Source organism: Paenibacillus brevis (genome assembly GCF_018919145.1).
Classification (GTDB): domain Bacteria; phylum Bacillota; class Bacilli; order Paenibacillales; family Paenibacillaceae; genus Fontibacillus; species Fontibacillus brevis.
This window is the reverse complement of sequence record NZ_JAHLQJ010000013.1, coordinates 1-56,657: the sequence shown is the minus strand read 5'-3', so window position 1 is coordinate 56,657 and position 56,657 is coordinate 1. Positions and strand designations below refer to the sequence as shown.

Genomic DNA, 56,657 nt, shown 5'->3' with positions numbered 1-56,657 from the left:
ATTCACGGGTGACAGGAAAGTCTTCCCTGTTTAGCAACTCGCTAGCTTTAGTAGCTCCGATATCAAGGAGTTCCATCAAATCAGTTTTACTTAAAAGAGGCTTAAACTGGGCTTGAAGAGCATGTCGTTCAATCGCTTTATCTACAGCGCGATTAATCGCTGCTTCCAACTGGTTTAGATTTAGATCTATTTTGATAAGCTCTGCGTCCATGTCCACTCCCCCTTATTCGAACTTGATCAAAACGTAGCGACTCCGGCTCGGCTCGTGGTTGATGTAGTTGAGCTGCCAGCCTTCATCTAACAGACGATTGACTTCTTCCGGATCGCGAGTCTCAAGAATTTCCTTGATGTCTTGCAGATTGTGTTCCAATCGAATCACTCCTTCCATGTTGAACCTCCTAAATTCTGCTAGAATGGGATTGTCCAAGATCACATTACAGAGAGGAGGAATAAATATTGAAGAACATTGGATTGCTGTATAAAGATCTCGAGAATCTAGGCTTTATTGAATATCAACATGCGAATTTAGATTTGGAAGAAGAATCTTCTCCATCATCAGGAATAGAAACACAAGAAATTGCACATGAAGCCATTATTCGAGCTGTTGCAAAGATGATTGAAGCAAACAATGCTGAGCTTCTAAAGCATTTAAAATCCGCTGGCGTGCTTCTGGATCAGTAATCCTCAATTCAACACGACGTTTTCGAACTTCGAGTAATTGTAGTTGTTCCTTAAGGAATGCCGCCGTTCCCGCGGCGGCTTCCAACTTCGCCACTCGCTCTTCCAGATCAGCGATACGCTTCTCCACCTACCCCACCTCCTTCACGCTGTGTCCTTGGTTGAATGGTTAGCATAATCATTATCCGTTTTGAAATCCAACACATCTGGATTAAAAAAAATATCCCCTAATGGACGTCCTAAGGCATCGGATATTTTCTTCATCGTGTCAGCACTAGGGTTATATGCACCTGTTTCAATCTGTGACAACGACGTTCTTTCCATGCCAATTGAATCAGCTAGATCCTGCTGTGTAATCTTTAATTGCTTACGGATAAGGGCGATGTTGTTCCCCAACACTTTGCTCATTTACATCACCTCACTTGCTGTTTTGTATTTCTAAACAAATAATAATCCCTTCTGTTTTGTTTGTCAACACATGTTTTGAATTTTAGAACATCTTTACTTAATTGTATTGTGTTTTGTAACACGAAACGTTTAATATCAAATTAGGTGATGTTATATGAAAAATACCCAAAAGCTTGGGAAAAAGATACGAGAACTTCGGCTAAAAAACGACCTATCTTTGAGAGGGCTTGAGGAAAAGAGCGGAGTTAGCTATTCCTTTATTAGCTCTATCGAAAACGACAGATACCAAGCATCAAGGGATAAAATAATCGCTTTGGCAAATGCGTTGGTTGGATCTGATATTAATGAATTACTATTGCTTGCTGGTTTTGCTCCAGAGGATAACTCCAGCAACGATAGAAATTTATCGGACGAAGAAGTCGCCTTCCAAGCCTTTATAAACAACCCAGAGCACGGCATCTTTTTCAAAGACTACCTGAGTGCTCCTGAAGAACGACGTGAGGAAATGCGAATTATCTTTAAGGCACTCATGGAAAAGGAAAAAGGCCGGAAGCCTGGCCAAAGACAAGGAGAGTAAAGTAAATTTCCCCTAATGGAGAGATTTGCTTTTGAGGTTATTATGGATATCGAACTATACAGCAGACTAAAAATTAAATTTATTGATGGTGTCCAACCCCCTTTACGTATGCATAGCACTCCCATGGATATATCCTACATTAACGCAAATTGGGAGTTATTCCAAAAGGCGGTTTGGTTAGTAATCACCGAGAAAAATGCTAAAGTATCTTTGTTACAAAGAAAACTCAGATTGCCCTATAATCAAGCATCTTTGCTTATTGATTACATGGTCTTTTTTGGATTAATTGGGCCTTTTGACTTGAATCGTGATATATATGTTGAATTTATTTAATCACAAATAATTATATAAAATGAGCAAATCCCCCAACCGATGGGGCATAAAATGGTGAGTTAGCATGAGCATATTCGATTTATTCAGAATCAAGACAATAAAGAAGGAATTGCAACAACTTCAAGTAGAAAATGAGAAACTAAAAAGAATTATGCAGCCAGAACACCAAGAACTTTATGACATATCTCTTCAATTGGAGAGACTTAAGTCCGAACAAAACGATTACTTAAACAAAATAGAAGAGCGTAAGGAAAGCCTCTTCAAGTTGGAAGATGCCTACAGAAAGAAGTCCTCTGATCTTATCGATCTAGATGAGCAGATCATGCTGGAGTCATTCGCTTTTTATAAACCCAAATACAGTCTAGTTAACAGTGCGAAGTATAAAGAAAGGCTAGATGAAAACCGCAGCAAACAAAAGTTGATGATAAAGAACGGAAATGCCTGTTCTGGAAATCTTAATTGGACGGTCAACAATAATAAGACCGAAGGAAAAAGAATGGTCAACGACATGATCAAACTGGTACTTCGATCATTTAATAATGAGTGTGATTCATGTGTATCAAATGTTAAGTTCAATAACATTGAAACCTACGAGAAGAAGATTATGAAATCATTTGAGACTCTAAACAAATTGGGGAGAATAATGCAAGTATGTATCTCTCAAGAGTACTTGCGATTCAAACTTGACGAATTGTATCTTGCATACGAATATCAGTTAAAAAAACAAGAGGAAAAAGAAGAACAGAAGCTTATCAGGGAGCAACTTAGAGAAGAAGCTCAACTTCAAAAAGAAATAGAAGAAGCTCGAAAGTCTATTGAAAAAGAGAGAAAGCACTACTCAAACGCTTTAGGGAAGATTATGAAACAGCTGGACAACTGCACAGATGAAAGTGAGCGGGAACTCCTCCAGGGCAAAATTGATGAACTCTCATTGAATTTGAGTGAGATTGAAAAGAATCTCAAAGATATTGATTATCGAGAGGCTAATCAGAAAGCTGGTTATGTATACATTATTTCTAATATCGGAGCATTCGGTGAGGATGTATTCAAAATTGGAATGACACGAAGACTTGACCCTTACGAAAGAGTTTATGAACTTAGTGATGCCTCGGTCCCTTTCAATTTTGATGTCCATGCCATGATATTTTCTGACAATGCTCCAAAACTTGAGTCAGCGTTACACAATGCATTTGAAAAGAAAAAAATGAATCTTATAAATTCGAGAAGAGAATTCTTTAATGTGACAATTGAAGAAATAGAAAAGGTTGTAAAAGCCCATCACGATAAGACCATTGAGTTTATTAAAACAGCCGACGCAGAACAGTATAGAGAATCACTAGCAATTCGTACTAATAAGCAGAATACCACTAGAATTGAATCTGAGCTTTTTCTTTCTTTTCAAGAAGCAGCTGTAGGTAAAGCATAACTTAAAATTTCATTAGCCGGAAACGGCTTTTCTTTTCACCATAAAACCGAACGTATATTCCCGTCATGGAGGCCATCATGTTTATTCATTATCAAATGACAATCTTGGAAGAGTTTCTGGAATCAACCTATGAAGCTGCCGGAATCACTTATCCTCATCAAATTACCGTCGAAGAAATATCCCAGCGCCTCAATGTCTGGCTGCACTATAGGCCGGTGACCAGCAGAGCTATGGAAGCTGCCGGAGGCATGTACAGCATGTTTCTGGACGAGCGTCTCCCTCCAGATCAACAGCGCATGGAGTTTCTGCATGAGCTATGCCACCTGCTGCGGCATGCTGGAAATCAGATAACGTTGCCCGAACAGTTTACGCAGATGCAGGAAGCCGAGGCGGAACACTTCGTTCTATACGCTGCAATGCCTTTCTCGATGATTCAAGGGTTAGAACTCCCTGATCGTCATAGCGTGGCAGTCTCTATCCTGGTCGAAACCTTTAGCGTCCCTGCAGCCTTCGCGGAGAGGCGACTGGATCAGTTACAACGCCGGGTGTTGCAGAACATGTGGAACCAAATCTCAAAGGAGCATGAAAATAAAATGCATCACTTTGAACCAACTTGGTCACGAGAAACAATGAGGATCCTCAAACAATTAGACCGTCAATTACTTGCAAAGGGGTTGCCTGGATATGCAGATAAAGGCCTTGTGTGATTATTATTCTGATTCTGTTAAACCTATGAAGTTGGTTGTACAAGCTGATCGGGGTGGATTCGATTGGTCACAGACGCTCTACATCCCTGTTGCTGGGCCTTTCGAGCCGCTAGACCCGTACGAGCTTCCGGAACTGACATCTGCCTCTGTGCTCATTTCTGATCTTGTCCGAAGAGAACGTGAGCCTGGTGAGATCGGAATCAATATGCCGGCGATTGCGGAGCGGCATGGACTGGATCCGGAGCAGCTTTGGATTGAGATGGATGACGTTGAAGAAGTTATGAAGTTGATGTGGTAAGGAGGTTTACCTGTGGCCAGTTATACAAAAACTCCTGCTAAAAATAAGCAGGGGTATAAGTGGATATGTACTCTTGAAGGTCCTCCGGATCCGTTGACTGGAAAGCGAAGACAAATCCCCCGTCGTGGTGATACAAAAAAGGAAGCATATGGCCGAGCAAAATCTGTTGTCGATACATTAGTACAACATGGAATCGATTATAAGAAAGTCAAAAAGCAAACTTTCGAAACAGTCTCTAAAGATTGGATGAGAGTATATGCCAAACGAGGAGTGAAAAAGAAGACAATCAAACTTCGTGAAGGGACACTTCAAGTCTTATATCGTTATATTATTGCAGGCAAACAAATAGACAAGATAACCCACAAAGATCATCAGGATATTCTAAATGATCTAGATAATCAAGGTTATTCGAGAAGTCAATTACTTAGTGTAAATAGCGTGGCAAACATGGTATATAGACATGCAATCAAAGAAAAGTTGAGGAAAGATAATCCGTGTTATGGAGCGGAGATTCCGACGAAGGTGCTTACTGTAGAAGAGATAGAAAACGATCCAATCGAAGAAAAGTATTTCAAGAGGCAAGAACTTAGCGAATTTCTTGCAGTTACAGTACACTTAAAAAAGCTGCAAAAAACGGCCATTTTTTATTTGCTTACTTTTTCTGGAATGAGATCAGGAGAGCTATGCTCATTAAAATGGCACAACATTAATTTTGATGAAAATAAGATCAGAATTACAAAAACTATTTACTGTGAGAAAAATAACATTGCGAACTACGAATTGACACCACCCAAAAATGATGGGTCTATTCGAACTGTTGATATTGACCCCGCCGTTATGGATTTATTAAAGCTTCATCAAAGGGAGCAACAAAAATTAAACATGGCCTACCGTAATTTTTATGAAAACTTCCACGATGAAAAATTTGTATTCACGAGGGACAATGGGTACCCTCTACTTCCGATTGATATCTACCGTTTCATGAAACAGATTCTAAAGAAGACCGAAATAACAAAAAAAGCATCTCCCCATATCTTCCGACATACGCATATAAGTTTACTGACCGAGGCAGGAGTTGACCTAAAAACTATAATGCAACGAGTCGGGCATACAGATGCGAAAACCACTCTGAAAATTTATACTCATGTTACTGAGAAGATGAAGGAGAACGCAAATAATAAAATAACTACTCATTATTCAGATATACTTGGAATCCCCGTTTTGCAAGAAACGTGATTTTTTTTTGTGATTTTTTAAGTATATCAGCACCCAAAAGCGTCCGGATTCCTTATGATACGGGCGCTTTGATTATAAGTATAATCTATCATAGCTACAGAATAACCATCCACATTTTCCATATACAGTGGGCTTCTTTTTTCGGCAAAATAAATAACCGCCAATATCTAACCCCAGGTTAAATGTGACGGCTATTTGCGGCTTTCTATTCTGCTAATCCATTCTTGTATGCATAAATGGCTGCCTGGGTGCGGTCATCCACTCCAAGCTTGGCTAAAATATTCGTTACGTGGAATTTTACGGTCTTGATCCCGATGATCAACTCGTCCGCGATATCCTGATTGGACTTCCCTTGTGCCAGTAATCTCAGCACATCCATCTCCCGCTCGGTCAATTCCTCGTGGGCAGGCGTCTCCGCCTTAGGCTGGCGCAGACGGTTCATCATTTTCGAGGCCACTTGAGACTCGAGCACAGACTGTCCGCGAACGGCGGCCCGGATCGCATCCGCAATTTCAGAAGCTCTGGACGTCTTTAGCAAATAACTGAAAGCGCCCGCCTCAATAACCGGATACATCTTCTCATCATCCAGGTAACTGGTAAGTACAATCACTTTGCATTCGGGATACAGCGCCAAAAGCTGCCGTGTCGTCTCAATGCCATCCATGCCATCCATCACAAGGTCCATCAAGACAACATCCGGCTTATACTCCTGTGCCAGCCGGATTCCTTCTTCTCCGCTGCTGGCCTCTCCGACCACTTCGATCCCGTCCTCGGTTCCCAGCACAGCGGCCAGACCGATGCGAACCATCTCATGATCGTCCACCAGAAGCACCTTAATGATCTTCTCCAGTTCCGTGTCCGTCTCCATGAAGCTCTTCCCCTCCGATCTCTTCTTTTAATATAGGTACCGTAATTTCGATTCGTGTCCCTTTGCCGGGAGCCGTAATAAACTGAATGGAGCCGCCGATCTCACGGACCCGCTCCTGCATTGTGGATAGCCCGTATGAGGTCTGCTTCTTCTCATCCAGCTCGAAGCCGATTCCGTTATCCCGCAGAGTAACCTTGATCGTGTCACCCTTGCGGTGAATCCGAATGTCCATCTTGTCCGCCTTGGCATGCCTGAGCGTATTGGACATGGCTTCCTGGATGATCCGGAATAGATGATTCTCAATTCCTTTACCCAGATTCAGATCTTCATCCATTTCCAGGGTCAGTTCCATCGGAACCTTCGTCTTCAGCTCTCTAACCAACTCGCCAAGCCCTTGCGAGAGCTCCTTGCCCTCCAGATACACCGGACGCAAATGCAAGAGCAGCGCGCGCATCTCTGACTGTGCGACCGAAGCCATCTCCTCGATCAGCTCCACCTGACGCTGAGCCTTGTCAAAATCCTTCTCCAGCGTTCTTCCCACAGCAGTCGCCGTCATCGAAATAGCAAATAGCTGCTGGGACACCGCATCATGCAATTCACGCGCCAGCCGCTGCCTCTCTTCCACGATAGCGGATACCCGGGCCTGTTCAGCCAACTGGGCATTATGTGTGGACAGACGCTGCAGCGAGCTGACCTGCTCCTCCCATCGCTTGCCGATGCGCTCCAACTGCTCGGACAAGCCGCCGATCTCGTCGTCACCCAACTGGGGCACCGTTCCTGTCTGATTGCCCTTCTCCCACTGCACCAGCGCATTCCTTAACAGATCAATTCTCCGCTTCTGGCGATAACCCTGCAAGAATCCGTAGGCTGCCCCGATGCTGACCAGCAAAGTTAACAGGGTCAAGCCTGTCTTGATCCCGTTTTTCCAATCACTTATCGTTTGGAAATATCCGTATGTATACAACACATAGACGATAACCGCCAGCAAAAAAAAGCACAGGAGAATTCCCTCCCGCATACTCCTTGAAACCATGTTTCGCGGCTTTCTGTTATTCATGCGTGAGTGAACCTCCTGTCTTAAGATAATTTTATATCAATGTCTCCTACTAAATAAGAGAGCATAATCTTCACTTTCTGTTCGCGTAATTCATAATCCGGGGATTTCCAATACACGCGGTTCATAATTCCCGTATCCCGTTCTTGCCCCAGCTCAACTTGGCCAAACAACACAAATGCTTCAATCTCAACCCCGTAATCATCAAATACCGATAAATCAATATCCCCGACAATCCCCTGGAACATAAGCAGGTTATCTTTCCCCTCCATGATTGCCAGTGACAGATCGATATCAATCTCTCCGAGGATATGCCACATGCAAGTATTTCGCAGTGTCCAAGGATCCAGGTCCCATCTCAAGCTTGTCGTTATGCTCTGCTTCTGAACCATATTGCCCAACGGCTGATTTTTACGAATCTTAGCGTAATACAATCCAAGCGATATCATGAGAATCGCAATGACCAGGATGAAGTGGTCCAGGAGAATAAATATGCCCCCGATGGCCATCAGGATGTATCCCGTCTTGACGTCCTCGCCTTGTCGAACCTTAAAGATTCCGTATCCCAATAAAAAGAGGGCGACAAGGGTCATGAAATTAAGCCATTGGCCAAAAATCATCACGACGCCGAGGCCGATCAGCCCTATAGCCAAGAACCTTTTCCGTCTGTCCATGCCGCACCTCCCGATGTTGTATAAGTCGGAGAAGCCATCACAGTATGGGATCATACCGCATGGCTTCACCAAATGTTAGCATACCACAATGTCTATCAGACTGTGTAGCTGTTATTCTGCGCTTTGTTCCTTCTTATCAGTTGGGGCCAGCTTAGCCTTCAAAGCTTCCAGCTGAACGTCTACTTTAAGCTGCTTCTCTGCATCAGCAGGGCTGGTGTAGGAAGAAGATGTGGTTCCGCGATACACTACTCCAGCAACTTCCGCTTCTGCTTCCAACTGCATGATCTTCTCTTCCATCCGGTGGAAGCCGAGGGATGCGTTGCCGCTCTCGATCGTGTGCAGCGAGCTGACCTGAGACATTTGCTTTCTGGCCTTCGCCATTTGCGCACGGTTTACCAGCTCGTTCCGTTTGTTGCGCAGCTTGTAGAATTCATCCTTCATTTCATGAAGCTGCTGCTTCAATTCATGAGCCTGTGTCTCAGACTCTGCATGCAGATTGCTGAATTCGGTTTGCTTTTGATCATAATGAATCTTCTCTTCCAGCAGCTTGCGGGCTACTTCCTCCTGACCATTGCGGAGCGCAACTTCAGCTTGCGCCTCACGTTGAGCGGAGATGCGGATTGCCTCATCCAGACGCTGCTTCATTCTGCGTTCATTCGCCATTTGCTTCGCTACAGTTACCTCCGCATCGCGAATTTCCGCTTCCATATCGCGAAGATATTGATTCAGCATGACGATTGGGTCCTCTACCTTATCCAACATCTCATTAACCGACGCTTTAGTGATATCCTTAATTCTCTTAAATACTCCCATTATTTACACTTCTCCCTTCTCGTATTTGCTCAATTTTTTGCGTAGATCTTCAAGTTCCTTCTCCATGGCTTTCTTCTCGATATCTTCCATCATGGAGTCCAGATTGGAGGAAGGGGGTCCGCCAAATCCGGCACCTGTATTTCCGTTAAAGGAATTTCGTTGATTCGCTCCTTGATAAGGGGGCTGTGGAGGGCGAGGTCCGCCATATCCATAGCCAGGACCGCCGGGGCCTCCTGGATTACCGCCAAAGCCCGGGCCTCCCGGACCGCCTGGGTTGCCGCCATAGCCTCCGCCGTAGCCGCCACCATTCCAACCGCCAGTGCTATTATAGTAAGGATCATACGGCTGATAAGGCTCCTTGGAGATGACCAGCGATGCGATCAGATAGATCAGTATAGCGGCTCCGCTTGTAATCGGAACGCAGATGATAATCAGAATCCGTAGAATCGTCGAGCTGATCCCGAAATATTCAGCCAAGCCGCCGATCAGGCCTGTCAACCATTTATCACGTCTAGAACGATATAGTCTATTCATCGATTACTACTCCTCTCCGGCTTTGTTCAGCTTCTGCTTCAAGCGGGAGAGCTCCTCATCCAGTGTGGATTGAATCGTAGATCCGACCTGGCTGGCAATATCCTGGCCTGCCTTGCGCAGATCGCGCAAGCTGCGGGCCTCCCACTCCATGCCCGACACTTGATCTTCAAGACGATGGAACATTTTCGGCACATCCTGCGCCCCGTATCCATTCATCCGCTGATTCATTCGTTGCTGTAATCGCAGCGTCTCCATTCTGGCATAATAATATTGACGCTTGCTGTAGACAGTCTGATACTCTGTCTTCAGCTCATGCAGTTGATTCTCCAGCTCTTGCAAAGATTCTAGGCTCTGTGCATACAGCCCTGAATACTGATCGATCTTCTCGTCGTACAGCATCTTCTCTTGCAGTGCCAGCTTGGCGAGATGATCCTCACCGGCCTTCACTGCAAGCAGCGCCTGTTCTTCACGCTTGCTGCTCATCGCTCTGGCTTGGTCAACTTGACTCTTTAATTGTTTGGTATGGCCGGAATACTGGTGATGCAGCTTCTCGGCTTCCATAATCTCCTGCCGGGTCTCGATCAGAAACTGGTCGATAAGCCGTACCGGATCCTGTGATTGCTCCAATCGTTCATTCAAATTTGCTACCGTAATATCCCGTACGCGTCGAAATACACTCATAACTACCTATCCCTCCTGCCTATCGTTATATAATCAGTAACTCCGTCTTCCTTTCAGAGTTGATATTCCGTAAATGATGAGCCCGATTCCAAGCACCGGTATAATCAACCAAGCTAACTTGGAGATCAGAACGATCAGCCCGATAATCAGGATTACCCAACCGAAGAAGGCATTTCCTTGCTTGATTCCGTAGTATCCCAGACCAACCATCGCCACTGCAATCAGTAATCCGAACAAGCTGCCCAGGAAGGGAGTCAGTTTACCCAGCAAAATCAGTGCTCCAAGAGCAATCAGCAGAATCGCGAGACCTTTCGAATTTCTGTTTCTCATTTTAATAATCACCGCCTCTCATTGAATCAACCTTATGTCTTTATTCTAGGTGGAATCAAGCATCTTCAAAACGGACCGTGGACGGTTTTTGAACCTAGACCTAAGTCGAGGTCCGCTTCCTCCGCAAGACAGAACCGGGCTCGATAGCTGCATTTTTCTATAGATTCAGACCCGTTTCTAAAGTCGACTAAATATGGATGAAATCTTTGAGATAATACCCATTCTGTGCTATCCTTGAGGTATGCTACTATGGCGTAAAGGGGTGCGGAAGAACATGCGATTGCGGATCTTCAACAAATTGCTTGCACCAGCCATAATACTGTTGCTATTGGCAGTATTACTGCTAATGTCCGTTCCGGCGACCTCGCCTGTTCTTCAATTTCATGAGGCCGATCTGGATACCTTTGAGACCTCGGCTTCAACGACACGGCATCACAGCATCGCCCTGCGTCTGAATTCTCCGCAACCGGGTAAACTACTAATAGATCGAACGGCTATGCTGTCCTTTCTATTTTTATTGGTTCCCGTTGTAATACCTTTATTTCCGCGGGCGTCTTTTCGTCCGTTCTTCTATCTTTTAAAGAAGCGGATTCTTTTATTACCGATCAAATTCACGAGTATGTTCCTTGTATTACATCGAACATCGTAAGGTTCTGCTTGCCCAATTGCAAGTGGCTGCTCGGCTCGTCGATCGGATTCAAATTGTAGAGGATTGTCATTATAGAACACTGGAGGCTTGAACAATGAATTACCAAGAGACCGATTTGCCTGGCGTAGGCAAAAAATTTGTGATCCCGACACGCTCCGGGGAGAAATTAGCAATTATTATTCACGATGATGGACGTCGTGAAGTATATCATTACGATAACGATAACCTGGAAGACAGTATCTCCAAGATTAGCCTGGATGATGAAGAGGCTCGCTATGTATCCGCCATTATCGGGGGAGTGACCTATCAGCCAACGGCTCTGGAGAATATCGAGGTTGCATTGGGCGATATCAGTATTGAATGGTACCGTTTGGAGACTAACTACAAAGCCATCGGCAAGACCATCGGTGAGCTGCGCGTACGCCAGCGTTCCGGAGCCACAATCATAGCTGTTATCGAAAAAAATCAGAAGAAACACATCAACCCCGGTCCGGACCTGCTCCTGACTGCCGGTGCCTTGGTCGTCGTTATCGGCGAGCGTCTGCACCAACAGCAAATCAGACACATCCTGTTGACCGGAAGCTAAGCGGAATCGTTAGGTCAGCGTCTCGTGACCGGATTCTCTTCTCCAGTGTCTTTGTATCCTAGATTCGTCTCTGAATCAGGACGAGATTCAATAAGCCACGCCAAGTTGGGCTGACGTTAGCTATGGGAAAGGGGGAGTGAGTGTGAAGCATCACCTCACCACCAGCGCTCCATTGAACGGAAGCCACAAAGACAGAAAGACGGAGCCTTTATGGATGAAGCTTACCGGCATCATCTTCGGTTCCGTTCTTGCGGCGATAGGCCTTGAATTATTTCTGATGCCGCACGGCATCGTTGTCGGCGGCATTACTGGTCTATCCGCTATTTTTGCATTAAGCACAGAGCTTCGGCTAGGATTGTTCCTGTTCCTGCTGAACCTGCCTTTCATCGTTCTCCAGCGGAAGTATTCCGGCAATTCCGTTAGCCTGTTAACTTTTTTCGGAGTTCTGATTATTTCGCTGGGAACCTTCCTGCTGCATCCATTTCCGGCTCTGCTGAATGAGCCTTTGGCGGCAGCTTTATTGGGAGGATTGTCTCTGGGATTCGGAATCGGGCTTGCCCTGCGGTTCGGGAGCTATCTCGATTCGGCAGAAAAGGCCGTCAGCAATTTGCCATTCACAAGATGGATCACACCGGAAGGTCTTGTGATGCTGTTTAACTGTCTTGTACTCATCATTGCCGGATTCCATTTCGGCTTTGAGCAGGCCATTTATTCCGTAACTGCCTATTTGCTGGCCTATGAATCCATCAAGCTATGTCTGAGCGGTTTCCGCTTCTATAATCAGGTTCAAATCGAGAGTCATCACTGTGTACGTATTCAGGAAGCTTTATTTAATTACTTAAACAGAGAGGCAGATTTCATCAAGCAGGATTCCCAGGATGGGGAGCCGGATCAAATTCAGTTGAAATGCCATCGCTGGGAGGTTTCACGACTCAAGGCAATCGTGCTCAACTGTGATCCGGACAGTGAAATTCTGATTCTGCCGTAAGTCACTGCGGTAAGCTTACTATTTGAGGCATGTAAGCTGGAGAATGTGCAGTAGTGGAATATAGTTAACATAAAAGAGCGAGTTAGATGGGCAACGTGTGAAGTGTGCTTACGATCGCTGTTGTCCGCGGATTTCATTAATTGAAGTAAGTTCTAACAAGGGGGAAATCCGCGAACAAAGGCGAACGCTCCGCTTCTTCAGCACACTTCTCACTTATGCCCTGATCACTTCGCCCCTGTAGGATAACTGCAATGCAGGTTGCACATGGCTATGCCATAAACGGCAACGCAGCAATATGCTGCACGACGATAAGCTTGCCGTAAACGGGTATACAAGCAAGATTGCACGTAAGCCTTGACATGACCAGACTGATTCTAGCCATGCCCCTTCCGGCCGCAATTTAGTGAAATTACTTCCCTTATATTCTCCGTTTGGCGCTCAAACCCACCTGTAGTGAAAAAACCTACCTTAAAAACCCAACAATTTGTAGAATCCACGCTTTAGCTAACTTTAAGCACAAAAGTTTCACTATTTCCGCCCATCTACGATTTCCCTTGAATGTAAGATAACTTTGTTCACTAAATGTATGTGTGACCCGTATTTGCATGTGGTCACCGACCGCCGTCATACTGCGAAGCACGCGCACTGGGAACTCTGTGCGATGCGAGAAATATTAATGTACATGATGCCGTACGAGCCTGGTATGTATATTTGGAGGGGTTCGAGTGCTTAATTACGTCATGACGGCATTGTTAGCTATTAAATTGTATTCGGCACCTAAAGCCAGATTGAAGAGCCAGCGTTGCCAAGGGTATAAGTGTGAAGGTTGCTGCAGAAGCGGAGCGTTCGCCTTTGCGAGTAGATTTCTACATTCTAGTGGTTTATTCAATCAAAGAAATCCGCGAGCAACAGCGATCGAAAGCAACCTTCACACGTTACCCCCAGCACGCAGAATCAATCATTTCCGGCTTTTTTTGCTGTCTACAACGCCAACAGCCATACCGGCAGCACTACAAATGAAGCAAGCGTCGTCCATAGAATACACTTCGATACCAGTGCGGGTGCCGCATCATATTGCTCCGCCAGAATAACCGCATTCACAGCTGCCGGCATCGAGGAAAGGATCATGATAACGGAGAACAATAAGCCGTCGGCCTGAAGCGCCGCAAGAATACCCCAAGCGATAAGCGGGGCGATTAGCAGTCGGAGCAGTATTCCCGTAACAAAGGCCTGCTTCCCCACTCCCGGCTTCTCTTCTCCAGAACCGACTCCTATCATTTGCGCACCCAAAATAACTAATGCAAGCGGGGCATATGCCGCCGAAAGCAAGCTAACCCCGGTACCCAGAGCTTCAGGCAGAGAAACCTGGAGCAGGCGGAGCAATACGGCCAAAAGTGCTGCATAGACCGATGGCAGGGTGAAGACTGACAGAAGTGCTTTCTTAACCGAGAAATGAGATTTTGCCGCCAGAAACACTCCGATTGTATTAATAATAATGATCTGAACAATGACGTATACAGATGCTTTATCCAATCCCGCCTGCCCGAAAGCAAGTAATACCAGCGGAAGTCCATAGTTAACACTGTTCGTAAACATGGTAACCAGATTGAGGCCCGAGCGCTCCGGCTGAGACATCGACAGGAATCGCCCGGCCCCCTCACTGACCAACCAGAGCAGCAGCACGTTGAACAGGCAAAAGATAACCGTCTTTAGGACTTCTCCCCCACTAACCTCGGCCCGAAGCAGCGTCTCAAAGATCAGGGCCGGACTCATGACGTATAAGGACAGGGTCGACAGGGGTTTTGTATCCAGACGTTTAAATTTCTTTAACAATGCTCCGCCAATGACGGGCAAGGAAATCGGCAGCAGAACTTGATAGATCGTGTGTAAAAAAGAAATCATGAACCCATCCATAATCTCATCCTTCATTCCCACTTTGTTGTAGTTCTCATATCGTACATTTCCGAAGCTTCTTTGTCCAAGACGTATTAGCTATAGGCTCATAGGCAGGCAAAGAATCAAAAGTCATTTGAGGACCTCATTTGTTTACTAAACTATTTTATATTATACAATTAAAAATAGAAAAATCCCATATTATAATTGAACAAAACCGTTTTATGTGATAATTTGAAAAAGACCGGAGTCCAAATTCTCTTCAAGGAGGAATATAGATCATGTCCAAGTCACTGGCCGCCGTTACCTTCGGGGAACCGATGGCGATGTTTTACGCCAATGAAGTCGGCGAGCTCCATGAGGTTTCATCCTTTTCGAAAGCGCTTGCGGGAGCTGAAAGCAATGTAGCAACCGGATTGTGCCGACTGGGGCATCCCGCCGGCTATGTTACCAAGCTCGGCGAGGATAACCTCGGAAAGTTTATTATTCATGCGCAGACCCAAGAAGGAATTGATACCTCTGCCGTTACTTTTACGAAGAAGCATTCAACCGGTATGCTGATGAAGTCCAAGGTGCTGGAAGGCGATCCGAAGGTGGAATATTTCCGTAAAAATTCTGCCGCCTCCACCTTGAGCATTGCTGATTTCGATAACAATTACTTTGCTTCGGCCGGACATTTGCACGCAACCAGCATCTCTGCTGCTCTCTCTGCCAGCATGCTGGCATTTGCCCGCCATGCCATGGATTATATGCGGACATTAGGAAGAACCGTATCGTTCGATCCGAATCTGCGGCCGGTGCTCTGGCCGGATCAGGAGACCATGGTCTCAACGATCAATGAGCTGGCCGGCCGGAGCGACTGGTTCTTTCCCGGGATCGGAGAAGGCAAGATTCTAACCGGATTGACGGAGCCGGAAGAGATTGCAGACTTTTATCTGAAGCTTGGGGTATCCTTGGTGGTTATTAAGCTGGGACCTGAAGGAGCTTACTACAAAACCAAAGAAGGCTCCGGCTTTGTTCCGGGCTTCAAGGTGGATCAAGTCGTGGATACGGTCGGGGCCGGGGACGGGTTTGCCGCCGGGGTGATCAGTGCTCTGCTGGAAAAGCTTGATATCCCGGAAGCGGTAGCACGCGGCAACGCGCTGGGTGCTCTGGCCGTCATGTCGCCCGGCGATATGGACGGTTTGCCGACACGTGAACAGCTGGAGGCTTTCCTGGCCTCCGCCAAACGGGCCAAAGGCTAGACTGGGCAGAAAAAAGGCATAGACAGTGGAACTACTGTCTATGCCTCTTCAGCACGGATTCCCCGCGCTGAAGTGCGGGAGGGAATCGATAGGTGATCGGGAGGCCTGCCTCACGGTCGTCAATGCTTGCAAGCAAGATGCGTGCAGCCTGGCTTCCCATTTCATAGGCAGGCTGCTTGATCGTTGTTATCGCCGGGTTGTATACCTCCGCAAAATCCGCAGCATCGATTCCAATGATCGACAATTGCTCCGGTATCGACAGTTTCAACCGATTCGCCGCCTTGAGCACCTCTCTCAGCACGATATCATTGCCGGCAATCAATGCGGTAGGAGGCTCAGGAAGCGACAGGAGCTGTTCCAGCCTGTCGGCGACTTCCTCAGCCGGCACACTGATCAGATATTCCTCCCGAAGCGGGAACCCTGCCTCCAGCAGTGCCCTGCGAAATCCGCTTACTCTCTCCTTACGCGGGGTAATAGGCTGGGCTGTGAGCGGCAAAGTGATCATCCCGATATTGTGATGACCTGCCCGCACAAGCTCCTCGATTCCTATTTTTACCGCCATTTCGTTATCAAGCAATATGCTTCGGGCAGTAACCTGTTCGAGCAGCCGGTCCATAAGGACAAAGGGAATCCCTACCTCCACTAATTGTTGATAAGGAGCAGAGACATCCCCCGTCGGGAACAGGATCAAACCGTCCACTTGCCGCGCAAGCAGGGTTTCAATATAATCGGCTTCTTTATCCGGATTCTCATCCGCATTACAAATAATGACCTGAATCCCCCGGTCCTGCAATTCATTCTCGATAGCCTGTATGCAAGTAATGGAGAGCGAATAATTCAAATCGGCAACGATAATCCCTACCAGGAAGGTACGATTCTGCTTCAGACTGCGGGCCAAACCATTGGGACGGTAGTCCAGGTCTTCAATGACCTTGGCAATCCGTTCACGCGTAGCCTCACTCATATAATTGAAGCGCCCATTCAGGTATTGCGAGACTGTGCTTTTCGAGACACCGGCCAAGCGGGCAACATCGTTGATGGTCGCTTTACTATTCACACTCATCAGCTCCGCTCTCTGAAGAATACGAGTCCTAAAAGATTTTACTAAACTTATTCTTCACTATATCTGAAAATCAATAAAATAGCTACAGATAAGGCTCTCCGGCCAACAGTCACTTGGGAACCATCCTATGACAGCTGTTAAATAGCGATCCGCCAAAACACGCCAAATTTATCGATCAGATTCGAGCAATACGGATGCCTGAATAAATGTATCGAATGCGGTGTCAATTTCCTGTTCATGTCCCTCCATCATATGTCCGCCGGTGTCAAAAGCGAGCAGCGTGTAATACCGAAACCGCGAAATGGCCTGTTCCATAGTATCAAAATTAGCCAGTTTGTCATCTCTGGCACCAACGATCAAGGCAGGGACATTCATTTCTTCAATCGGATATTGATCAAAATTCCTTGCCATATCCGGATTCACCGTAGCAGCGTCGATCTGCATGCCTTCCTTGCGCTTGCTGACAGGCAGCATTCCGTAAATCGTATTCGGCTTCATTCCCATCATTGGCTTGAACAATGGGCGAAACAGCCACATGGCGAAGTCGTTGCATAGAAAAGCGGGCGGCCCCTGATAATTGCTATAGCTTTCCGGTTTTTCAGGCAATGGGAAGGCCGAAGAATAAAGGATAAGCCCTTGTGTCCGATCCGGATAATCAAGGGCAAAGCGAATCGCAATCGTCCCTCCTGCGGAAGTTCCCAGAAGAAAGACCTTCTCAATGCCCAAGGCATCCAGTAGCTCCTTATAGGCTGCAGCTTGTGCTTTAGGGCTGGCGTTCCCAGGCACCGTACTGCCCAAATATCCAAAACGCGATGGAGCCAGGATGCGATATTGCTCCTCTTTCCCGTGCAGCGCTTCGTACCCTTGGTCATAACCGCCGCTGATCCCATGTGCCACTAAAATCACCGGGCCCGTTCCCTTGTCGACATACGTCATTTCTCCATAACTAAGCGCTATGTTTTGCGACTGATAACTATTCAGCCTCTGCTTTGCCTCTGCAAGCTCCCTCTGTAACTGAACATATTGAATCGCCAATACGAACACAATGATAATGATGACAGCCGTTAAGATCATGAGAATGGCTCCTTTCCTCGTTATTTTTTCATAGCTGCTATGTCTTGTCTTTCGAATAGCTTCGTGAAAAAGCCTCAATATGACTTTTAATCGCTGGCCGAATTTCTTCCGGTCCCACCTCCCTGTGATCAAATCTTGAGAGCATGAGAAATAAGGGAGAGTAAAAATGCAGGGCCATGACCTCCGGATCCGCATCAACGAAAACTCCCATATCCTTTAGACTTCTGAATAGCCCCGCCTCATAAGCTAACGGCTCTTCGATGAAAAATTGGCGAAAAAGCCGGGATGCCTCTAGATTTCCATACTGCTCCACCGTAAGCATTCTTCTGAATTTCGAGACAACCTCATCTTGCAAGTAGAACATGAATAATTGATAGCATAACTCTTCCAAAGTACCCAGGGCCATAACCGCGTATTCGGCGGCGGTATTCTCTCTTCCCGGCATAGGAATGGTCTGATAGATTTGTTGTGTCTGCTCCGAGACAAGCTGAATAATGGTATCGAAAATCTCCTGCTTGCTAGTGAAGTGCTTATAGATTGTACTGTCACGTATGCCGACAGCCTCTGCGATCTCCTTGACGGAGACACTATGAAATCCGCGTTCTGAAAATAAGGATAACGCTTCTGCAAGAATTTTTTGTTTGGTATTGTTCATCAAAAACGGTCTCCAATCTTGGGAAGTGAGTACTTGCTAGCATAATTAAATTATAAATGATGGACTTAAGTGGTTTCAAGTTCGTTTATTCCCTTTATATCTATAAATAAAAAAGCTGGCACCGAAGAAATATCGGTACCAGCTAAAAACCCAAACGCTATTGCGTGTTCAAAATACGTATCGCACTTTCATAAGCCCGAGGCGTTGCAAACACACCCTTGATTGATTCAAGCCATGCCAGTGGAGCTCCTTCGATGGTGGAGCAGCGAAGACCTGCCGCTTCGCACAGAATCCGTCCGGCTGCATAATCCCATGGAGCGAGCTTGGAGACGTACACCGACTGCTTGCCTAGCAGCAAATGAATGAATTCCGTACCGGCACAGCTCTGAATCCGGACGCCGCAGCTTCCCCAGGCCAGAGACTGCACATTCGAGACATTATCTGCGAACATCTGCCAGTTGATCGCCACCAGACTGTCTTTCAGCTCCTGATCCTGCGGCGGCTGAAGCGGTTGACCATTATAGTATAAGCCCATATCCGGTCCGCCCCAGACCAGACGTTCACGCATGCAATCGTAGATGAAGCCGCATTTGCCCGCCCCATCCTCCACAACCGCAACCATGATGGCGAAGTTCTCTTGCTGCTTGATAAAATTCATGGTTCCATCAATGGGATCCAGGATCCATACGCGACCGAACATGTCCTCAACCTGGTCTCCTGTGCCTTCCTCACCAAGGATTCGATCCTCGGGATAGAACTCCCGGATGTTGCTGACCAGAAACTGTTCAATCCGGCGATCCATATCTGTCACCAAATCCAGATTGCCCGTCTTCTGGGATACTTCCCTTTCTTCTTGAAAAGAATCCCGCAGCATTTGGGCCGCCGTCTCCAGCCAGGCAAGCACCTGCGATACATCCAGGTCATTCATTCGATACGCCTCCTCCACCATTTAAATCTATCTTACCATATCACCCCTTATGCTCAGTATTTCTCCACTGGCTAGCTTGACTGCTGCCTTTCCATCCCCAATACGAACCCCCAATGCGTCAAGCGCTTCTGCAAGACCCATCATTTCCGCTTCACCAGCTTGACCATAAATGGCAGATACCAATAAATGCGTGCCCGGCGCCAGAACGGCGGTCAAGGTAGGCAAGACCGTACGGGGATGCAGCAGGTTGGTGTCGGCATTCGGATAAACTGCAACGGCGCCCCTGTAACCAATGAGCCCGTATACCGCTGAGCATCCGGCAGGGTTCCTTGCCGTTACCTGCTTATCGCTCTCTTCAATCGCAGGCGCTTCCTGAATCCCCAGGGCGAATCCGCCCTCTGCGGCATCCAGCGGACGAGCCGTTACAATTCGATGGACGCGAATATGCCACGGCAATCCTGCCAGGATCCATGTCCGCACCTCGACATCACGCCACGGAAGCCACCGGGCATACAAGACATGCCCCTGGATCCAGGTCTCCTCATTCCTTCTGCGAACGCGATAGAGATTGTCCCGCTCGCTTAGACCCAGCATGGAATCTATTGCGGACTGCCCCAAGCCCCATTCCGCCCGCGGTACACTGAAGCCAAAGACACTCGAGTAGGCAAACTTCTCATACTTTGCCGAAGTGTGAGTATGCTCATTTGTTGATAGATGCCCGGTATTGAACGCTGTGACATGACCTGTCTCCTTCTCTCGGCACAGCACCAAATGAGGCTCCTGCTGCACAGACAGCGCCGGAAGGTCTGGCAGTTCCCGCTCCTCTTGCTGCCAGAAGAGCTCCTTATCCTCGATCGCTAAGATAAGGAACGTCTTTAACGCCCAATAAGGAGAGCCTGGTGAATTGTAATTCTCAGCCATGATCAAATTCGGATACGCATAACCAACCGTCAGAATTCCGCCGGCATCGAAAATAGGCTTGCTGAACCACCAGCGCAGATTCCTTAGTACCAAGCCTTTTACCACACCTGGTGTAAATATCTCATTATAAGCTCCCGCATAAGCGAATGCGCTCCAGAAGGCGGATTGGGCAAACCGGTAGGTCATGCTTCTTCCATAAGCAACCGCCGAACCATCCGGTGAGAACCAGTGAATAAACTCCGCTGCAAATTCAAGTGCCTTTTGCTTAAAACGACTACAGCGTACGGGATCTTCCTGTTCCATCAGCTTGGCGTAGACTAGCCCGTAATAGTGCATGGCGAAAGGCACGTAATAGTCGCTGTGCCCTCCGATGCCATCGCTATACCACCCTCCGCCAAGATCAAACTCCTCGATCCGCCGAAGGTTTCGCTCCATTTGCTCTTTGTCATACGGCTGGCCGATTTTATAAAAGCCCATATTGACCATCACGTTGAAGAACAACCAGTTGCAATCATGACATGGGTGGTCGTTAATCTGATTAAGCCACTGATACAGATGCTGGCGTTCTTGCTCGTTAAGGGGCTCCCAGATCATCTCGGGGATCAGGCAGAGGGCAAGACCGAGAACTGCCATCTCCACCAGACGCTGATCGTAATCATCGACCTCTCCCCAATATTGATCGTGCTTTGGATTCGTGCCGTTTAGGATACCTTGCAGGCAATTGGCCCAAAGCTCCCTCGTACCTCCCCCTGCCAGGTCAGGGACTATCCCCCACAGGATCCGAGAAAAGCCTTCCATGCCGGCGAGTTCCTCACCATATCCCGCACTGCTGCCCTTGATCGGCAGGCGGCTTCCCCCCATCTCATACAACGGCTTAAGCGGACGAACCAACTGGCGCAGTGCTTCCTGTACCTCCTGCCGGGTTCTCAGCGGATTCCGTTCAATAGAATTCAGGATTCCCTCCATTAAGGATATCTCCTTTCCATGCTTCGTATCTCCCAATCCTTATTCCCAGCAGAGCGTACCCAAGCCTTTTAGCTTTGCCAGCCCCTCTACAAAGTAATAATCGCCATAGATAAGAGGAACATCGATGTTCGTCCCTTGCGGGTAATTGCTGGTTCCATGAAGTAGCAGACCTTCCTCCTTCTCTTCCCAAGCTCCATATTTTTTGTAGAGAGATTCCAGAATCCGCACAGCTCCCGTCTCATAGACGGCTGAATCGGCTCCATCCAGTTGGGTAGACAGCAACAGCAGACCGCAGGCCGCGCAAGAGCCGGCAGATGAATCGCGCAAGCTCAGCAATTCTTCAGGAGCTCTGAAATCCCATGCAGGGACGTGATCCTCAGGCAACCGGCTGAGGAAGAAGTTAGCGGCACGTTGCGCTGCTGCCAAGTACTCCTTCTTCCCGGTATGGTGGTAACCAAGAGCAAGACCGTAGATCGCCCAAGCCGCACCGCGTGACCAGGCCGACTCCGCCGCATAGCCCTGGCCTCCCAGCCCTTCCAGCCTTTCTCCGGTATGCGGATCAAAGTGGACGATATGGTAGACCGAGCCATCCTCCCGGATGAAATACTTCACTACCGTATCCAGATGGACCTCTGCAATATGGGCGTAACGAGGATCGCCGCTTACCCGGGAAGCCCAGAACAATAGCGGCATATTCATACAGCAATCGATAATGGCGATTCCCTCATTACGCTCTCCTTCCTGCCAAGGATTCCATGCCCGAATAAATCTTCCTTTCAGATTGAAGCGCGCCGCCAAATAGTTTGCTGCCTTCAGCGCTCGAATGCGGGAGGCTTCATTTCCCGTCAGCTTGTAATTCATCACACTGGTTAATGTCCACATGAATCCAAGGTCATGATCCAATGTCACATAGCCATCCAGCACACTGTCCAGCTTCGCCTCGCATTCCTCCGCCAGCTTTTTCAGCTCGTCATGGCCGCTTCCGCTGTGTAACACCCACAACAAGCCTGGCCAGAAGCCAGCCGTCCACCATCCGGGACTTGCCAAATCATAGGTGCCGCCCTGACTTGCATGGGGAAAGCCCGATCCGATTCGGGCCGCATTCTGCACGGTCTTTTTCAGAGATCGCTCCCACGCTTCATCGATCCATACCGCTCGCTTAGTCATTCGCCACATCCTCCGTTTCTTTCTCTATATAATTTGAATTAATGTTGTACGCCAAGACGGGGGCAACACCTGAAGTGTTCTTACGATCGCTGTTGTTCGCGGATTTCTCTGACTGAACTAAGCCATCTCAGGGTAGAAATCCACTCGCAAAGACGAACGCTTTCGCTTCTTTCAGAACATTTCACCCTTATGCCCTTTCTGTGCGCAGCTTCTTCATTTCAATTTATATAGAACAAATTGAAACTCAAGTTGAATACTCATGGTCCGCTTCAACTGAAGGGCATGAAAATCCACGGTGTACCAAACCGCATCCTTGCCAAAGTGGTCACGAAATGTCCGCCTGCTTATCTCCGGTTGCAGCAGAGCGGCATCATAACGCAGCTCCAGTGCGAGCTCTCCCTTCCGGCCAGGCAGAACCACCAACCCGCTCTCAGCTGCAAGGACAGGAGGAAGAAGCGTGACAAAGCGTTCCGTCAATGAGCCAGGAGCAGCCTTGAAATGATACTCATCCTGAAGATGCAGATTCGGAAGCGGGCACTTGTGCCAGCTCCAGGAGCGGGTAAACGTTGTTAATTCATCTAGCGGATAAGCGGAGGATAGCTCCATCGCCAGTCTGTCTTCCTTATCGGTAATTTTCGCTTCCCGGAGCTGTGCCTGTCTGTCTCGTCCCGCTGCCTGCAAGACACCGTCAATAATCGGAACTGCGTGTCCTTGCGCACCGTTACAAGCGTAGTCATATCTGCTGTCATCGCGAAAATAGTCCTTCGTATATTCTCCGCAGCCAAGATCCGAAAGATAAAATTCACCGTTATGGGCCAGCATAAATTGGCCAAGATCATTGTGATTGTGCGGCTCATCATTATGGCCGCCCTTCGCTGAAAATCCAAAATCACCGGCGTCCGATAGCATTCTTGATACGAACCAGCCTGCATCTTCAAGATAGACATCGATCGGCCCCCAGCCGCTCTTCGCCTCGTGCTCTTCCCGCCACAATATATTCCGTAATGCCGGAGCCCAGCGGCTACAATGATCATCCCGATAATCTGCACGCAACCGGAGCGGGGGAGATTGAACCTCTTCGTACTTGGAAGCAAGATAATCGGAAAGACCCAAATGAACGACGGCATGGGGCAAGGCATCTGAAAAATTGGCGACTGCATCACCGCCGAGAAAGCATTTTTGCTGAAAGCCGGCAATGCTGCGCACCTGTTCCCTTCGAAACCAGTCCCGCTGTCCCCCGCTTCGCTTCAGCAGCAAATCTGCATAGTAAACAAAATAACCGAATCCATAATTCCAGTAGCCCAAGCCTTCCAGACAGGCACCATCTTGACCGAAGCCATGCAAATAAAACTCCATGCTTCGTTCTGTCTTCTCCAAAATCCGGGTCAGGCGCCCGGCATCCTCCTCCGAGTCCAGCAGAAGCAGCGCCGCCGAGCCGATCGAGCCAGCACAGACCGCAGCCCAATTATGCTCCGCCTCCTCCCAGCTATAGGGCCCCTGCTCCAGAAACGGGCGGAACAGGCGCGCTTCAACCAATTCAGCGATCCGTGACCGCAGAATCCCGGGCAGCCGGTCACCAAGAAGCAGACGAAGCTCGGCCAGCGTGAAGCCTGTCTCCGCCAGGAACAGATCAATCTCGGCACTAACCGATCGATCAAGACTGACATGAGCAGGAAGGCACCAGGTCAATTCGCTGCAGATGGACCAGACCGCATCCAATAAGGCCGTATGATAACATTCGGATTCAGGCTCAAGCAGGCTAAGGAGCGCGAAGGTATTCAGCCGTCTTCTTTTTTCAAAATAAATCTGTTCGAATTCCAGCCGGGAGCCTTGAGTGTGAAAAAGGGAAAAGGACGAGTAGCTTAGCTCCTTAGCGGGGGTAGCAAGCAGCCTCCTACCCTCCGCTCTGATCTCCGCCAGATCGTCACTATATTCCTGACTGCTCCGCACCTTGCTCCAGAAGGCTTCCGCATCTCCCCCGGGATAATAAAAGTCGAGACCGATAGCCTGCATCATCCCTTAATCCCTGAAGAGGCGACGCCCTGTACAAAATACTTCTGCAAGCCAAGGAACACGATCAGCACGGGGATAATCGAAATGACACTGGCTGCCATGATTAATCCATATTCCGCAGAATATTGAGAAATGAACATCCGTAATCCGATCTGGATCGTCTTTAGCTCCGTCTTGGTCAGATAGATCATCGGCCCCAAGAAGTCATTCCATGTGGAGACAAAGGTGAAGATGGTTAACGTCGACAAAGCCGGCTTGGAGAGAGGCAGCATGATTCTGGCCCAGATTCCGTATTCGCTCAGCCCGTCAATCCGTGCGGCTTCACATAGCTCATCAGGGATGCTTTGATAGAACTGCCGCATCAGGAAGACTCCGAAAGCGGAAAAGGCCTGGAGCAATATAATAGCCAGATGCGTATTGTTCAGCCCCATGGAACGCATCAGAATGAACTGCGGCACCATGTAAGCTTGCCAAGGGATGGCAATTGTCGCGATGTAGCCCAGAAACAGAACATTCTTCCCTTTAAATTGAAGCTTGGAGAACGCATAAGCGGCAAAGCTGGAGGTCAGCAGCTGCAGAACCGTAACGATAATGGATAGCTTCGCCGTGTTATAGATGAACCTGCCCAGCGGTATTTTGGTCCAGATGTCCACATAGTTCGCCCAGCGCGGCAGCTCAGGAATCCACTGCATAGGGAAGGTAAACACGTCTTTATTCAGCTTCAGCGAGGATGACAGCATCCAGGCATAAGGAACAAGCATGCACAGCACAACAATGATTAATAAAAGATAGGCGAACATCAGCGCGCCGAATTTTAAGGTTTTGTTGGATCCTACCATGTCTCTGTCATCCTCCTATTGTCCGTATTTCTTCTCACCGCGGAATTGAACAATGGTGATGCCCAGAACCAGCAGGAACAACACGATCGCCATCGCACTCGCATAGCCGTAGTCCAGCGAACGGAATGCGGTGTTATAGATTTGATACACCAATACCCGGGTGGAATCGTTAAGCTGGTTATCCGCACCCGCAAACAAATTGATGAAGATGTCATATACCTTGAAGGAGTTAATAATCAGGATCATCAATACGAAGAAAGTGGTTGGAGCCAGCTGGGGAATGGTGACATTGCGGAACCTTTTCCAAGCATTCGCGCCATCCAGTTCGGCAGCTTCATACAACTCGGGATTCACACCCTGCAGACCCGCCAGGTAAATTACCATGTAGTAACCCATATTTTTCCATACCGTAAACAGGACAACGGTGAACATCGCCCAATCCTTATCCGCAGCCCACCGCGGCAGTTCCTCCAGTGGAATTCCGGTTATGGCATGCAAAATATTATTGACGGGTCCCATCGTCGGACTAAAGATGAAATTCCATACGGCGGCTACGGCAACGAGAGAAGCTACATATGGGAAAAAGAAGACCGTTCTCATGACATTTCGGCCTAAAATTTTCTGATTGAGCAGAATGGCCAGTCCAAGCGCACAGACCATGGTAAGCGGAACTACGCCGATCGTATAGATAATCGTGTTCCATAAAGCCTTATGGAATGTCGGGTCCTGAATCAGACGGTTAAAGTTCTTCAACCCAACGTAATCCATCGGGTTGGCTCCGTCCCATTTGACGAACGCCAGTACAAAGGCAAAAATCATGGGTACTAATGTAAACAAGGCAAATCCGATGAAGTTCGGGGCAATGAAGCTGTAGGCGACAAGATGCTCCTTTACGCTTTTGGAGACGCCGGTCTTTGGCGGCTTGCCCGTGCTGATCACAGTTTCGTTCTGCATGTTTCCTCCTCCAAACCTAGGTGTGGCTGGTTCATTAACCTAAAAAATTGATTACTGAGGATATAACCATGTGTATCTGCTACAAATGGAGGTGTCCTTACGACCGCTGTTGTTCCTGGATTCCTCTGATTAGACTATATCTATGGAAGAAATCCACTCACAAAGGCGGGCGCTCCGCTTCTTCAGGACACCTCCATTCTTCGCTATTCATGTAGTATCCTCACTCAGTCTCCAAATTTGCCCGGTTAATGCCCCAGCCTTGAGACAAGAAACCCCGCAAAGCGCGAACAGCTCTTCAGCCTGATCCGTTTCTTTGCGGGGAGCTGGGGCATACCTCAACAGTTAATTGTTCAGTACCTGCTGTACTCGGGTGGTCATATCCTCCAGACCTTTATCTATGGTCGTGTTCTTGGTCATGATGCTGTCATGAACCTCATTAAGCACAACCTCGATATCTGCACTCTTCTCGTGCAGCGGCATTTCCAGATAAGTCTTCGCCGTAGTCAGCGCTGCCTTGCTGTTCTCATCCGAAGGGAAACCATCAATAGAAGCGATCGAATTGACAACCTCATCGGTTTTGATAGCCGGGATCGTACCTGTGGAGGCGATAACCGCCGCACCGTCCGCTCCGGTTACAAACTTCATGAAATCCAGCGCTGCATCTTTATTTTTGGACTTCTGATTGACTGCCAGGGAAGTGATCGTGCCTAGTGTTGTTCCCGCTTCGACACCGTCCGGATGAGGGTATTTCACAATTCCCCAATTGGTTGCCTGGGATTCTCCGCTCTTCACCTTCTCAATCTGTGTCGCAATAAACCAGCTGCCCATGTTCATCATCGCTACCGAGTTGTTGTAGAATACACCGGAATAATGAGTGCTGGAGGTTTTCAGTGTTGCATAGTCCATCACAATACCGTCTTCCTGCTCTTTCAAAATGAGTTCATAGGTCGGCTTCAGGAAGTCGTATTGACCATCAATAATCGTATTCTGACCATCCAGGATGCCAAACAGCTGCACCGCGCTTCGCCACGTATGATAATGTCCTCCGTATATCTTCTCCGCACCGCTTCCCGAGGTTAGCTTTCTGGCCAATTCGTCGTATTGGGTCAAGGTCATATCATTGTCAGGGTAAGGGATACCCGCTTTATCGAATAAATCCTTATTGTAGTACACCACCCAGAAATCGCTGCGGAAGGGGAGAGCATATACTTCACCGTCCACTTCGATTTGCTCCACTGTCCCGCCGTATTGGGCAGGATCAATGCTCTGCTCACTCATATAGCCCTTAAGCGGCTCCAGATGATTCTGCTTCACCAGGTTGGCATAACCGGGAATATCCTTGATCGTCAGGATATCCAGATCTGCGCCCCCGGAGAGCTGCGTGCTCAACATGGTCATATAATCGGTAGAACCAAGATCCACGTATTCGACGGTAACTTGAGGGTTTATTTCCTTATAAGCATCAATCAGCGGTTTGTAGTAAGCCGTTGCCTCCCAGTCCCATAACGCCCATTTCAATGTCACAGGCTCCTGGCTTGTATTGTTGTCCTCCCCCGCCGTATTGACAGCGCTTGCAGAATTGTTCGGTGCCGGGTCAGCCGAATTTGCCGTCTTGTTGTTATTGCCGCCGCAGCCTGCAAGCAAGCCGATCGAAAGGATCACTGTCAGGGTAAATCCAAATATCTTTTTCATTCCCATGCTTTTAACCCCTCTTCCTTAAGTGTTTGTTCTGAATCGAATTCAAAATTTCGAACCCTGCAATTATCGTAGCGGATATCCTTATGAAAGGGCATACAATTTTAATCCGAAACACTTCCAAATTCTATTGTCTTATAAAATGTTCTGAAGATGAACCTGCAAAATCGGTTGATAAACCTGTAATTTTTTTCGTTTCTGTTCTCGCTCTTGTGACGGAGTACCTGAAACATGGTATGTTAAATATATGTTTGAAAGCGTTTTACTCTCTATTTGAAGAGGTGAGCTCTACGAAGAGAAGGTCTACCGTTAAGACGCGTATCATCCTGCTGATGGCCGGCTTTGCACTGCTCATTGCCACACTGATGTCCTACGTCAGCTACGAGCTGATCTCGTATTTCCAGCGTAAGACTACCATCCAGGCAACGGAATTCAATTTGCAACTGGTGTCCCATATCATAGAGCAGGACCTGCTGAATTTGTCCGTTCTGGCGATGAACTCCAGCACCAATTCGTCTACAAATACTTTGCTGAAGCAATATTTTACTTCCCCGGAGGCAAGTCCCATGGATGCGGTCAAGGCTTTTAATGCTATGCAGGAGGCTTTTCGCGTTAATCCCTCCAACGGCTATGTAAGAAGAATCATCGTCACGGATCATGACAGCAAATTTCTGCAGGTGGACAATGCTGTAGGTACTTCGCTTCCCTTGAATATACACAATATTAGTACACTTCCGGGACTGACGGAGGATTCCTACGAGGAATGGGAACGGGTGATTGCCGATCCGCTGTCCAGTACAAGCACTATCCCGTTCGTGCTTCCTATCTATGGAGATCGCTCGGTTCGGATCGGAACGGTCTATCTGCTGGCCAATGTCAGTGTGGTTACGGATAAGCTTCGGGGCTATGCGCTGCCGGAAGGAGCACAGCTATTCTTGAAGCTGGGCAATCAATATTACTCCATTTCTGAAGGAAAAATCGGACCAGCGACCTCCGAGTTCCTGATCTCAGCCTATGAGCAGGAGGATAGCAGTGCGCAATTCACCGATCTGCTGTTGTTCACAGCTGACGGTAAATCCCAAGTGGCCGTTTCCTACCCGGTTCGTACCGGGGTAACGCTGACACAGACCTTGTCCAAGCAGCAGTTTGTGCCCCAAGTGAATATCTGGCTGCTGATGGTCCTGGGCGTCGTAATTTTAGTCATTGTTCTTAGTGCTATCATTACCTATTATTTGACCCGTACAATCAGCCTGCCGGTGGAGAAGCTGAAAAAACGCATCGACAAGATTGCGCAAGGAAACTTTCTGATCGACCGCAATATTGAGTGGAACAGTGAGCTGGGGGATGTGGGAAGAGGGATTAATCGCCTATCCCAGGATATGGTGACCTTGATGGAGAAGCGCCTGGCGGATGAGAAGCAGAAGCAAGACCTGGAATACCAGATGCTGCAAAGCCAGATTAACCCCCATTTTCTATACAATACGCTCAATTCGATTAAATGGATGGCTACACTTCAGAATGCAACAGGGATCGCCGAAATGACGACCTCCCTGTCGAGGCTGCTTCGCAGTATTGCCAAGGATCCTCGGAAGCTGGTGCCGCTTAGTGACGAAATAGCATTGCTGGATGATTATTTTCTAATTCAAAGATACCGCTATGGAAGCAATATTACCTTGGAGAAGCATATCGAGGAGGAAGAACTGCTGAATTGTCTGATTCCGCGCTTTACGCTTCAGCCCTTGGTCGAGAACGCGATCTTCCATGGCATTGAACCCAAGGGTAAGGGGGATATTATCCTGTCCATCGAGCGCTGTGTGCTGAATGATATTCAGGTTAGTCTTGCGGATAACGGCATAGGGATGAGTGAGGAGAGCATTGCCAGGGTCTTCTCTTCCGGCGAGCAGGGTGCCAACGGGCTGCTTGAGAACATGGGACTTCGAAGCGTGCATGAACGGCTCAGGCTGACATTCGGAGAGAACTATGGTTTGTCCATTCAGAGCATACCGAACCAATATACTAAAATGATGCTCCGTCTCCCTTTTCGCAAAAATCTTCCCCATATAAGTTGAACTAACTGAATTTTACGTTTTAGGGGCAACATGTGAAGTGTTCTTACGATCGCTGTTGTTCGCGGATTTCTCTGATTGAACTAAACCATCATAAGGTGGAAATCCACTCACAAAGGCGAACGCTTACGCTGTATGCTTCCGAAATAGCTTTCTTGCAGAAAGCTTGTAACACTTCACATTTATGCCCTTTCTACGTAGCTTTATAGTTCAACTTATATAATCTCTAAGTCTGCAGGTGAGGTGAACCGTATGATCAAATTGTTGATTGCCGATGACGAAGCGCTTGTATGCGTCGGTCTTCAATCTATGCTGAGGTGGGAGGACTACCGGATCGAAATTGTCGGCGTAGCCCATAACGGCGCGCAGGCCGAGGAAATGATCGATAGTCTACAGCCTGATATTGTTATCACCGATATTAAAATGCCTATTAAAACGGGGCTGCAAGTAGCCGAATCTGTCCGAAGAAAATCAGGGCGTGCTCCGAAATTCATTATTTTAACGAGCTATGAAGATTTCCAATATGCCCGCAGTGCAATCGAAGTGAGGGCTGTCGATTACCTTGTGAAGCTGGAGCTCACTCCGAAAATGCTGGAGGAATCCATCCTGCGGGCCATTTCCATGGTGGAGGAATCCGAAGCGGCTTCCGGGCAACCCCAGCTGGATTATCGAAGGAATCTACAGGATCTTCGGGATAAATTTTTTATCCGCTTGTTTAACCATCTGTTTGAGAGCAAGGAGCAGGTTCTCCTGCAAAAGAATGATCTGGAGCTCGAGCTTGATGCCCCGGCTTACCTCGTCTGCACATGCCGCATCCTGGGACCGGACACCGTGCCCGCCCGCGGAGACAAGCTCGCTGCCCTTTGTACCAGCACGGTTCAGATGGCCAGAGAGACTTTAGCCTCCTCAGGACCCTGTCATATTACAAGTCTGGATCTTAGAAATTTTGCCATTACCCTGCCTCTTCCGGGAAAAGAAGCCGACCTGTGGCTGAGTGATCTGCAAAAGCGGCTGAACGACATGGCACGGCTGCTGCACAATTACTTTAATGTCATCCTGATCGCAGGCGTAGGCATCGCTGTTGAGGATCCCTATTTGCTATATGAAAGCTACCAGTCCGCAAGAAGAGCTCTGCCTGTAAATAGCCAGGAGCAGAGCATTGTCTTCTTCACAAATGAACAGCAGGCCTCTGAGCTTGATGCTTCTTTGTTTGATTACTCCGCTTTACGCCCCAACATTCGCCGGGCCTTTGAGGAGATGGATGTTCAGGCTCTCCATGAGATGATCACCCGGCTGATTGACCGCTTTGCCGGACAGCCGCACCTGCTGGTCTCCGCAACAGATGCGGCAAGCAATCTGCTCTATATGGCTACCTCCTTGCTCGCGGATGGCGAACAGATTGTCGAGCATATTTTCGAGCATGAGCCTGAAGGCTACCGGGCGATTTACCAGAAGCATTCCATGGAGGGGATCATTGATTGGCTCATTCAATTCCGCGACGGCTGCTGCAGCATTCTGCCCGGCCGCAGGCAGACTTACAAGGAGCAAGTCGTTAGAAATGTCCAGGAATATATCAAGCGTAATCTGGACAGCAAGCTGTCCTTGAATCAGGTAGCGGATATGTTCAGCTTCAGTCCCAATTACTTAAGCCACCTGTTCGCCAAGACCGCCAAGATCAATTTTGTCGAGTATGTCACGGAGACCAAGATCTCGGCGGCCAAGGAAATGATGCAGCGCGGCGAAGGACGAATATATGAAATTTCTCAGCGTCTTGGATATGAGAGCGCATTTTATTTTAGCAAAGTATTCAAAAAGGTAGAGGGTATTTCGCCGCGGGAATACATGCAGCGGCTGGGCAATCTATCGCAAATTGAACGTTAATTTCTCGAATACATCTTTTCATCCTGCAAGCGAATAAGCACTTTAGCGAATCGCCCGCCCTGATGGATGACCACTTTACCGGCCGGATAGGCCTGCTCCAAATAGTCGGCAACCACTTTCATTTTCCGGGTATCCTCAGCCAGCCCCTGGCCGCGGAACCAGCTGATCATTTCTTGCATGGCTACTTCGGCAGAGACCTCGGTCGTCTTCAGCTCCCGTGTAACTAACGATTCATACGAATAGCCCTTGAGGAATAAAAGATGCATGAGATAAGCAACCTCGGCCGGCTTCGAGGTGTGCGGCTTGTCGCTAATCAGAGGCCAGATTTCATTCGCGAGACTGTTCTCTGCGGCGCCTGCCGGCATGCTGATATAGCAATACTGCTTCGCACACTGAATTATTTTCTCCACGCTCTCCCAATTGTAGATGACCGGGCACATAGAGGCGAAGACCAGATCAAAGGCTTGGTTCCAGCCTCTGGCCTGCACATCAATGTTCTCAAATGGCTCCGGAACTATGTTCACCTGGTTATCGGTAAAAGGCTTCGTATTTTCCTCCAGCAGCTTCACCAATGGCAATGAGGATTCAACGGCAGTCACATGGGCACCCTGCTCTGCAAACGGAACGGAGAATACCCCGGAGGCAGCCCCGATATCCAGCACGGAGGCCTGATGAAAGCTGACTCCCTGGTCTTCAATCCAGTTCAGAATACGTCTGCTTCTCTTCTTGCCTTCTTCGCTGAAGGACTGCTCGTTAAAGGTCTTCGCCTTATGGTCAAAAGCATTGACCGGCGAAATGCCAGCCTGCTTCATTTTGCTAAGAACTGCATCCCCGCGCTCTCTCCAGGCCTGCTCCCAAACCTCTTGACTAAAAAATTCGTTTTTCATTTTTTCCCCTCTTTCATCCAGTTTTCCGTATTCAATTCATTATTTATCACGGCAGCAGTGACCGCACCTTTAGCGGCAGCGGCAATAGCCTGATGCATCCGTGAGGCTGCGTCTCCGGCGCAATAAACGCCCGGAATACTCGTCTTTCCATACTCATCGACTGCCACGATTCCTTCATCCGTAATTCTGCAGCCGATATCCTGCGGAAGATGAGATCCCATTACCAGATCCGGCTTGAAAAAGATTCCCCGGCATGAAATGGAGGTTCCGTCCTCCAGCACAACTTGCTGAGCAATCCCCTGAACCGAATCGATCTGACGAATAGGTGAATCAAATAGGGGGATTCCATGCTGCTGAAGCTCTTCGCGCTGAGCTTCCGTCAATCCATCGGGACCGTTCGTGCAGATGGTAAGATTCTTGCTCCAACCCGATAGGACAGGTGCAAAATGCATAAGCTCCGGCCCACGGTTTATGACTACAAGCCGCTCATCCCGCAATTCCCAGCCATCGCAGTAAGGGCAGACAAAGGCGCTTTTTCCATACACTTCGGATAAACCCGGAACGTTCAGCGGGCGGTCAGCCATTCCTACCGCGAAGAATAACTTTTTGCCGAGATATACGGACCCCTCTGCAGTCGTAAGCTGGAAGTCACCATCCTCACCCGTTGCGGCTACGGCTCTATCCTTGATAAAGGTTACGGAAGGATAGGCACCTATCTCTTCTTGGGCAATACGCCGGAATTCGCTTGGCGTGATTCCGTCCCGGGTAAGGAATCCATGAGCATGCTGAGTTACCGAGTTACGCGGGGCTCCTTCATCGATCACAGCCACCTCCTTCCTTGCTCTTCCCAGTACAAGGGCTGCGTTCAGCCCGGCAGGGCCGCCTCCAATAATCAGAACATCATACCTCTTGCTATTCATCATTTTCGCTCCACCTTTCAATATATTATAGACCTACGATATCCATAATTGAGGTGCAAGAAGGGGATTACTTCTTGCTCATGGCTTCATTCGCGCGATTCTTCGCTGCCATATTCAAGACAGACTGAATGGTCTGCTCCTGCAGGTATTGGTGAAGATGCTGCTCAGCGCCGTACATTACTCGTTCCACCAAGCATGTATTTCGCGGTGTATTTGCCCGGGCACTTTCACCTTCAGCATCGCTTCCCGCTTTCGCTAATAGCTGATGCTGCTGTGAGGCTGAATTAGAGCATTCAAACAACCGCTGTCTCCCCTCGATGACTTGGATCACGTCCAGAAAAGTAATCTGATCGGCAGGCCGCGCCAGCTCATAGCCGCCATTTACCCCGGGAACTGCCCGCACAATCCCGTCCTGGCGCAGCTTGGACATAATTTTGGACAAATAGCTTTCGGATACTCCAAGCTTCGAGGACAGCTCTTTAATCCCTATATTGCTTTGCCGCTCCGAATGGCCCAAATGAAGCAAGGCGTGCAGCGCGTAATCGGTGCTTTTGGAATACTGCATCATTCTGTCTTCCTTTTCTATTAATAATAATCAATTATGGATCTATGTTGTCCATAATAACAGATTAAAGAGTGAATTACAAACTTGAATCTGAAAATACCGGCTTTTCAGGCAAAAAAGCTGCTTGAAAGCCGGTACTGTGGTGGAATAGCTGTCACAAATCAACTATAAAACGAAGACATATTCTCCTTCACCAATCCGAAGGGTCTTTCCTTGTAATTCCGTTGATTCTGTTTGAATGATGACCTGTTTGAATTGGTTCTCGTCTCCTTGCACGAAGTCAAAGAACTTATCTCCAATTTTCAAGGTAGCCGATTCAGAAAGTGATTTTATAACAGGCAATTGAAATAGCTCTCCCCAATGTGCGGCGGCAGCTGCAGGATTGGAGACGCGGAATACGGCATTTACGATTTCAGCATGACCCGAAGGGTGGGGCCGTATGACTCCGGACACAGATAGGCGCTCCAGCCTTTCTTCATCGTTTCCGCTCCATTGAATAATAAATGGATAGACCAGCCCTTGGAAGTCGCCATCAATGGTCAGCATCCGCCATTCTATTAATCTGCCTTCATGATCCAGACGACGGCCATCGATGATAGGGGATAGTGATAAGCCTGCCAACTTGAGAGAAGCAGCTACCTCTTCAATATCGTCAGTGCGAAGTACAACTCTACTTAACACCTCATGCTCTGGAAGAGCTTTAACCGCATCCCTTACAACGACATTATGCTCGGTCGCCTTGGCTAACTCCAGATTCTCAATGCCAAGAAACTCAATATAAGTTAACCCAAAGTAACTTAAGGTATTGTAGGTCCCCCAAGCCTTGTGGGCTCCTCCCTTGAAGGCTGCCAAACCATGCGCTTCGAAGAGCTCAACCGGCTTGTCCAGATTATTCACGTAATGCACCAAGTGGTCCCATTTGAGATTTGCCATTATTCTTTCACTCCCAGTTCGGTGGTCCGCTTCACAGCCGCCAGAACGCTCCTTTGCAGCCCGGCAGCGAAGTCGCTATTGTTCAGCTCATACAAGCCGTGAATCCCCACCCCGCCAGGCGAGTTATTAATATCAAGCAGTTGTCTCGGATGCATGCCTGTCTGCTGCAGCATCGCAACTGCACCCAGCATGTTCTCCAGCGCAACCTTCCATGCTTGCTCACGCGGCAGTCCTGCAAGTACGCCTGCGTCTGCAAGAGACTCAATGAAGTAATAGATATAGTTAGGTCCGGCCACTCCAAATCCGGTGAATATGTCTATCAGAGACTCCTCGAGATATTGCACTTTGCCGAACCCAAGCAGGAAATCTTCAACCTGATCCCTGGCAGCGAATGAATTCAAGGCTACGCCGCTATATCCATATCCTGTATCGGTCAACGTATTCGGGATGACCCGGATGATCGGACGTTCAGTTCCAAAGTAACTACCCAGCTTTTCAATCGTTACCCCCGCTACGATCGACACGATAGCGGCAGACGGCGAGGCAAATTGTTGTACGATGTGTCCAAGTGCCGCCAAATCATCTTGGGGACGAACAGCCACCACGATTAATGCTGCCGTGGAGAGGAGCTGTTCTTGTCTGCCTTCCGTATTAACGCTGTACTTTGTATTTAACAACTGAAGGCGCGACTCGTTAATATCGGATACACTGATTTGCTCTGCGGACAGCGTACCCTTGGCAATACATGCACGAATAATCGCTTCCGCCATCTGTCCTCCGCCAATAAAATGAATCCTTCTATTTGTCATGTTAGCCACTTCCTTAGTTAGTTGTTCTCCCACGCTTCCGGCAGTATAAAACCATCATATTTCTCCAGTCCGAGGATGTATTCCTCGAACTCCTTGGATTCATACGCGGCCTTCAAATCCTTTGCCCATTGAGTGTCTTCATCCTTTTTGTTAATGGATACGATGATTCTGTGCTGCATAGGTGTATTTTCTATTTTAAGCGCATCTGTAATCTTTCTGTCCGGCGCATTTGCAATGTAATTGCCGTTTACAACACCATAATCAACATCTTGAAGTGATACGAGAATTTGTGCCGGGTCCAAAATCTTAATATCGATATTAAACTTGTCCGGCTCCATACTATTGATGTTGAAATCAGCGACACCTGCTCCTTCTTTAATCTTGATCCAGCCCAGTTCCTCCAGAATACGAAGGGCGCGCTCTTGGTTTACAGGATCGTTAGGAACAGCCACGGTTGTACCGTCTTTGACATCGTCCAGTGAAGTATGGTTTACAGAGTACAGACCCTGCGGAGCACCCGGAACATAAGCAATCCCTACCATGTCCGCATTAATCTCCTCGTTGATTGCTTCCATATAGGCCGTGCTTTGGAATACGCTCGCATCAATGGAACCTTCCTTCATCGCCGGATTGACCTGCATATTTTGCGAGAAGGTTTTGATTTCAACGGTATAGCCTTGCTTCTCCAGGATTGGCAAGATCGATTGACGGAATTGCTCTTCATAGGTACCGACTCCAAACCCAACCGTGATCTTCTTCTTATCCCCGCCACCGTCCGCTTGTTTACTGCCGCAAGCCGTCAGCACCGCCAGAACCCCTATCAACACTACCAACATTAACTTTTTCATACACCCATCTCCTATTCAAATATTATATTTTTAAGCTGCTCCAACGCCTCATCCGTTACGTTCAACGGAATCGCGCAATTTGGCGAGAGAATAAACGGTTGATCCTTCATGAAGGCTAAAGCATCCTTCGCTTGCTTGCGAATCTGTATAATATCATTTGCTGCGAACAATCCGTGATCAACGCCCCCTACTTTCGTAGCTTTGAGGTCTGCATCCAGACCTGGGTTTCCTTTGGCTACAGTATCCCAGCTGATCCCGTCAATCCGGTAATCATTAAATTTCTCCGGCTTCGCATGAGCACCGCAGGTATGAAGAATATTCTTACCATAGCCTGCAGCCTCCAGGACAATAGAGTCATACGGTCTGGAGAACTCATCAAACCTAGCTTCATCAAACAAACCCGGATGCGCCGTACCGGTCACCGCGTAGAACAACCCATCCGATCCTGCCTGCCGCAGCTCTTGCACATAATCGGCTAAGGTTAATGAAATGACATGCAGCGCATGGTGAGCTGCCGCTCTATGTTCCTTGAACAACGAATCCAAAGTAACAGGCTGCTCAATACCGAATACGGTTTTGGTTACATAAGCCGATCGCCCTACAATGAACAGCAACACCGTTAAGGGTGAGAATACCGTTTGAATCAGTGGGGTATCGGGTAACCCTTGACGTATCTTCCGAACTGCCTCCAAATGCTCCTGTAGTGATGGCGTCTGCGTTGCCTTCTTCACTTCAAGCTCCCAAAGACTCTCCGCCGTTGGGATAACCGTTGATTTCTGCCTGGGGAATACGGTTTGATAATCGGTAAAGTCATATTGATTCCCCCAAGCTTCTGCCAAGTAAGTCGCTCTCGGATTAATTTTGACCCAATCCCAATCATGCTTTTTCGTAAACGAAATCGTTATTTCCGCCAAATCATCCGCATTCTGTTCCTTGTCAATAAAATGGCGCCATCCACTGACAATGGGACGGTCTACCCGCTCTCCGGATAATAGGGCATTAAATCGATCCTGCTTGCTCCATGCACTCAATTGAAGTTCCTCCCTGTGTTATCTATTAAGTTGAACTAATAACGGCGAATCTTTCTCGACAGCATGTTGCCCAAGGATTGGATTCCTTGTACCAGAATGACAAGTATCAGCACGGTGGCTACCACGACTACGGTGTCGAAGCGTTGATATCCGTATACGATAGCCAAGTCTCCGACTCCGCCTCCACCCACGGTTCCGGCCATTGCGGTCGCTCCAATCAACCCGATCGTTGCAGTGGTTAGCGACAGAATCAACGAGCTTACTGCTTCCGGCAACAAAAAATACCATATGACCTGCAAGGGCGTCGCCCCCATAGCCTCGGCAGCTTCAAGAATTCCCGGGTTCACTTCAAGCAGAGAAGTCTCTACTAAACGCGCAATGTAGGGCGCGATATAGATGATCAGCGGTACGATCGCTGCGCTTGTCCCGATCGAGGTATGAACAATCAACCTTGTGAACGGAATAATGGCAACCAGCAAAATAATAAAGGGCAGAGAGCGAACGATGTTGATCACCGGATTCAAGATGGTATAAAGGGCTTTGTTCTCCAGCACGCCGCCCGAGCGAGTGATGACGAGTAATATTCCCAATGGAATCCCTAATAAGGAACCAACGAAAAGGGAGACTCCTACCATCTGAATCGTCTCTATAATTGCCTTCAGAAATTGCTCATTCGTTATTGTGGTCGAAAACATAAGACTCTACCTCCTCCACACTGACTCCATGCCTTGTCAAAAATGCCAGGGCATCCTCTACCAGCTCTCTGTCACCGGACAATTGAATGATCGCTGTTCCCAAGGTTGTTTCTTGAATCTCTGTCATATTTGCAAATAGTATATTGACCTTAATATCGAAGGATCGGATCAGCTCATAGAGAATAGGCTCGGAAGCACTTTTGCCAACAAAATTGAGCTTGTAGAGCAGGCTTCCGTTCTCCGCCTTTAAAGATTTTTCAACACTTGATGTCATGCTATTTTGAACAACTGTCTTCACAAAATTTTTCGTGGTCTCATGCTGGGGATGACCGAACACCTCCAGAACGCTCCCTTGTTCGATGATTCGTCCCTCTTCCATCACAGCTACCTTGTTGCAAATCTCTTGAATGACGGACATTTCATGTGTAATAATCATCACCGTAATGTTATATTCCGCATTAATTCTTTTTAAAAGCTGCAAAATAGATTGCGTCGTCTGCGGATCAAGTGCAGAGGTGGCTTCGTCACACAAAAGAATCGATGGATTCGAGGCAAGCGCTCTGGCAATTCCAACACGCTGCTTCTGTCCCCCTGACAATTCGCTGGGATAGCTTCCCGCTTTGTCGCTTAATCCCACAAACTCTAGCAGCTCCTGTACCCGCTGACGGATCTCACTCTTATTCTTTTTCAGTAGGACGAGGGGAATTGCTACATTATCAAATACTTTTTTGGATTCCAGCAGGTTGAAATGTTGAAAAATCATACCGATGTTCTTTTTGGCCGATCGCAGCTCTTTATCGTTGTAAGTTCCTAGGTCACGCCCATCCACCAGAACCTGTCCTTCTGTAGGTCTTTCCAGATAATTGACCAGACGAATTAAGGTGCTTTTCCCGGCACCGCTATAGCCGATTACCCCAAAGATATCTCCCTTTTCAACCTTCAAATTGATTCCCTTCAGAGCCTCGATCGTGATCCCTTTCCGAGTGAATGTTTTGTAAGCATTCTTTAATTCAATCATATTGGTTCCCCTCAATCATTTTTCTAGAGTTAAGCTTTCGCTTGCAGCTTCTCAAGGGCTCGCTCTGCCAATGAAGCAAAGTACTTAGCGGCAGGCAATAGTGCGGCCTCATCAACATCGAAACGAGGATGATGGAGTGCATAGGCCGGTCCCGTTCCGATATTTACAAATGCGCCTGGGATCTGTTGTAGATAATATGAAAAGTCCTCGCCCCCCATTTGCAGCGGAATATCATGCACATCATACCCAGCCTCTGAAGCGACCTCTTTGGTGAAATCAGCCCATTCCGCATGATTTATAGTTGCCGGGGGCCCAGGATACCAATGCAGCTGTGCCTCAGCTCCGGCTCCTTCAGCAACTCCTTCGATGATGCGTGTCATTTGAGCAGGAATAAGGCGGCGAATCTCTTCATTATAAGTTCGAACCGTTCCCTCGAGCTCCACCTTTTCCGGGAGAACGTTCCATGTAAAGCCCCCGTTAATTCTCGTTACGCTTAATACCACCGGCTCTATCGCATTATTTTGACGGCTAACAATTGTCTGCAGCATGGTAATGATCTGGGCCGCCGTCACAATGGCATCCACGCCTTTTTCCGGTGTAGCAGCATGGGCCCCGACACCTTTTACCGTAATTTCAAACCGATCAACACCCGCAGTTAAAGCTCCTGTTCTCGTTCCAAAGGCTCCCGTTGGCAGATCAGGTGAATTGTGCAAACCAAATATGGCATCAACATTCTTGAGGCCCCCTGATGCCAGGCACTTTCCGCTCCATGACCTGTTTCCTCTGCGGGCTGGAACAAGATCCTCACTGTACCGGGAAGCCCACTTTCGCGCTTTTTTAGCAGCAAAGCAGCGCCTAAAATCGTAGCGGTATGAAAATCATGTCCACAGGCGTGCATTTTCCCCGGAATCTCCGATGCAAAGGGCAGCTTTGTTTGCTCCTCTATTGGAAGGGCATCGATATCACATCGAATAGCCACAATGGGTCCATCGCCTTGTCCAATCTCTGCGATTAATCCAGTCGCCAACGGGAGGTCCATGATCTGGATATTAGCTGCTGTCAGCCAGCCCCGTAGCTTCTCGGTTGTTTTGAACTCTTCATAAGCCAATTCAGGCTCTCTATGAAGATTTCTTCGAACGCTAATTAAGTAGTTGCCCAAATCCGATGGTTGCACAGTCAAATTGTTTTCCTTCACTTACACTCATGCCTCCTTGTCTCCTTCTATTCCTCTATTCCTCTTATTCGCTCTAGTGCAATAGATAGACTGCTTAAAATATGATCTCGCATTGCTTTCTCAGCGCCGTCTTCATTTCTGTCAGCTATCATTTGTAAGATTAAGCCATGTTCTTCATCTGCCTGTCTTGTCCAATCTCCGTGCAAGGAAACAAAGCGACAGTAGCGAAGCGCGTGGTCCCTTAATTGATTCAAAACCTTCCCGGAAACGGTAAGTTCACTCATCTCCGATAAATAATCATGAAATTCAAAGCCATAGGATACAAAATTCTGATTATCGCCTAGCTGGAAGGATTGTTTTATATTCTCAAGGATTACTGTTAATTTTTGAATATCTTTATCTGTTGCATTCTTAGCCGCATTCTTCGCAATGTAGCCTTCAAGCATGCTGCGAACAAGAAAAACCTCTTCAACCTCTTTAACTGTTATGGAAGCTACCTTCAGCCTTCCATTGGGCTGTCGAACGAGAAAATCCTCATTCTCCAACCTCTGTATGGCCTCCCTTAGCGGTGTACGACTGACCCCGAGCAATGCTGCTAAGTTCTCTTCGTTTACAGCTTGGTTTGGCTTCAGCTCGCTATCTATGATTTTTTGTTTTAATTCATAGTAAACATTGTCCTTTGACAACCTTCTTGATCGCATCACTAGCTAGCCATCTCCTCCACGATTCATCTCGAGGCAAATTGTATAATTGTATACAATTATTTCATTCCCTATGTTTAAGCTTTTTTATACTATATTCCTATTATTCCACCTAGTCAAGTAGGTATTTAGGGATTAAATATTATGTTAAAAATGAAAATGGAGAGACCAGGTTAAACCTAGGCCTCTCCATTGAAACAATGATTTATTAGTTCTTCCAGCTTTAGTGGGTTCCATTAGTAATAAAGCCTCTATACAAACAAACACCTAATACAGCATTGAATCCAGTTGCGGCAAACACACTGAAGCGCTCAGGAATGCCAAAATAGGCTGCAGGTACGATCCCCGTTCCAACGGCTCCCGCAATCATTAATAGTAAAGCCACCGTTGCCCAGCCTGCTAAATAGCGATAACGTCTGTCCCTATATCCTCCGACCATAATCAGGATGAGGGAAAGAATGGAGAGCAGGACAACCAGAGCTGTCACGACATACACATGCATGATATCTTGAAACGCAGTACCGGCATTCCCCTGGACAGAGAGTGGAAAGGCTGCATATCCAACAGCCGACACCCAATTCATTACTGCGAACAAATAAATTCCGAGCCGAATCGTTCTATTCAGCTTTCCTTGTATAAATACGCATACCATCATAACAGAGGTTACACCGCAGATGTCGTATAGAGAGGCAAGTTGTCCCCACAGTATTTTCGAAGGAGCTTTGCTTGCACTGAGATCACTCACCGCCTGTGACATCCATTGATATCCGGGATAGGCTAATGGAGAAAAAAGTACTGCCGCTGTATAGGACAATAAGCTGATGATTCCCAACAATCCGCACCATTGAACAAGCGTCCGCTTCACTTTGCATTTCCTCCATTTTTGTAAAGTTTGCTGAATTGCTTCACATGCTGCTCTACCAGTTGAAGCATCTCCTGCTCGCGCTCAGGCTGCCGATCACATAAAGTCAGCAACATATAAATCGGAGCATAGAAGTGAACTGCCATTATTTGCGGAGACTCGCCCCTGAATACACCAGCCTGTGCCAGCAAACCAAATAACATGCTTTGATAGACCAAGGGATCATCTACATACTGCTTGGAATAAAGCGCAGCAAGCTCACTATTTCGATATTGCTCCACCGTCAGCATTTTTCGAAACTTACATACATACTCATCTCTTAAAAAAAATAGAAACAGTTCTTTTCCCATCTCTATGAGCTGATTTTCTGACAAGAGAGCCAACCTTTCCAGATCCGCATGTGCATCCAAGCCGTTCATCTGCATTTGGGCTGTCTGCTGCTCATATCTTCCCTTCATCTCGGCAAGTATCGCATGGAATATGTCCTGTTTACTTGGAAAATGCTTGTATAAGGACGGAGCTTTAATCCCTACAGCTTCGGCAATCTCGCTGACGCTCACTGCGTCATAGCCCTTTTCAGCTAAAAGTGTTAACGCCGAATAAATGATTCGTTGTTTTGTTGTCATCAATACCAATCCATTCCTTAGCTAATGCTCATTAGCCTCATTGTAAGCTAATAAGCATTAGCTTGCAATAGATTTCATCATTTAATCAAAATCCTTAAATCATTTTGTACTTTTGGCCATCCTGTTGCCATGGCAACCGAGTCATCTCCTACTCTTTGTTACAATTCTCCTAAATGAGAGGGAGTCTCGATATGTTTTTCATCAAATTGAGGGAAGCCTTCAATAGAAACTGGGGAGGGGAATATGAACGATATTATACCGGGCAAGGTATTTTATTTGAAAGATGCGGTAAATATCAAACCTGGCCGGATTGCAAGCAGAAGGTTAGTCTTGTCCGACATTCCGGGCATGCCGACATCAGACCAAGAATGGGTGTTATATGCGATGGATCAGCAAGAAACGATCAGTTCCGAAACCTCGCCACAAGCAAAAGTGATCCATGTGTTGGAGGGAGAACTTCATATGCAGGTAGCAGGCCAATCCTGTCAACTAGCTACTGGGGCTTCCATTATCGTCCCGGCAAATACATGGCATGAATTCGCGGCTCGTAAGGGATGTAAGTTTTTACAAATTAGTATATAAATCAGGAGGTACAATCCATGAAGCAAGGCGAATATATCAAAAAGCTCCCCGTATCTGAGGTTATTGATTTGAAGAAAATGATTACGATAGAAGATCAACAGGTATCCAGCCTGACATTGGTACAGCATCCGGCACTCGCTATGACGCTCCTGTCTTTGGACAAAGGGACTTCCATCAGAGCCCACTCCTCGCCAGGTGATGCCCTAGTCAATGTGCTTTCCGGGCAAACCGAAATTACAATTGGAGAAGATAAATTTATCGTGAGTGCTGGTGAGAGCATCTTGATGCCGGCCAACGTGCCTCATGCCCTGTTCGCGACTGAAGCCTTTCAAATGCTGTTAGTGGTTGTTAAGCCAAATGAATAGATCATATTCTCTATTCTATCTTTATTTGGAAATTGATTAGAGTATGGTCTTTAATTTCTAAGATTTAAAAGCTAGCGCTTGCGCATATTGCATCAGTCGTAGAAAAAACTTTAGCTGAACGAAGAGGCATATCATTTGATATACCCCTTTATCCATCTTATTGAAATTAAATCAAACAATTTCCATTCTATTTGAACTGGAACCAAGTTAAATTTGCAACTGTGGTTGAATCTGACTTAACAAAAGTAACATATACCGTATGGGTTCCTACAGCTGTCCCGGCACTAAGCGGGATATTCTTGACTGACCATTTCTGCCATCCGCCTGTGCTTTCTGCCGTCCAATAACCCAGCATAGTGCCTGTAGGACTGTCCAAGTGGAATTCTATCCTTCCGCCGGAATTAGCGGATGCAACCTTCAAATCAATACTTGTTTTAGCTGTACTGCCAAAGTCTACATTTTTAAATGCGATATAGTCGCCATTACTCCCTCCACCAACATCCAGCCCACCATCAGTGCTTGCCTCATAGTGTATAACACCTGAGCTAAGGTTATAACCTTCCGCCTCAAATTTCAATGTGTTGAATTTGGGAGCTGCAGCATAGCTGTTCGTATCTGTTATTTTCAATTCTGCGAGTGTAGTTGCCGGAACTCCACCGACGCGAACATTGTTTATTGTAACTCCGGAGACAGTAGATGTATCACTCCAACCCTTCATTATTGAAACTTCACCTAAAGCGCGTAAATTGATATTATTATAGACCACATTTTTTATCGGACCGGATTTTGCAGAAAGATCAAACCACCTGGAGTGAACACCGGATCTTGGCCAGAAGCCTTCTACATCTATATTGTCAAATATGATGTTTTGTGCTGCTGGAGTCCCATAAAGATGACCTACCGCTAAAGCGCGCCAGGATCTGTATACATAAGAGTTTTTAACAACTATGCCATCCTGAAGCTGTTTCACTCCATCTCCAACCTTGAATGCTCCACATCTGCTCCAAGCCAAAGCATCATCCACAACTACATTTGACTGGTTTTCAGGACTTCCCGGCCAGTTTGCAGCTATATCCGTAGTTGCTACATCCCATGTCTTAAATGAGTAGGTGTCATCCTCCGATACGGCTACCGTGTGCTTTATGAGTACATTCTGGCTCTCTTGAATGTCTATTGCATCATTTTCATAATCAAGTTCGTTGTTGTTGAAGTGCTTTGTATTCTGGAATATTACGTTATTAGATCTTGTAACGATTGTAGCCCAGCCACCGCTGTCTCTTATGGTTATGCCGTCAACCGTGAAGTTGCTGCACTGCAAGGGTACAAGAATATTGTTCAAATAATTGTTTGTATTTCTCATATAATGGCCATTGCCGTCAATAGTCCCCCTGCCGTATATCTTAATATTGTTTGCATTGGTCTCGGTATAAATAAACCATGTTCCATCCTTATTCAGAGAATTCTTATGAAAATGAGTAGTGTAATCGCTTGGATTTCCTGAGCCCCTTATAACAGAACCACCCTCCAGATAAACCGAAACATTGCTTTTTAGAACAAGGTTTCCGCTCTTGTAAACTCCGGCTGGAACGTATACGATACCGCCACCTGCAGCGTTAGCCGCATTGATGGCGTTTTGTATGGCAGTTGTAGCCAAAGTGGCACCGGTACTGTCAGCGCCGTACCCGGTTTTAACATTGTATATCCCTGTACCGGATGAAGCCGGAACATTGGTTTCAAGAGCATCTGCCGCAATAACCAGATCTTTCAAGTTATTGATCTTAACGATAAGATAGGTTGGTGATGAAAGTGTAAAGGTAAGGGTATTTCCGTTCTTTGTTGCAGGGATTCCCAAAGCTTTGGGAGAAATATTATAGGTATTGATTGGCTCGCTTGCTGTTATTGTGATGGTAGTCGTACCTGAAAAAGAGAAATTACAATAATTATAGTTTACAAATACCTCCGAAGTGTCGATTACCGGTATATTGGTAGAGTCTGCTGTTACCGTGTATTGACTGGTCGTGGTATAGATCGACGGTAACGGATAGCTTACAACTGTACCCGCCGCGCTTACTGTCAAAGGAACGATCGCTAAAATACTGACGAACATACAACCAATCAAACTTAATAACCTTAACTTTTTTAGCATAAATAAACACCTCTTTCACATTTTCATAAAATACTCTGTCATCAGTTACCCCGCATTTCCACCCTTAGCCTCCTTCCAAACTTATTTCTGCTCCGGCTCCAGACAGAGCCGGAGCAGATCGTCCACATGGGCCGTTGCCAGACATTCCACCGTATCCGCAGAACCGTAATAGATCTTGACCTCGCCGTCATCCTCCAGGATCATCCCGCCGGGGAAAATCACATGATTGCGGAAGCCCCCGCCAATCTCATAGTCTGTCTCCGGTGCCAGCAGCGGCTGCATGCTCATGCCGATCACCTTGCGGGGGTCCTCCAGATCCAGCAGCATAATTCCGGCGGTATAGCGCTTCTTCCAGGTGTCCTCCCAACCGTGCTTGCCTCTGGCCGGGTCCACATCCACCGCATGGAAGGTGGTCAGCCAGCCCTTATCCGTCCGGACCGGAGGTGCGGCCGGGCCGACCTTGTCATTGGCAAACGGCACCTGCTCCACGGCGAGCAGTAGGCTGGAGTTGCCCCAATGCTTCAGGTCAGGCGACTCGGAGATCCAGGCATCGAAGCGGTCCCGGCCGCCGCGGCTGTATACCGTGAAGGGACGCTCCAGCCGGACATACTTGCCGCCGATGGGCTCGGGAAACAGTACCATATTGCGCAGGTCCGGTGTAGACAGGCTGAGCACCTCGAAGTGTTCCAGATCATCGGTAACGGCAATTCCGCCGCGGATGCCATGGTGCGTATCCACGGCAAAACACATATAACAACGGCCGCCGATCACGGTCAGGCGCGGGTCGTAGGCGCGGATAATTTCCTCGTCATGCATTTTGAACACTGGCTTCGGGCCGGCGGTCCAGCTCAGCCCGTCGTCACTGTAAGCAATGCCGAGATCCGTGGTGTGGTGCGGCTCAAGCGTCTGATCGACCAGTGAGCCGTAATCATTACGGAAGATCATCACATACTTGCCGTTAAATTTCGTTACACCTGCATTGAATACCAGTGCGGTGGGGTAAGGAACCTTCGTTGCATCCAGCACCGGATTGCCCGGATACCGCCGGATGAACGGGGCGGATTGCAGAATTGCCGGAACGTGTTGGGTCATGGGGTATACCTCCTTGAATGTTAAATATGGAATATGGGTTGCACAGGGCCGGAGCGCTACCCTTTGAGGGAACCGGCCGTCATCTGCATGAAGGATTTGTTGGCGAACAGATAGGCGACGAGAATCGGCAGAATGGACAAGCAGGCGCCCGCCATCATATAGTGGGTCTGGGAAGCGGCCGAAATCCCGTATTTCAGGTTCGCCAGCCCGACGGTCAGCGTCTGCAGCTCCGGCTTCGTCATCGTGAACACGAGCGGCAGCAGATATTCATTCCACGCGCCGCGGAAGGTGAACAGGGCACCTACGCCAAGTCCGGGTCCGAGCAGCGGCAGAATGATCCGCCAGAAGGTCCGGCCGGGAGAGCTGCCGTCCATCAGCGCCGCCTCGTCCAGCTCGCGGGGAATCCCCTTCATGAAGCTGGAGAGAATGAAGAAGATCGAAGCATGGGCGGAGATCAGAATCAATATAACGCCCCACAGGCTGCTGTGCAGATGAAGCTTAACCATCAGATCGAACTGCGGACGCAGCACGACCGCCCCTACAGCCACGAACATGGTGAACGATTGCAGTCCGATATACAATTTTTTGCCGGCAAAATCCATCCGGTCCACCACATAAGCCGCCATGGATGATACCAGCAGCGTGCCGACCACTGTCGCCAGGGAGACAATCAGGCTATTCAGGGTATACCTGGAGAAATTGGCCTGCGCCCAGGCTTCGGCATAGTTCGAGAAGTGCCAGCTCTTTGGCAGGAAGGTCGCTCCCGCAGTAAGCTCAGCATTCGTCTTGAAGGAGCCCAGGATGGTGATAACGACCGGAATCAGCGTGATAAAAGCAACAGCCAGCAAAAAAATCCACAGGATGATTTTGCCCAGTATGGTTCTTAGTCTCATAATAGTCTCTCTCCTCAATCGGTCTGATTCATGCGTCTGGATGCGTAGAAATAAATGAGTGATATCATCCCTACTATGACCGCAGACACAAAGGCGACCGCACTGCCGTATCCGAACTCCTGGACCTGAACCGCCGCGCTGCCCCCGCCGACAGGGAAAAATAATTTGTACAGATACAGGAACATGACCTCCGTCTTGCCTACAGGACCGCCTTCAGTCAGTACCATGATGCTCTCGTAGCCCTTCAGGGCTGTAATGATCGCCAGCATAATAACCATCTGCATGACAGGCCCGAGCATCGGCAGGGTGACATAGCGGAACTGTTGGATTTTCCCTGCCCCGTCCAGGGAAGAGGCCTCATACACATCCTCGGGGATATTCTGCAGACCGGCGAGGAAGAGCAGCATATAATTGCCGACCGCCCCCCAGGCCGCAACCAGGATGACGGTGAGCATGGCATATTTCGGCCCCAGCCAGTCCACACCGGAATCGGAGAGGCCCAGGCGGATCAGAAACTGGTTGAGAATCCCGTTATATGAGTTGAAAATCGTGAAGAAGACTACAGCCATTACGGCGGTACTGATGACGGTCGGCATGAAGAAAATCCCCCGCAGCAGCTGTCTGCCCCGCAGCCCCCGGTTCAATATGGCGGCCAGCAGCAGGGCCAGCGGAATGGTGATCAGCAGCTTGCCGCCAGCATAGACAAATGTATTCACCACCGAATCCCAGAACTGGGTGTCCTTCAGAATGCGGCTGAAATTGGCCAGACCGGTAAACCGCGCCGTTCCAAACCCTTTGTAGTCATAGAACATATAGCGGAACGCCCAGGCAATCGGGTAAATCCCGAGAACCAACGTGAGCAAGGCACTTGGAAAGATAAAACTGTATGAAAATAAGGCATGTTTCGTTTTGTTCATCTGATTTCTTCCGGCTCCTTTCCTTTACGACCAGAGCAGAGGGATGAGGGAGTTGCTCCCTCATCCCCCGCTATCCCGGCCTATATCTCTATCCCTAACCTTCTGTCTACTTGGCGAACTTGCCGCCCAGAGCGGCGGGATCAAAGCCGGTATCCGGCTCAGCCTTTATGCCGTCATTCGCAATCACACTGTCCAGTGCAGCATTATAGCGTTTGTTCAGATCAGCGATAACCGTCTTCAGGTCGCCGCCGTTCAGCATATATTTGAAGAAGGCGTCATCCGATTTCATTCCTTCCGGTGCTACAGACGGATAGACCGGCCACACCCCATCGTGCTTGTTCGGCAGGAAGCCTTCAATACCGTTCACATCCGGTGTCTTGGCTGCTGCGCTAATGGATGGAACCATGGAGATGCCGAAGCCTTTTTCCTGATAATCCGTCAGCACCTGATCGCCATACATGAACTCCATGAACTTCCAGGCTGCTTCTTTATGCTCTGATTTCGAGCTCAGCGCCAGCCATTGGCCCCCGAGGAAGCCGGAAGCCCCCTTCACGGTGCCGTCGATGGTAGGAACCGGAGCGGCCGCCCAGTCAATCTTGGCCGGGAACTGATTCTTGTAGACGCCAGGCTCTGAGGAGTAGGACATATACATTCCGATCTTGCCTTCCGCAAACTGCGCCCGCAGCGGATCAATATCCAGCGATTCTACACCCGGCAGCATGCTGCCGTCGTCCCTGATCTGCTTAAAGGCATTGATGATCGGCTCGAAGCCGCTGAAGTCGTAGCGGGCTGTCTTGAAATCATACCCGAAGCCGCCATAGCCGCTCATCTCCGCAACCACCCGTGCCGAACGTCCGAACGCACTGCCGGGGCTCTTGAAGTTAAGGGCGAAGCCGTAAGCGCCGTCCGCTTTGCCGGCTTCTGTCAATTTCTTGGCTGTATCCACCAGTTCCTGCAGGGTAGTCGGCGGATGTTCAATGCCCGCTTTGGCGAACAGATCCTTGTTGTACACCAGACGCATGGTCGTTCCATAGTTCGGCAGACTGTAACGCTTGCCGTCGAATTCATTCAGATCCGGCATGGCCGGGAATTTCGCCTTCAGCTCATCGTTCAGGAACTCGTCAATCGGAGCGAGAAAGCCTTTTTTGTAGAAGGTCTGGATGGTATTCTCCTTCACCCGGATCACATCCGGTGCATCGGAGGTCTGGAAGGACAGATCGAGCGCGGTATCGAAGTCGTCGCCCTTGACGACCAGCTCCACCTCAATCCCGTCGGGATTGGCCCTGTTGAACTCGGCTACCTTCTCCTTCACGAAATCCGCATCGTGGCGGTCGCCTGTCCAGTAGCTGATTTTAGTTTTTTCCCCCGAACCGCCAGTCGCCCCTTCTCCCTTGCCTTCAGCTGCATTGCCGCCACTGTTACCGTTGCCGCAGGCTACCAAGCCAAGTGCCAGGACCAGGCTCAGAGATGTCATTAGCATACGCTTCATCATTGGTAGTGCCCCCTTATATATCCTTGCTGTATTCGCTTACAATCTGATTATAGTTTGATAGGCGCATCCAGATAAGGCGGGTAAGCCCACATTAAGGGCAGATTTCTGCAGGAGTTCTATACAGACAAGGGAGGTAATCTCCGCCCTGCGGAAATCCCTCCCCTGCTGATTCCTATTCTTTTCCAAAATAATACAATTTGAACTCGGACGGGGTCATGCCGGTATATTTCTTGAACACCTCGCTGAAATAGCGCCTGTGCTCATACCCGAGATCCTGGGCGATCTCCTGAACCTGCCGGCCGCTGATCAGCATCGCCTTGGCCTTCTCCATCTTCTCATGCATCACATACTGCTGAAACGAAACTCCCTGCACCTTCTTGAACAGATTGGAGAAATACCCCTGGCTAAGGTTAATCTGCTTCGCCATCTGCTCCAGCGACAGCCCCGTGTCCAGATGACTATGGATATATTCGACGGCCTGACGGATAATCCGCGTGGACTCCAGAGAACGGGCTTGCTCCACCAGTGCACAGGCCTCCCGGCAGAGCCAGGACAGCAGGTCCCGTATATCTTGAAGGGAAGGATGCACCTGGTTCTTCATGGCAGCAATTCTAAGTTCCAGCGGCTCCACCTGCCCATAAGGGAACTGCTCCAGCAGGACCCGGCAGATCCTGGAGCTCAGCTCATAGCCGACACTTTCAACATAACGCGGCTCAGGTAAAAGCCCGCTGTCCAGCAGCTCCGCGAACAGTTGGTCCAGCACCTGCAGGCTTTTGGCGGAATTGCCGGAACGCAGGGCGAACAGCAGCTCCTGCTCGGCGGCGGCGGAATAGCTGTAGAGCGAGAGAGGTTTATTCTCGATATTGCTATAATGATATACCCCGTTGCCCCCGGTATAGAAATGATACCCCAGCGCGCTAAGCGCCTGCCTGTACGCCGTGCCCAGCTCCTGAATCGCCGCTGTGCCCAGGCCCACGCCGATAGAAATGGTATGACGCGAGAAGCGGCTTACATTCATGCAGCAGGCCTCCGTAATCAGCGCGGCGGTCTCCGGGTCTGAGCCGTTCATGATACAGACGTACCGGTCTGTCGCCTCCCGGATAATAACGCCGCGGGTCCAGGCGGAAATCGTCTCTTCGAGAATATTGTGCAGGCTGAACCTTAGCAGCTCGACCTCCTGCACAGGCTGGCCGCTCAGCTTCTCCGCGAAATGATCAATCTCGGCGACAAACACGAAGAAATCATGCTGGTCCAGCGGGATATCGAGATAGGCCCAGCGGGAACGGGCATCCGCTTCTGTCGTCTGGTGGTGCAGCAGGAAGGTGAGATATTCCTGGCGGAGAATAGGCAGACTTTCCCTGATTCTCGCCTCCATTACAGCAAGTCTGGCGGTCTCCTGACGCTCCTCCCGGCACAGCTCCCTGGCCTTGAGCACTGCATTCACAATCTCCTCCAGGGAAAAGGGCTTCTTCACGAAATCAAGCGCCCCCAGCCGGATGGCTTCCTGGGCATAAGAGAACTCCGAGTAAGCGCTGAGGATAATAATCTTACAGTCCGGCAGCACCTCCAGTATCTCCCGGGTCATCTGCAGGCCATCCATTCTTGGCATCCGGATATCCGTCAGCACAATGTCCGGCCGGGTCTCGCGGATGATCTGCAGGCCCGCTTCGCCGTTAAGCGCCGTACCTGTGACCTCAATACCGTGCTCCTGCCACGGCGGCTTGCGCGAGACCATCTCCACCACACTTTTGATATCGTCGATTACACATAATTTGAACCTTTCCGGTTCCAGCTTCCGGTCCATCCTTCAACTCTCCTCCTTTGCGGGAATCCACAGATCCGTCCGTGATCCCTTACCTGGTTCGCCGCCAACGTCCATACGGGCTTCGTCCCCGTAATACAGGGCTAGCCGGTGCCTGATGTTGAACAGGGCATAACCTTTCCTTGACTGCGGAGCCCTGACCATCCCCTGTTTGACCCGTTCAGCATCAAGTCCCCGTCCGTTGTCGGTAATGCAAATATGCAGGAGCCCCTGCTCCCGGCTGACCGTGATGTCTATCCTGCCTCCTATTGTCATGTCGCTGAATCCATGCTGAATGCTGTTCTCCACCACCGGCTGCAGGATAATCTTCGGCAGCAGGCAGGACAGCAGGGCCTCGTCCCCTACCGTCACCGTGTATTCAAACAGTCCTTCATAGCATTTCTGCTGAATGGCGAAATACTGCCGCATGTGGGACAGCTCATCCGCAAGGGTAATCAGATCCTTGCCGCCGCTGAGCCCGATCTGGAACATCTGCGACAACGACAGGATCATCTCATTCACATCGTCATTCTCGCCCATGACCGATTTGCAATAGATGGTATTCAATGTATTGTACAGAAAGTGCGGCTCCATCTGCGCCGTAAGGGCACGGATCTCTGCATGACGCTTGCCCTCCTCCTTGGTCTTCACATCCTCGATCAACGTCTTAATCTCCGACATCATCCGGTTGAACTGAAAGCCAACCTGGGCAACCTCGTCCTCATAACGGCTCTCATACACCACACTGAGCTGGTTCTCTTCGACTCTACGCATCAGCCGCCGCAGCTTGAACAGGGGCTTCAGCAGCACAGATGTCAGCTGATTGGAGATCAGCCAGGTCGCCAGCAGGAAGACAACGATGACATAGAGGGTAATGCGCTGCACCCGCTGCAGCTTGCCCAGCAGCTGGTCCCGCGACTGCATCCCGGAGATGATCCAGTCGGGAGATACCGCTGAGCTTGCATAATTCACCAGATACTCCTTGCCGCCATAGCTGTAGTTGCGATTCTGCAGATTGGCCCCTTTTCCGGCTTCTGCAAGCACCGGCTTCCAGGGGAACCTGCCCCGGAACGGCCAGCGGGACTCCACTACCGCCTCTCCTTCCCCGTTCACTAGGTAATAATTCCATCCTGCTTGTTCCCCCCCTTTATTCAGCAGCTCATCTATCCGGCTTTCCCTGATATTGACCACAATAAATACATTGCTGATCGGCGTGTAAGGGTATTCATAAATTCCCCGGACTACGAAGGAGACCACCCGCTGGCCGCCTGTGAACAACCGGTCATAATGTCCTTTGGCCCAGTAACCGCCCGGCTGCTCCTTACTCAGATCATATAATTCTGAGCCGTAGAACGAGTTGTCCTGCGCCCGGATCTGCGTAGTGGGATAGAAATCGCCAATCGGGGTAACGATCAGCACATTCTCAATGATCGGCTGATTGAACGTTGCCTGCGAGAGTACATATTGCAGATCAGACAGATGTACATAATAATTAGAGACCTCATGGCTCAGCACATCCACCATCATTTTGCGGTACGCATCGCTCAGCATCAGGGACTGCACAGAGAGCGCTACATCATTCAGGCGGGAATCCAGCAGCTGTGCCGTCTTGCTTACAGTCTCCCGGCTGCCAGCGTAGGCATTGTCCTCGATCTCCTGCGCAGCAATCCAATACGAGAAGGTGCCCATTGCACCGATGGACAGCGTGATCAGCACGATGAACGAGAATAGAATCCTCTGTTTGATGGATATCCGGTAATACCTGCCGGCGATCTGCCGTCCGAGCTGCCGGCCATAGGCTGTGAATGTATTCATATTTCCCCCTTCTTGAGCATGTATCTCCCTACGATTGTCAGTTCTTGTCACTTGTACCATACGGCTGCTCCGGCCCGGCGTCAAGACAGGGCATGATTATTTAGCGGATTCCGTCCCCCAAACTGACGGTTTCAAGGGCGATTCTATGAAGCATGAAACAGAGATGGGGGGAACGTTGAACGAAGTCCTGCCCCAACTGAATACTGGCAGCAACGCAGTGTTCACTTATTATGGCGACGGGGAATCTGGTCCGCTTCATGTGGTATTCCATGTATAGGTCTGGGAACAATAAACCTTCCATTTGCTGCTTCGACACCTGGATGAACAAGGGCTGGGACCAGTTGTTGGCATTACGATTGCGGATGTAGAGCGCTATTGAAACCAGGAGCATTGACGGTTGATCGAACGACTGGCTGACGACTATGCGGCCCGTCTTCTGGATACCGGACATCGTCAATTTCAGCTAATCGGCTACTGTTTGGGAGTGTTACTGCTAATACAAAATGACCGGCGGTTGACGACGTAAGTTGTCTTGCTGGTGACGGCCAAGCTGTCTGGTCTATGGTGTGAAAAAGGGGAGAATCATGACAATTCTCCCTGGATGACGCTTTTGATCATATGATCGTCAATGATGCGATGTTTGTTCTGCGAGCCGTAGATGAGGCTGCGCGTGCAGACCTTGTTGATCAGGCGCGCAGCGCCGCTGGAGAAGCGGAACACATCTTCGATCGCCGCCTCTTTAAACACGTCGTGCTCGGCACCGGCGTAGCTCATGTGCCGGGCTATGTATGCGCCGGTCTGCGCCCGGTCGAAATGAGCCAGCTTGCATTGCAGATCGATTCGCTGGCGAATCGCCGCGTAGGCTTGCAGCCCAAGGCGGTCCCACAGCTCGCTGTGCCCAACCAGAATAAGCGCCATGGGGCTCTGAGCATCCATCTTGAAGTTGAGCAGGAAGCGGACTTCTTCAAGCATCTCGCGATCCAGCAGATGCGCTTCGTCGACGACGACAACGGGCTGCAGCCGGTGAATGCCGCGCATGAGTTCGATCTTCCGATGCAGTTGGTGCTTGGCGTCGCCGCGGTAAAACTTCGATTCGCAGCCCAGTTGTTCGAGCAGACCCCTGTAGAAGTGCCGCGGCATAAGCTTCGAGTCCGACAGGTACAGCACCTTGTAGGTCGCCGGGTCGAGAACCTCGGTAAACCTGCGAATCGTCATCTTGCCGGTTCCGCAGTCGCCGGTGGAGCAAGGAAGCGCTATTAGTACCGAACCTTAATATTTCCCTGGAGCAGGCCGGTTTTGTCGGAGCTGCCTCGGGACAACTTATCGAATAAATGAAGTAATAAAAATAAAAAAAGTTCACTAGATTTTTAATCTAATGAACTGCTCTAAGTAAAGTAATACCGGCGAGAGGACTCGAACCTCCACGGTTTCCCACTCGATTTTGAGTCGAGCGCGTCTGCCATTCCGCCACGCCGGCCTATTAATAATACTGGAGGCGCCACCCAGACTCGAACTGGGGATAAAGCTTTTGCAGAGCTGTGCCTTACCACTTGGCTATGGCGCCATATATAAAATGGAGCGGACGACGGGAATCGAACCCGCGACCCTCGCCTTGGCAAGGCGATGCTCTACCGCTGAGCCACGTCCGCTTAATGGCTGGGGATATAGGATTCGAACCTATGGATGACGGAGTCAAAGTCCGTTGCCTTACCGCTTGGCTAATCCCCAACGTATGTTATTAGAAAAGAAAAAAATGGGGCGATCGATGGGACTTGAACCCACGAATGCCGGAGCCACAATCCGGTGCGTTAACCCCTTCGCCACGACCGCCATAAAGAAAGTATTCAGTTGAATCTGGCAGGGGCAGCAGGAATTGAACCCACACCAAAGGTTTTGGAGACCTTTGTTCTACCTTTAAACTATGCCCCTAAAAACTGGTGGAGGCTGATGGATTCGAACCACCGAACTCGTACGAGAACAGATTTACAGTCTGCTGCGTTTGGCCACTTCGCTAAGCCTCCATGTGGTGCCGTCGAGAGGACTTGAACCCCCAACCTACTGATTACAAGTCAGTTGCTCTACCAGTTGAGCTACAACGGCATACTACATTCATTCAGTTGTTAAATGGTGGCTCGGGACGGAATCGAACCGCCGACACGAGGATTTTCAGTCCTCTGCTCTACCGACTGAGCTACCGAGCCTTACATTAGAATAAAATGGCGGAGCCGACGGGATTCGAACCCGCGGTCTCCTGCGTGACAGGCAGGCATGTTAGGCCTCTACACC

At 48.7% G+C, this 56,657-nt stretch carries 58 protein-coding genes, 9 tRNA genes and 1 pseudogene (1 of these 68 running past the window's edge); 17 read left to right on the top strand and 51 right to left on the bottom strand.

Annotated elements, in window-relative coordinates:
• Window positions 1-211: the 5' portion of a DNA-binding protein gene (locus tag KQJ23_RS15390; protein ID WP_216479752.1), read on the bottom strand. Its footprint begins 113 nt before the window's first position; the window shows 211 of its 324 coding nt (coding positions 1-211); its start codon is at window positions 209-211; the stop codon falls past the left edge of the window.
• Window positions 212-223: 12 nt separating this feature from the next.
• Window positions 224-388: a hypothetical protein gene (locus KQJ23_RS15385; protein ID WP_216479751.1), complete on the bottom strand. Its 165-nt coding sequence runs from the start codon at window positions 386-388 to the stop codon at window positions 224-226.
• A 68-nt stretch (window positions 389-456) separates the two neighbouring features.
• On the opposite strand from KQJ23_RS15385, the gene KQJ23_RS15380 reads away from it, so the two are divergent.
• Entirely contained in the window at window positions 457-681 is a 225-nt protein-coding gene (locus tag KQJ23_RS15380) for a hypothetical protein (RefSeq protein WP_216479750.1), read from the top strand.
• A 141-nt stretch (window positions 682-822) separates the two neighbouring features.
• On the opposite strand, the gene KQJ23_RS15375 is transcribed toward KQJ23_RS15380, so the two are convergent.
• Complete coding sequence (locus KQJ23_RS15375; RefSeq protein WP_216479749.1) at window positions 823-1,086, bottom strand: helix-turn-helix transcriptional regulator; 264 nt, start codon at window positions 1,084-1,086, stop codon at window positions 823-825.
• Window positions 1,087-1,240: 154 nt separating this feature from the next.
• Between KQJ23_RS15375 and KQJ23_RS15370 the strand changes: the two genes are divergently transcribed.
• The 6 genes from KQJ23_RS15370 to KQJ23_RS15345 all read left to right on the top strand — a co-directional run bounded on the left by KQJ23_RS15370 (window position 1,241) and on the right by KQJ23_RS15345 (window position 5,663).
• Window positions 1,241-1,663 carry a helix-turn-helix domain-containing protein gene (locus KQJ23_RS15370; protein ID WP_216479748.1) on the top strand — a complete coding sequence of 141 codons (423 nt, stop codon included), beginning with the start codon at window positions 1,241-1,243 and terminating at the stop codon, window positions 1,661-1,663.
• A gap of 15 nt (window positions 1,664-1,678) precedes the next feature.
• Window positions 1,679-1,996, top strand: coding sequence for a DNA translocase FtsK (locus KQJ23_RS15365; protein ID WP_216479747.1), 318 nt, complete (start codon window positions 1,679-1,681; stop codon window positions 1,994-1,996).
• A 64-nt stretch (window positions 1,997-2,060) separates the two neighbouring features.
• A complete protein-coding gene (locus KQJ23_RS15360; RefSeq protein ID WP_216479746.1) occupies window positions 2,061-3,422 on the top strand; it encodes an SNIPE associated domain-containing protein in 1,362 nt (453 codons plus the stop codon).
• A 77-nt stretch (window positions 3,423-3,499) separates the two neighbouring features.
• Window positions 3,500-4,129, top strand: coding sequence for an ImmA/IrrE family metallo-endopeptidase (locus KQJ23_RS15355; protein ID WP_216479745.1), 630 nt, complete (start codon window positions 3,500-3,502; stop codon window positions 4,127-4,129).
• A gap of 25 nt (window positions 4,130-4,154) precedes the next feature.
• Window positions 4,155-4,427: a hypothetical protein gene (locus KQJ23_RS15350; RefSeq protein ID WP_216479744.1), complete on the top strand. Its 273-nt coding sequence runs from the start codon at window positions 4,155-4,157 to the stop codon at window positions 4,425-4,427.
• A gap of 12 nt (window positions 4,428-4,439) precedes the next feature.
• A complete protein-coding gene (locus KQJ23_RS15345; protein ID WP_216479743.1) occupies window positions 4,440-5,663 on the top strand; it encodes a tyrosine-type recombinase/integrase in 1,224 nt (407 codons plus the stop codon).
• 205 nt (window positions 5,664-5,868) lie between these two features.
• Here KQJ23_RS15345 and KQJ23_RS15340 read toward each other — a convergent pair whose 3' ends face one another.
• The 7 genes from KQJ23_RS15340 to KQJ23_RS15310 form a co-directional block, all read right to left on the bottom strand.
• Window positions 5,869-6,531, bottom strand: a complete 663-nt coding sequence (locus tag KQJ23_RS15340; RefSeq protein ID WP_216479742.1) for a response regulator — start codon at window positions 6,529-6,531, stop codon at window positions 5,869-5,871.
• A complete protein-coding gene (locus KQJ23_RS15335) occupies window positions 6,497-7,588 on the bottom strand; it encodes a sensor histidine kinase (protein ID WP_216479741.1) in 1,092 nt (363 codons plus the stop codon). Before KQJ23_RS15335 ends, KQJ23_RS15340 begins: the two co-directional genes overlap by 35 nt.
• 20 nt (window positions 7,589-7,608) lie before the next feature.
• Window positions 7,609-8,259 carry a cell wall-active antibiotics response protein LiaF gene (gene liaF / locus KQJ23_RS15330; protein WP_216479740.1) on the bottom strand — a complete coding sequence of 217 codons (651 nt, stop codon included), beginning with the start codon at window positions 8,257-8,259 and terminating at the stop codon, window positions 7,609-7,611.
• Between the two features lie 111 nt (window positions 8,260-8,370).
• A complete protein-coding gene (locus tag KQJ23_RS15325) occupies window positions 8,371-9,072 on the bottom strand; it encodes a PspA/IM30 family protein (RefSeq protein ID WP_216479739.1) in 702 nt (233 codons plus the stop codon).
• A 3-nt stretch (window positions 9,073-9,075) separates the two neighbouring features.
• Window positions 9,076-9,606: a PspC domain-containing protein gene (locus KQJ23_RS15320; protein ID WP_216479738.1), complete on the bottom strand. Its 531-nt coding sequence runs from the start codon at window positions 9,604-9,606 to the stop codon at window positions 9,076-9,078.
• Between the two features lie 6 nt (window positions 9,607-9,612).
• Window positions 9,613-10,287, bottom strand: a complete 675-nt coding sequence (locus KQJ23_RS15315) for a PspA/IM30 family protein (protein WP_216479737.1) — start codon at window positions 10,285-10,287, stop codon at window positions 9,613-9,615.
• A 33-nt stretch (window positions 10,288-10,320) separates the two neighbouring features.
• The gene (locus KQJ23_RS15310; RefSeq protein WP_044481964.1) at window positions 10,321-10,617 is read right to left on the bottom strand and encodes a hypothetical protein; all 297 of its coding nucleotides are present in this window, start codon (window positions 10,615-10,617) and stop codon (window positions 10,321-10,323) included.
• Window positions 10,618-10,891: 274 nt separating this feature from the next.
• Here KQJ23_RS15310 and KQJ23_RS15305 point away from each other — a divergent pair, with 274 nt between their 5' ends.
• The 3 genes from KQJ23_RS15305 (at window position 10,892) to KQJ23_RS15295 (ending at window position 12,840) form a co-directional block, all read left to right on the top strand.
• On the top strand, window positions 10,892-11,266 hold the full coding sequence (locus tag KQJ23_RS15305; protein WP_216479736.1) for a hypothetical protein: 375 nt from the start codon (window positions 10,892-10,894) through the stop codon (window positions 11,264-11,266).
• Window positions 11,267-11,360: 94 nt separating this feature from the next.
• A complete protein-coding gene (locus tag KQJ23_RS15300) occupies window positions 11,361-11,852 on the top strand; it encodes a cation:proton antiporter regulatory subunit (protein ID WP_216479735.1) in 492 nt (163 codons plus the stop codon).
• Between the two features lie 142 nt (window positions 11,853-11,994).
• On the top strand, window positions 11,995-12,840 hold the full coding sequence (locus KQJ23_RS15295; protein WP_216479734.1) for a YitT family protein: 846 nt from the start codon (window positions 11,995-11,997) through the stop codon (window positions 12,838-12,840).
• Between the two features lie 981 nt (window positions 12,841-13,821).
• Here the strand turns inward: KQJ23_RS15295 and KQJ23_RS15290 are convergent.
• A complete protein-coding gene (locus KQJ23_RS15290) occupies window positions 13,822-14,769 on the bottom strand; it encodes an AEC family transporter (RefSeq protein WP_249529804.1) in 948 nt (315 codons plus the stop codon).
• 245 nt (window positions 14,770-15,014) lie between these two features.
• Between KQJ23_RS15290 and KQJ23_RS15285 the strand changes: the two genes are divergently transcribed.
• Window positions 15,015-15,977, top strand: a complete 963-nt coding sequence (locus tag KQJ23_RS15285; protein ID WP_216479733.1) for a sugar kinase — start codon at window positions 15,015-15,017, stop codon at window positions 15,975-15,977.
• Between the two features lie 31 nt (window positions 15,978-16,008).
• On the opposite strand, the gene KQJ23_RS15280 is transcribed toward KQJ23_RS15285, so the two are convergent.
• The 10 genes from KQJ23_RS15280 to KQJ23_RS15235 all read right to left on the bottom strand — a co-directional run bounded on the left by KQJ23_RS15280 (window position 16,009) and on the right by KQJ23_RS15235 (window position 28,249).
• Complete coding sequence (locus tag KQJ23_RS15280; protein ID WP_346779408.1) at window positions 16,009-17,034, bottom strand: LacI family DNA-binding transcriptional regulator; 1,026 nt, start codon at window positions 17,032-17,034, stop codon at window positions 16,009-16,011.
• 174 nt (window positions 17,035-17,208) lie between these two features.
• Window positions 17,209-18,114, bottom strand: a complete 906-nt coding sequence (locus KQJ23_RS15275) for an alpha/beta fold hydrolase (protein ID WP_216479731.1) — start codon at window positions 18,112-18,114, stop codon at window positions 17,209-17,211.
• Between the two features lie 37 nt (window positions 18,115-18,151).
• Window positions 18,152-18,769 (bottom strand): TetR/AcrR family transcriptional regulator, encoded by a 618-nt coding sequence (locus KQJ23_RS15270; protein WP_216479730.1) that lies wholly within the window; start codon window positions 18,767-18,769, stop codon window positions 18,152-18,154.
• 157 nt (window positions 18,770-18,926) lie between these two features.
• Entirely contained in the window at window positions 18,927-19,697 is a 771-nt protein-coding gene (locus KQJ23_RS15265) for an inositol monophosphatase family protein (protein ID WP_216479729.1), read from the bottom strand.
• 27 nt (window positions 19,698-19,724) lie between these two features.
• The gene (locus tag KQJ23_RS15260; protein WP_216479728.1) at window positions 19,725-21,584 is read right to left on the bottom strand and encodes a DUF2264 domain-containing protein; all 1,860 of its coding nucleotides are present in this window, start codon (window positions 21,582-21,584) and stop codon (window positions 19,725-19,727) included.
• 39 nt (window positions 21,585-21,623) lie between these two features.
• The gene (locus KQJ23_RS15255) at window positions 21,624-22,751 is read right to left on the bottom strand and encodes a glycoside hydrolase family 88 protein (RefSeq protein ID WP_430522307.1); all 1,128 of its coding nucleotides are present in this window, start codon (window positions 22,749-22,751) and stop codon (window positions 21,624-21,626) included.
• Window positions 22,752-22,964: 213 nt separating this feature from the next.
• Window positions 22,965-24,764: a heparinase II/III family protein gene (locus KQJ23_RS15250; RefSeq protein WP_249529803.1), complete on the bottom strand. Its 1,800-nt coding sequence runs from the start codon at window positions 24,762-24,764 to the stop codon at window positions 22,965-22,967.
• The gene (locus KQJ23_RS15245) at window positions 24,764-25,603 is read right to left on the bottom strand and encodes a carbohydrate ABC transporter permease (RefSeq protein ID WP_216479725.1); all 840 of its coding nucleotides are present in this window, start codon (window positions 25,601-25,603) and stop codon (window positions 24,764-24,766) included. Before KQJ23_RS15245 ends, KQJ23_RS15250 begins: the two co-directional genes overlap by 1 nt.
• 15 nt (window positions 25,604-25,618) lie before the next feature.
• Window positions 25,619-26,557: a carbohydrate ABC transporter permease gene (locus tag KQJ23_RS15240; RefSeq protein WP_216479724.1), complete on the bottom strand. Its 939-nt coding sequence runs from the start codon at window positions 26,555-26,557 to the stop codon at window positions 25,619-25,621.
• A gap of 342 nt (window positions 26,558-26,899) precedes the next feature.
• Window positions 26,900-28,249 carry an ABC transporter substrate-binding protein gene (locus tag KQJ23_RS15235; RefSeq protein ID WP_249529802.1) on the bottom strand — a complete coding sequence of 450 codons (1,350 nt, stop codon included), beginning with the start codon at window positions 28,247-28,249 and terminating at the stop codon, window positions 26,900-26,902.
• A gap of 284 nt (window positions 28,250-28,533) precedes the next feature.
• On the opposite strand from KQJ23_RS15235, the gene KQJ23_RS15230 reads away from it, so the two are divergent.
• Together KQJ23_RS15230 and KQJ23_RS15225 are read left to right on the top strand one after the other, a co-directional pair.
• On the top strand, window positions 28,534-30,321 hold the full coding sequence (locus KQJ23_RS15230; protein WP_346779407.1) for a sensor histidine kinase: 1,788 nt from the start codon (window positions 28,534-28,536) through the stop codon (window positions 30,319-30,321).
• A gap of 249 nt (window positions 30,322-30,570) precedes the next feature.
• Window positions 30,571-32,199, top strand: coding sequence for a response regulator (locus tag KQJ23_RS15225; protein ID WP_216479721.1), 1,629 nt, complete (start codon window positions 30,571-30,573; stop codon window positions 32,197-32,199).
• Here KQJ23_RS15225 and KQJ23_RS15220 read toward each other — a convergent pair.
• The 13 genes and pseudogenes from KQJ23_RS15220 to KQJ23_RS24200 form a co-directional block, all read right to left on the bottom strand.
• Entirely contained in the window at window positions 32,196-33,086 is an 891-nt protein-coding gene (locus KQJ23_RS15220; protein WP_216479720.1) for a class I SAM-dependent methyltransferase, read from the bottom strand. The genes KQJ23_RS15225 and KQJ23_RS15220 overlap by 4 nt on opposite strands.
• Window positions 33,083-34,006: an NAD(P)/FAD-dependent oxidoreductase gene (locus KQJ23_RS15215; RefSeq protein ID WP_216479719.1), complete on the bottom strand. Its 924-nt coding sequence runs from the start codon at window positions 34,004-34,006 to the stop codon at window positions 33,083-33,085. The genes KQJ23_RS15220 and KQJ23_RS15215 overlap by 4 nt, the downstream gene beginning before the upstream one ends.
• Before the next feature lie 67 nt (window positions 34,007-34,073).
• The gene (locus KQJ23_RS15210; RefSeq protein ID WP_216479718.1) at window positions 34,074-34,571 is read right to left on the bottom strand and encodes an RrF2 family transcriptional regulator; all 498 of its coding nucleotides are present in this window, start codon (window positions 34,569-34,571) and stop codon (window positions 34,074-34,076) included.
• Between the two features lie 165 nt (window positions 34,572-34,736).
• Window positions 34,737-35,504, bottom strand: a complete 768-nt coding sequence (locus KQJ23_RS15205; RefSeq protein WP_216479717.1) for a VOC family protein — start codon at window positions 35,502-35,504, stop codon at window positions 34,737-34,739.
• Complete coding sequence (proC, locus tag KQJ23_RS15200; protein ID WP_216479716.1) at window positions 35,504-36,313, bottom strand: pyrroline-5-carboxylate reductase; 810 nt, start codon at window positions 36,311-36,313, stop codon at window positions 35,504-35,506. The genes KQJ23_RS15205 and proC overlap by 1 nt, the downstream gene beginning before the upstream one ends.
• 17 nt (window positions 36,314-36,330) lie before the next feature.
• Window positions 36,331-37,161, bottom strand: a complete 831-nt coding sequence (locus tag KQJ23_RS15195; protein WP_216479715.1) for a MetQ/NlpA family ABC transporter substrate-binding protein — start codon at window positions 37,159-37,161, stop codon at window positions 36,331-36,333.
• An 11-nt stretch (window positions 37,162-37,172) separates the two neighbouring features.
• Window positions 37,173-38,192 carry a uroporphyrinogen decarboxylase family protein gene (locus KQJ23_RS15190; protein ID WP_216479714.1) on the bottom strand — a complete coding sequence of 340 codons (1,020 nt, stop codon included), beginning with the start codon at window positions 38,190-38,192 and terminating at the stop codon, window positions 37,173-37,175.
• Window positions 38,193-38,227: 35 nt separating this feature from the next.
• The gene (locus KQJ23_RS15185) at window positions 38,228-38,887 is read right to left on the bottom strand and encodes a methionine ABC transporter permease (RefSeq protein ID WP_216479713.1); all 660 of its coding nucleotides are present in this window, start codon (window positions 38,885-38,887) and stop codon (window positions 38,228-38,230) included.
• Window positions 38,862-39,905 (bottom strand): methionine ABC transporter ATP-binding protein, encoded by a 1,044-nt coding sequence (locus KQJ23_RS15180; RefSeq protein ID WP_216479712.1) that lies wholly within the window; start codon window positions 39,903-39,905, stop codon window positions 38,862-38,864. The genes KQJ23_RS15185 and KQJ23_RS15180 overlap by 26 nt, the downstream gene beginning before the upstream one ends.
• Before the next feature lie 29 nt (window positions 39,906-39,934).
• Window positions 39,935-41,085 (bottom strand): annotated as a pseudogene (locus tag KQJ23_RS15175) (amidohydrolase).
• A 41-nt stretch (window positions 41,086-41,126) separates the two neighbouring features.
• Window positions 41,127-41,780: a GntR family transcriptional regulator gene (locus KQJ23_RS15170; RefSeq protein ID WP_216479899.1), complete on the bottom strand. Its 654-nt coding sequence runs from the start codon at window positions 41,778-41,780 to the stop codon at window positions 41,127-41,129.
• A 223-nt stretch (window positions 41,781-42,003) separates the two neighbouring features.
• Window positions 42,004-42,645: a DUF998 domain-containing protein gene (locus KQJ23_RS15165; protein WP_216479711.1), complete on the bottom strand. Its 642-nt coding sequence runs from the start codon at window positions 42,643-42,645 to the stop codon at window positions 42,004-42,006.
• Window positions 42,642-43,268, bottom strand: coding sequence for a TetR/AcrR family transcriptional regulator (locus tag KQJ23_RS24200; protein ID WP_216479710.1), 627 nt, complete (start codon window positions 43,266-43,268; stop codon window positions 42,642-42,644). Before KQJ23_RS24200 ends, KQJ23_RS15165 begins: the two co-directional genes overlap by 4 nt.
• A gap of 243 nt (window positions 43,269-43,511) precedes the next feature.
• Between KQJ23_RS24200 and KQJ23_RS15155 the strand changes: the two genes are divergently transcribed.
• Together KQJ23_RS15155 and KQJ23_RS15150 are read left to right on the top strand one after the other, a co-directional pair.
• Window positions 43,512-43,850 carry a D-lyxose/D-mannose family sugar isomerase gene (locus tag KQJ23_RS15155; protein WP_216479709.1) on the top strand — a complete coding sequence of 113 codons (339 nt, stop codon included), beginning with the start codon at window positions 43,512-43,514 and terminating at the stop codon, window positions 43,848-43,850.
• Between the two features lie 17 nt (window positions 43,851-43,867).
• The gene (locus KQJ23_RS15150; RefSeq protein ID WP_216479708.1) at window positions 43,868-44,215 is read left to right on the top strand and encodes a cupin domain-containing protein; all 348 of its coding nucleotides are present in this window, start codon (window positions 43,868-43,870) and stop codon (window positions 44,213-44,215) included.
• A 187-nt stretch (window positions 44,216-44,402) separates the two neighbouring features.
• Here KQJ23_RS15150 and KQJ23_RS15145 read toward each other — a convergent pair whose 3' ends face one another.
• The 7 genes from KQJ23_RS15145 to KQJ23_RS15115 form a co-directional block, all read right to left on the bottom strand.
• Complete coding sequence (locus KQJ23_RS15145) at window positions 44,403-46,361, bottom strand: carbohydrate-binding protein (protein WP_216479707.1); 1,959 nt, start codon at window positions 46,359-46,361, stop codon at window positions 44,403-44,405.
• 81 nt (window positions 46,362-46,442) lie between these two features.
• Window positions 46,443-47,453 (bottom strand): glycoside hydrolase family 130 protein, encoded by a 1,011-nt coding sequence (locus KQJ23_RS15140; protein ID WP_216479706.1) that lies wholly within the window; start codon window positions 47,451-47,453, stop codon window positions 46,443-46,445.
• A gap of 56 nt (window positions 47,454-47,509) precedes the next feature.
• Complete coding sequence (locus tag KQJ23_RS15135; protein WP_216479705.1) at window positions 47,510-48,346, bottom strand: carbohydrate ABC transporter permease; 837 nt, start codon at window positions 48,344-48,346, stop codon at window positions 47,510-47,512.
• Window positions 48,347-48,360: 14 nt separating this feature from the next.
• Complete coding sequence (locus KQJ23_RS15130) at window positions 48,361-49,263, bottom strand: carbohydrate ABC transporter permease (protein ID WP_216479704.1); 903 nt, start codon at window positions 49,261-49,263, stop codon at window positions 48,361-48,363.
• 106 nt (window positions 49,264-49,369) lie between these two features.
• Window positions 49,370-50,755 carry an ABC transporter substrate-binding protein gene (locus tag KQJ23_RS15125; RefSeq protein ID WP_216479703.1) on the bottom strand — a complete coding sequence of 462 codons (1,386 nt, stop codon included), beginning with the start codon at window positions 50,753-50,755 and terminating at the stop codon, window positions 49,370-49,372.
• 172 nt (window positions 50,756-50,927) lie between these two features.
• Window positions 50,928-52,559, bottom strand: coding sequence for a response regulator (locus tag KQJ23_RS15120; protein ID WP_216479702.1), 1,632 nt, complete (start codon window positions 52,557-52,559; stop codon window positions 50,928-50,930).
• Between the two features lie 3 nt (window positions 52,560-52,562).
• Window positions 52,563-54,371, bottom strand: coding sequence for a cache domain-containing sensor histidine kinase (locus tag KQJ23_RS15115; protein WP_216479701.1), 1,809 nt, complete (start codon window positions 54,369-54,371; stop codon window positions 52,563-52,565).
• A gap of 145 nt (window positions 54,372-54,516) precedes the next feature.
• On the opposite strand from KQJ23_RS15115, the gene KQJ23_RS23970 reads away from it, so the two are divergent.
• Together KQJ23_RS23970 and KQJ23_RS23965 are read left to right on the top strand one after the other, a co-directional pair.
• Window positions 54,517-54,648 carry a hypothetical protein gene (locus KQJ23_RS23970; protein ID WP_283571192.1) on the top strand — a complete coding sequence of 44 codons (132 nt, stop codon included), beginning with the start codon at window positions 54,517-54,519 and terminating at the stop codon, window positions 54,646-54,648.
• A 120-nt stretch (window positions 54,649-54,768) separates the two neighbouring features.
• On the top strand, window positions 54,769-54,897 hold the full coding sequence (locus KQJ23_RS23965; protein ID WP_283571191.1) for a hypothetical protein: 129 nt from the start codon (window positions 54,769-54,771) through the stop codon (window positions 54,895-54,897).
• Window positions 54,898-54,953: 56 nt separating this feature from the next.
• Here KQJ23_RS23965 and KQJ23_RS15110 read toward each other — a convergent pair whose 3' ends face one another.
• The 10 genes from KQJ23_RS15110 to KQJ23_RS15065 form a co-directional block, all read right to left on the bottom strand.
• Window positions 54,954-55,628, bottom strand: coding sequence for an ExeA family protein (locus KQJ23_RS15110; RefSeq protein WP_346779414.1), 675 nt, complete (start codon window positions 55,626-55,628; stop codon window positions 54,954-54,956).
• A 141-nt stretch (window positions 55,629-55,769) separates the two neighbouring features.
• Window positions 55,770-55,848: transfer RNA gene (locus tag KQJ23_RS15105), tRNA-Leu, on the bottom strand.
• Window positions 55,849-55,861: 13 nt separating this feature from the next.
• Window positions 55,862-55,935, bottom strand: a tRNA-Cys gene (locus tag KQJ23_RS15100).
• 10 nt (window positions 55,936-55,945) lie between these two features.
• Window positions 55,946-56,020 (bottom strand) — tRNA-Gly (locus KQJ23_RS15095).
• A 4-nt stretch (window positions 56,021-56,024) separates the two neighbouring features.
• Window positions 56,025-56,099 (bottom strand) — tRNA-Gln (locus KQJ23_RS15090).
• A gap of 26 nt (window positions 56,100-56,125) precedes the next feature.
• Window positions 56,126-56,201: transfer RNA gene (locus KQJ23_RS15085), tRNA-His, on the bottom strand.
• Between the two features lie 25 nt (window positions 56,202-56,226).
• Window positions 56,227-56,300: transfer RNA gene (locus tag KQJ23_RS15080), tRNA-Trp, on the bottom strand.
• A 6-nt stretch (window positions 56,301-56,306) separates the two neighbouring features.
• Window positions 56,307-56,392: transfer RNA gene (locus KQJ23_RS15075), tRNA-Tyr, on the bottom strand.
• 3 nt (window positions 56,393-56,395) lie between these two features.
• Window positions 56,396-56,471 (bottom strand) — tRNA-Thr (locus KQJ23_RS15070).
• Window positions 56,472-56,496: 25 nt separating this feature from the next.
• A tRNA-Phe gene (locus KQJ23_RS15065) sits at window positions 56,497-56,572 on the bottom strand.
• Between the last annotated feature and the right edge of the window lie 85 nt (window positions 56,573-56,657).

Bases quoted from the DNA above. Each gene is read 5' to 3' on its own strand.
- KQJ23_RS15240 (WP_216479724.1), bottom strand. From the start codon at position 26,557: ATGCAGAACGAAACTGTGATCAGCACGGGCAAGCCGCCAAAGACCGGC.
- KQJ23_RS15250 (WP_249529803.1), bottom strand. From the start codon at position 24,764: ATGCAGGCTATCGGTCTCGACTTTTATTATCCCGGGGGAGATGCGGAA.
- KQJ23_RS15320 (WP_216479738.1), bottom strand. From the start codon at position 9,606: ATGAATAGACTATATCGTTCTAGACGTGATAAATGGTTGACAGGCCTG.
- KQJ23_RS15125 (WP_216479703.1), bottom strand. From the start codon at position 50,755: ATGATGAAGCGTATGCTAATGACATCTCTGAGCCTGGTCCTGGCACTT.
- KQJ23_RS15355 (WP_216479745.1), top strand. From the start codon at position 3,500: ATGTTTATTCATTATCAAATGACAATCTTGGAAGAGTTTCTGGAATCA.
- KQJ23_RS23970 (WP_283571192.1), top strand. From the start codon at position 54,517: ATGAAGCATGAAACAGAGATGGGGGGAACGTTGAACGAAGTCCTGCCC.
- KQJ23_RS15170 (WP_216479899.1), bottom strand. From the start codon at position 41,780: ATGCGATCAAGAAGGTTGTCAAAGGACAATGTTTACTATGAATTAAAA.
- KQJ23_RS15325 (WP_216479739.1), bottom strand. From the start codon at position 9,072: ATGGGAGTATTTAAGAGAATTAAGGATATCACTAAAGCGTCGGTTAAT.
- proC (WP_216479716.1), bottom strand. From the start codon at position 36,313: ATGACAAATAGAAGGATTCATTTTATTGGCGGAGGACAGATGGCGGAA.
- KQJ23_RS15120 (WP_216479702.1), bottom strand. From the start codon at position 52,559: ATGGACCGGAAGCTGGAACCGGAAAGGTTCAAATTATGTGTAATCGAC.
- KQJ23_RS15145 (WP_216479707.1), bottom strand. From the start codon at position 46,361: ATGCTAAAAAAGTTAAGGTTATTAAGTTTGATTGGTTGTATGTTCGTC.
- KQJ23_RS15245 (WP_216479725.1), bottom strand. From the start codon at position 25,603: ATGGTAGGATCCAACAAAACCTTAAAATTCGGCGCGCTGATGTTCGCC.
- KQJ23_RS15365 (WP_216479747.1), top strand. From the start codon at position 1,679: ATGGAGAGATTTGCTTTTGAGGTTATTATGGATATCGAACTATACAGC.
- KQJ23_RS15265 (WP_216479729.1), bottom strand. From the start codon at position 19,697: ATGAATGACCTGGATGTATCGCAGGTGCTTGCCTGGCTGGAGACGGCG.
- KQJ23_RS15215 (WP_216479719.1), bottom strand. From the start codon at position 34,006: ATGAATAGCAAGAGGTATGATGTTCTGATTATTGGAGGCGGCCCTGCC.
- KQJ23_RS15255 (WP_430522307.1), bottom strand. From the start codon at position 22,751: ATGACTAAGCGAGCGGTATGGATCGATGAAGCGTGGGAGCGATCTCTG.
- KQJ23_RS15115 (WP_216479701.1), bottom strand. From the start codon at position 54,371: ATGAATACATTCACAGCCTATGGCCGGCAGCTCGGACGGCAGATCGCC.
- KQJ23_RS15235 (WP_249529802.1), bottom strand. From the start codon at position 28,249: ATGAAAAAGATATTTGGATTTACCCTGACAGTGATCCTTTCGATCGGC.
- KQJ23_RS15155 (WP_216479709.1), top strand. From the start codon at position 43,512: ATGAACGATATTATACCGGGCAAGGTATTTTATTTGAAAGATGCGGTA.
- KQJ23_RS15360 (WP_216479746.1), top strand. From the start codon at position 2,061: ATGAGCATATTCGATTTATTCAGAATCAAGACAATAAAGAAGGAATTG.
- KQJ23_RS15140 (WP_216479706.1), bottom strand. From the start codon at position 47,453: ATGACCCAACACGTTCCGGCAATTCTGCAATCCGCCCCGTTCATCCGG.
- KQJ23_RS15310 (WP_044481964.1), bottom strand. From the start codon at position 10,617: ATGAGAAACAGAAATTCGAAAGGTCTCGCGATTCTGCTGATTGCTCTT.
- KQJ23_RS15195 (WP_216479715.1), bottom strand. From the start codon at position 37,161: ATGAAAAAGTTAATGTTGGTAGTGTTGATAGGGGTTCTGGCGGTGCTG.
- KQJ23_RS15305 (WP_216479736.1), top strand. From the start codon at position 10,892: ATGCGATTGCGGATCTTCAACAAATTGCTTGCACCAGCCATAATACTG.
- KQJ23_RS15290 (WP_249529804.1), bottom strand. From the start codon at position 14,769: ATGAAGGATGAGATTATGGATGGGTTCATGATTTCTTTTTTACACACG.
- KQJ23_RS15205 (WP_216479717.1), bottom strand. From the start codon at position 35,504: ATGGCAAATCTCAAATGGGACCACTTGGTGCATTACGTGAATAATCTG.
- KQJ23_RS15260 (WP_216479728.1), bottom strand. From the start codon at position 21,584: ATGGAGGGAATCCTGAATTCTATTGAACGGAATCCGCTGAGAACCCGG.
- KQJ23_RS15300 (WP_216479735.1), top strand. From the start codon at position 11,361: ATGAATTACCAAGAGACCGATTTGCCTGGCGTAGGCAAAAAATTTGTG.
- liaF (WP_216479740.1), bottom strand. From the start codon at position 8,259: ATGGACAGACGGAAAAGGTTCTTGGCTATAGGGCTGATCGGCCTCGGC.
- KQJ23_RS15335 (WP_216479741.1), bottom strand. From the start codon at position 7,588: ATGAATAACAGAAAGCCGCGAAACATGGTTTCAAGGAGTATGCGGGAG.
- KQJ23_RS15210 (WP_216479718.1), bottom strand. From the start codon at position 34,571: ATGCAGTATTCCAAAAGCACCGATTACGCGCTGCACGCCTTGCTTCAT.
- KQJ23_RS15180 (WP_216479712.1), bottom strand. From the start codon at position 39,905: ATGATTGAATTAAAGAATGCTTACAAAACATTCACTCGGAAAGGGATC.
- KQJ23_RS15150 (WP_216479708.1), top strand. From the start codon at position 43,868: ATGAAGCAAGGCGAATATATCAAAAAGCTCCCCGTATCTGAGGTTATT.
- KQJ23_RS15315 (WP_216479737.1), bottom strand. From the start codon at position 10,287: ATGAGTGTATTTCGACGCGTACGGGATATTACGGTAGCAAATTTGAAT.
- KQJ23_RS15130 (WP_216479704.1), bottom strand. From the start codon at position 49,263: ATGAACAAAACGAAACATGCCTTATTTTCATACAGTTTTATCTTTCCA.
- KQJ23_RS15225 (WP_216479721.1), top strand. From the start codon at position 30,571: ATGATCAAATTGTTGATTGCCGATGACGAAGCGCTTGTATGCGTCGGT.
- KQJ23_RS15185 (WP_216479713.1), bottom strand. From the start codon at position 38,887: ATGTTTTCGACCACAATAACGAATGAGCAATTTCTGAAGGCAATTATA.
- KQJ23_RS15285 (WP_216479733.1), top strand. From the start codon at position 15,015: ATGTCCAAGTCACTGGCCGCCGTTACCTTCGGGGAACCGATGGCGATG.
- KQJ23_RS15270 (WP_216479730.1), bottom strand. From the start codon at position 18,769: ATGAACAATACCAAACAAAAAATTCTTGCAGAAGCGTTATCCTTATTT.
- KQJ23_RS15220 (WP_216479720.1), bottom strand. From the start codon at position 33,086: ATGAAAAACGAATTTTTTAGTCAAGAGGTTTGGGAGCAGGCCTGGAGA.
- KQJ23_RS15350 (WP_216479744.1), top strand. From the start codon at position 4,155: ATGAAGTTGGTTGTACAAGCTGATCGGGGTGGATTCGATTGGTCACAG.
- KQJ23_RS15275 (WP_216479731.1), bottom strand. From the start codon at position 18,114: ATGATCTTAACGGCTGTCATCATTATCATTGTGTTCGTATTGGCGATT.
- KQJ23_RS15375 (WP_216479749.1), bottom strand. From the start codon at position 1,086: ATGAGCAAAGTGTTGGGGAACAACATCGCCCTTATCCGTAAGCAATTA.
- KQJ23_RS15340 (WP_216479742.1), bottom strand. From the start codon at position 6,531: ATGGAGACGGACACGGAACTGGAGAAGATCATTAAGGTGCTTCTGGTG.
- KQJ23_RS15385 (WP_216479751.1), bottom strand. From the start codon at position 388: ATGGAAGGAGTGATTCGATTGGAACACAATCTGCAAGACATCAAGGAA.
- KQJ23_RS15370 (WP_216479748.1), top strand. From the start codon at position 1,241: ATGAAAAATACCCAAAAGCTTGGGAAAAAGATACGAGAACTTCGGCTA.
- KQJ23_RS15135 (WP_216479705.1), bottom strand. From the start codon at position 48,346: ATGAGACTAAGAACCATACTGGGCAAAATCATCCTGTGGATTTTTTTG.
- KQJ23_RS24200 (WP_216479710.1), bottom strand. From the start codon at position 43,268: ATGACAACAAAACAACGAATCATTTATTCGGCGTTAACACTTTTAGCT.